Source organism: Micromonospora sp. RP3T (assembly GCF_003027925.1).
Classification (GTDB): Bacteria; Actinomycetota; Actinomycetes; order Mycobacteriales; family Micromonosporaceae; genus Micromonospora.
In genome coordinates, this window is sequence record NZ_PYPS01000048.1 from 1 (window position 1) to 44,609 (window position 44,609).

The window sequence follows — 44,609 nt, forward strand, 5'->3', positions numbered from 1 at the left end:
TGGTGGGGGTGGGGGTAACGATCATGTAACGGGCGCGAACCTTTTCGTGGGGGTGGAGGGTCTTCCTGGTCATCGGCTCACCCGGGCCAGGGAAGGACGTCGGATGAAGCTGGTGTGGAGGCGGGCGGTCGAGGCCCGCGGGCTGCTGCTCGCCGCCGCGGTCGCGGCGCTCGTCGCGGTCGGGCTGGTCACCGGGCTCTCCGACTACAACCGGCGGGCGGTCGAGGCGGGTGCCCGGGCGGTGCTCGACGCCGCCCCGCCCGAGGAACGCAGCCTGCTGGTCAGCGGCTCCGGCGGCGCCGACGCGGCGGCGTTCGCGGAGCGGGACCGTGCGGTCCGGGCGCAGTTCGCCGGCCGGTTGGGCGGGGTGCCGGTCACCGTGGCCGCCGCCCGCTACGGCACCGGGCGGGAGCTGACCGGCGACGTGGGCGCCGCCCGCACCGACGACGACCCGATGTTCGCCAACCTCGCCACCCTTGACGACCTGCCGGCGCGCGCCGAGCTGACCGCCGGGACGTGGCCCACGCCCGGCACCGCTCCGTTGCAGGTGACGGTGCCGGAGAAGGTGGCCGCGCGGCTCGGCCTGGTGGTCGGGGAGCGGGTGCCGCTGTTCGACCGGGCGGCGGAACGGCCGGGCGCGGTGATCGTCGTCGGCACGTGGCGGCCCCGCGACGCGGCCGACGCGTACTGGCGGCTCGCCCCGGGCGTCGGCGACAGCCAGGGCGACGCGGCGAGCACCTCGTACGGGCCGTTCGCGCTGGATCCGGCGGACTTCGCGGGTACCTTCCCGGGCTCGGTCTCGGCGGCCTGGTTGGCCGTCCCGGACCTGACCGGCGTCGAGCCGGGCCGGCTGCCCGCCGTCACCGCCGCGCTGGCCGACGTCACGGAGCGGCTGCCCACGGCCACCGGCCTGGGTTCCTCCGCGCAGCAGGTCAGCCACCTGGACCGGCTGGTGGACCGGCTCGGCCGGGCCGACCTGGTGGGCCGGTCCGCCCTGCTCACCCCGCTGCTGCTGATCGTGGTGCTCGGCGGGTACGCGCTGGTGCTGGTCGCCGCGCTGCTCAACGAGGACCGGCGGGCCCAGACCGCGCTGCTGCGGGCCCGGGGCGCCGCGCGTGGCCAGCTCGCCGGGTTCGCCGTACGCGAGGCGACGCTCGTGGTGGCGCCGGCCGTGCTGCTGGCCCCGGTGCTGACCGGGCAGGCGGTCCGGCACCTCGGCGCGGACCTGGGGCTGGCCGACGGCGGCCTGGCCCGGGGCTGGCTGGTGGCGCTCGCCGCCGCGGTCGGTTGCCTGCTCGCCATGGTGGTGCCGGCCCTGCGTCGGGCCGGCACCTACGTCGCCGACATGGCCGCCCGCTCCCGGCCGAGTCGGGGTGCGGCCGTGCAACGCGCCAGCGTCGACGTGGCGCTGGTGGCGCTGGCCGTGCTCGCCTGGACCCAGCTGCGGCAGTATTCCTCGCCGCTGGCCGGCGCGAACGGCGGCCTCGGCATCGACCCGCTGCTCGCCGCCGCGCCCACCATCGGCGTGCTGGCCGGCGCCGTGATCGCGCTGCGGCTGCTGCCGCCGGCCACCCGGCTCGCCGAACGGCTCGTCGACAGGCGACCGTGGAACGCGACCATGTTCGGCATGTGGCAGGCGGGCCGCCGCCCGCACGCCGGGCCGGTGCTGCTGCTCGCGCTCGCCGTCGGCGGCAGCACGCTGGCCTGGTCGCTGGTGGCCTCCTGGGAACGGTCGCAGCGGGACCAGGCCTGGCACACGGTCGGCACCGACCTGCGGTTGACCGAACGCGACGGCACCGCCCCCGACGGCCGGACGGCCGCGCTGGCCGCCGTACCCGGGCTGGACCGGGTGCTGCCGGCCTGGCGGGACGACATCCGGGTCGGTCGGGAGTCCCGCCCGGCCACCGCCGTCGCGTTGGACGCCGCCGCCGCGCGCGGAATGCTCCGGCTCGACGACGCCGACGGCGGGGCGTCCACCGCCGCGCTGCTGGATCGGCTGGCGGGTGGCCGGGGCACGCCCGCCGGGACCCTCCTGCCGGCGGCGGCGCGCACGCTGTCCGGGACCGTCAGCACCCCGGTCGACACCAGGTACACGCCGCCCACGGTGGCCGTGACCGCGCTGTTCACCACCGACGCCGGTGCCGCCTGGCGGCTGCGGCTGGCCGAGGCCGACGGCGACGGCCGGCCGGTGCGCTTCTCCGTCGCGCTGCCCGACACCGGTGGTGTGCCGCTGCGGCTGGTCGGCTTCGAGGCCGACGGCGGCGACGTGGTCGGCCGCTCCTACCGGCTGCTGGTGGCGGGGCTGCGGCTCACCGACGCCGGGGGCGTCGCGCTGCCGCTGCCCCTCACCGGCGCCTGGCAGGTGGTCGATCCGGCGACCGGGCCGCAGGGCGGCGCGCAGACCACCCCGACCACGGTGGACGCGACCCGGAGCTTCCGGGTGCCCGACGGCCTCCTGCAGTACGCGGGCACGCCGCCGTCCCGTTTCGCGGTGGTGCCCCGGTCCGACGCCCCGCCGGTGCCGGTGCTGATCACCCCGGGCGTGGCGGCGGCGCTGAGCGTACGCACCGGTGACTCGCTCAAACTGTCGCTGGCCGAGGTGACGCTGGACGTCACAGTGGTCGGTCAGGTCGCCGCGGTCCCCGGCACCGAGGGCGACGGGGTGCTCCTCGATCTGCCCGCCGCCGCCGAGCAGATGCTCCAGCAGCGCGGCGGCGTACGGTCGGTGGCCGAGTGGTGGCTGCGGACCGGGCCGGGCGGGCACACCGCCGCCGCGCGGGCGCTCACCGGGGCCGACGGCACCATCCTGCACGACCGGCGACAGGTGGCCGACGAGGCCGCCCGGGACCCGTACTGGCGGGGGGCCCGCACCGGGCTGCTCGCCGCCGCGCTCGGGTCGGTGCTGCTGGCCCTGGTCGGCCTGGCCGTGGACGGGTGGGCCACCACCCGACGCCGGCTCACCGAGTTCGCCGTGTTCACCACGCTCGGCGCGACCAGCCGGTTGCTGGCCCGCGCCTACCTGGCCGAGCAGACGTTCCTGGCCGCGATCGGGGTCGGCGTCGGGCTGCTGGTCGGGGCCGTGGTGGCGGCGACCATGGTGCCGCTGGTGATCCTCACCCCGGCGGCCGGCCGGCCGGTGCCCGAGGCGGTCTTCACGGTGCCCTGGCCGCCGGTCGGGCTGACCGCCGCCGGGCTGCTGCTCGCCGCGCTCGCGTTCGCCGCCGTCGTCACCACCGGCATCCGCCAGCGGATCGCCGCGGTTCAGCTCCGGATCGGGGGAGAGCAATGAGGTCAGGCGCCGTCGGGCGGGTCCGGGCGTACGGGGGGCAGTTCCTGCTGCTCGCCGTGCTGACCGCGGTGACCGCGCTGCTGATCACCGGCGTGCCGCGGGTCGCCGACCGGCTCACCGGCCAGGGGCTCACCGAGTACGTGGCCGGGCAGCCGGCCGCCCGGCGCGACGTCACGTACGCCACCGCGCCGACCACGTTCACGACCGGCGACCAGTTCGCCACGCAGGCGGCCCAGCTCGCCGCGATCGAGGACCGGATGCCGGACGCGGTCCGGGACGTCATCGGGCAACGCTGGTACGCCGCGCAGACCGTGCCTGGTCGGCTGCGCGGCCCGACGCTCTCCACCGACAAGGGGCTGATCGACCTCGTCCTGCGCGGCGGCACCGGGCTGCGCGAGGCGGCCACGCTGACCGGCGGGCGGTGGCCGGAACGCGGCGTCACCGAGGCCGGCGCGATCGAGGTGGCGCTCGCCGACCCGGTGGCCGCCGGGCTCGGCGTCCGCCCCGGTGACCGGTTCCGCCTGTCGCTGCTCAGTCCGGACGGCAGCCCGCCCACGTCCCGCCCGGTCGAGTTGGTCGGAGTGTGGCGGCCGAACGACCCGGGCAACGGCGTCTGGGACGCCCTGCCGTCGATGCTGCGCCTCACCCCGCCCGAGGGGGACGGTGACCCGTTCGTGGCCGTCGCCTACACCGGCGACGCCGGCATCGACGCCACCGTCGCCGCCGGCTGGCCGGTCGCCTTCGGCTGGCGGTACCGGATCGCCCCGGACCGGCTCGCCGCCGGCCGGCTCGACGCGCTGATCGCCGGCGTCGACGAGCTGGAACGGACCCGGCCCGCCTCGGTCACGCTGACCCAGGGCGTGGACGTTCCGCTGCGCCGCTTCGCCGCCTCGCTCGCCGCCGCCCGTACGCTGCTGGCGGTCATCGCCGCCGGCCTGCTCGCCACGCTGGCCGGGCTCGCCCTGCTGGCCGCCCGGCTCGCCGCGAGTCGCCGCCGCGCCGAGTTCCACCTGGTCCGGGCGCGCGGCGGCTCGACCGGCGACGTGCTGCGTCGCGGCCTGGCCGAGTCCGCCCTGGTGCTGCCGGCGGCGGCCGGGATCGGCTGGCTGCTCGCCGGCCTGCTGCCCGGCGCCGGCGCGTCGGCGCGCTGGGTGCTGGTCGCCGCGGTGCTGGCCACCCTGCTTCCGCCGCTGGCGGCGCTCGCGGTGGGCCGTCGGGTCGCCGGTCGCGCCGACCTCGGCGGCCGGTCGCCGGCGCTGCGGCTGACCGTCGAGGTGACGGTGCTCGGGATCGCCGTGCTCGGGGCGTTCCTGCTGCGTCGGCGGGGGCTCACGCCGGGATCGGTGGATCCGCTGCTGGTCTCCGTGCCGGTGCTGCTGGCGGTGGCCGCGGCGTTGCTGGCGCTGCGCGCGTACCCGTGGCCGTTGCGGCTGCTCAGCCGCGTGACGGCGCGGGCGCGCGGCAGCGTCGCGTTCCTCGGCACCGCCCGCGCCGGCCGGGCCGCCAGCACCGGACCGCTGGTCGTGGTGGTGCTGGCGGTCGCCACCGCCGCGTTCTGCGGGGTGGTGGCGACCGGCATCGAGGCCGGCCGGGACACCGCCGCCGCCCGCGCCGTCCCCGGCGACCTGCTGGTCGACGGCGAGCGGTTCGCGCCGGACACCGCCGGTGAGTTGGCCGCGCTGCCCGGCGTCCGCGCGGTGGCTCCGCTGCTGGCGGTGCGGGCCCAGCGCCCGTACGCCGACCGGGCCGGCCGGCCGGCCCCGATCCGGGAGCTGCGGGTGCTGATGGTCGACGGCGACCGGTTCGCCGAGGTGGCCCGACGCGCCGGCGTACCCGTGCGCGTGCCCGGCCCGCTGCTCGGCGGCGGCGACGGCGGTGCCCCGCTGCCGGCGCTGGTGTCCCCGACGGTCGCCGCGGAGCTGGCCGACGCCGGGCTCGCGGACGCCGAGGGACGCCGTCCCGCCTGGCTGGACGTGCAGGGCAACCGGCTGCCGTTGCGCGTCGCCGCCACCGTCGACGGGTTCGCGCTCGTCGACCGCGAGGCGACCCGGTTCGTGGTGCTGCCCTGGCCGAGCCTGCCGGCGGACGCCCCGCACCCGCTCGCCCCCACCGGCTTCGTGCTGGCCGGGCCCGGCGCGGACCGGGCCGCGGTGAACCGGGTGGCGGCCGAGGGGCAGCGCCGCTACCTGCGGATCGGGACGGTGGAGACCGGCGACCGGGCCCGCCCGCCGCAGGTGACCAGCCGCGCCGACGTCCGCGCCGAGCTGGGCGGCAGCGGTGTGAACGGGCTGCTGGTGTTCGGGTTCGTGCTCGGCGCCGGCGGCGGCGCGGTGCTGGGCCTGCTCGGGCTCGCGTTCGCGGTGCTCGCCGGCGCCCGGTCCCGGGGACAGGTGCTGTCCCGGCTGCGCACCATGGGCCTGTCCCGACAGCAGTGGCGCGGCCTGTTGCTGGTCGAGCTGACGCCGCTGGTGCTGGTGTCGGTGCTCACCGGGGCGGTGGTCGGCGCGCTGCTGCCACTGCTGCTCACCCCGGTGCTCGGACTGCCCGCGTTCACCGGCGGGGTGACCGTGCGTCCGGCGTTCGAACCCGGCCTGGTGGCCGGGGTGTCCGCCCTGGCCCTGCTGGCCCTCGGCTTCGCGATCACCGTGGAGGCCGTGAACAACCGCCGGATGCGCCTCGGCGAGGTGCTGCGGCTCGGAGAGGAGAGCTGAGATGACCGCGACCGCCTCCGGCTCGGCGCGTCCGGCGCCGCGCCACGATCCCGGACCGCCGCCGGCCGTGCCGGACCTGGCCACCCTGCAACAGCGTGCCGCGGCGCGCGCCGCCGAACGGGCCGGCGGACGGGACCGGCTGCGCGGGCACATCGTCTGCGACGGGCTGGTGCGCATCTTCCAGACCGAGGGCGTCGAGGTGGTCGCCCTCCAGGGCCTCGACCTGGTCATCGACCGCGGCGAGCTGGTCGCGATCGTGGGCGCCTCCGGCTCCGGCAAGTCCACCCTGCTCAACATCCTGTCCGGGTTGGACACCCCGACCGCCGGTATCGCCCGGGTGGCCGAGTACGACCTGCTCGCCCTGTCGAACCGGAAGCGGCTGGCGTACCGGCGGGAGATGGTCGGCTTCATCTGGCAGCAGACCGGCCGCAACCTGCTGCCGTACCTGACCGCGGTGGAGAACGTGGAGTTGCCGATGCGCCTGGCCCGGCGGTCCGGCGGCCGGCGGGACCGGCGGGAGCGGGCCCGCCGGCTGCTCGACCTGGTCGGGGTCGGCCACTGCGCGGACCGCCGGCCGGGTCAGATGAGCGGCGGCGAGCAGCAGCGGTGCGCGGTGGCCGTGGCGGTGGCGAACGACCCGGAGATCCTCTTCGCCGACGAGCCGACCGGCGAGCTGGACGAGGCGACCGGCGCGGAGGTCTTCGCCGCGCTGCGCACCATCAACGCCGAGCTGGGGGTGACCATCGTGGTGGTCACCCACGACCACGCCGTGTCCGGCCAGGTCCGCCGGACCGTCGCCATCCGCGACGGCCGGACCGCCTCCGAGGTACGCCGGACCGCGCGGGTCACCGCCGACGGCGGCACCGAGCTGGTCAGCGAGGAGTACGCGGTGCTCGACCGGACCGGCCGGATGCAGTTGCCGGCGCCGTTCGTGGAGGCGCTGGCCCTGCGCGACCGGGTCCGGCTGGACCTGGAACCCGACCACGTCGAGGTCCGCCCCGGCGACCGGACGCACGCCGAGGAGAACGAGCGATGACCGACCAGGCCGTGGTGCTGCCGGCGACACCGGTCGAGGACGTGGTGCGGGTCGAGGGGGTGAGCCGTACGTTCGGCCGGGGGGAGCACGCCGTGCACGCCGTACGGGACGTCTCGCTCACCGCCGGCCGGGGGGAACTGGTCGCCGTGCGCGGCCGGTCCGGGGCCGGCAAGACCACGCTGCTGAACCTGATCGGTGGGCTGGACCGGCCGGACGCCGGCCGGATCGAGGTGGCCGGGCACGACGTGACGTCGGCGGGGGAACGGGAGCTGCTGGCGCTGCGCCGGGGCACTGTCGGTTTCGTCTTCCAGACGTTCGGTCTGGTGCCGATCCTGTCCGCGGCGGAGAACGTCGGGGTGCCGCTGCGGCTGGCCAAGGTGCCGGCGGCGGAGCGGGAGCAGCGGGTGGCGGTGCTGCTGGAACTGGTCGGGCTGGGCGCGCACGCGGCGCAGCGCCCGTACGAGTTGTCCGGCGGCCAGCAGCAGCGGGTGGCGGTGGCCCGGGCGTTGGCGAACGAGCCGGACCTGCTCATCGCCGACGAGCCGACCGGTCAGCTCGATTCCGAGACCGGCCGCTCGATCATGGACCTGATCCGTGCCGTGGTGCACGCCCGAGGCATGACCGCGCTTGTCGCCACGCACGATCCGGCGCTGATCGAGCTGGCCGACCGGACCCTGGTGCTACGCGACGGCCACTTGGTAACCGACTGACCCCACTCCCGACACCCTCACCCCCCCCTGTCGCGCCCTGATTCACGGAAAGCGTGGTCATTCGGGCCGGGATGACCACGCTTTCCGTGAATCAGGGCGCGAAGGTGTGGGGTGGGGGTGGGGTGCGGCGATGGTGGTAGGACCAGGTGACGGCCAGCAGCAGGGGGCCCCAGAGCAGCAGCGGGGCGTAACAGCCGACCAGGAGCGCGAAGCCACCGGCCGGCACCCCCAGGTCGTTGCCGTGCACCAGCGCGCCCCACATCGCGTACCCCCAGATCAGAGTGAGCGCGACGGCGCCGGCGGTGGCGGCGGTGACCGCGAACGGCGGCGGCACCCGCCGGCCACCGAGCCACGGGAGCCGGCGGGGGAACACCTCGCCCCACGGGCGGACCAGGCCCAGCGCGAGCAGTGCCAGTCCTTCCGAGACGAGGCTGAGCGCGACGATGTAGACGCTCTCGCCGAAGCCGGGCCGGATCGGGACGCCGGCCACCACGGCGCCGATCGGCAGACCGGCCACCAGCGCGACCCGCCACAACCCGGACGGGAGCACGACGAGCGGGATCAGGTGGGCGGCGCGGACCGCCCATCGTGGCGGCGGGCGGCCGTCGTACGGGTGGGCCGCGGGCGGGGACAGCGTGTCGGCGGGCATCGGGCCTCCTCGGCGGTGGATGCCTCCAGCCTGGTCGGCGGCCGGGCGCGCGGCCTCCCCCGCCGGCGTGAGCCGGGACCCCCTACAGGGCCAGCTTCATCCCCTCGTGGCTGGCCACGAAGCCCAGGTCGCGGTAGAAGCGGTGGGCGTCGGCGCGTTGCTTGTCGGTGGTGAGCTGCACCAGCGCGCAGCCCCGCTCGCGGGCCCGGTCGATCGCCCAGCGCATCATCGTCCGGCCCAATCCCCGGCCGCGCCGGTCGGCGCGGACCCGCACGGCTTCGATCAGCGCACGCTCCGCGCCGTGCCGGCCCAGCCCCGGGATGTACGTGAGCTGGAAGCAGCCGACCAGCTCACCGCCGTCGTCGGCGACGATCAGATGGTTGCGCGGGTCGGCGTCCAGATCGGCGAACGCCCGCTCGTACGCCGCGTCGACCTCGGGCCGGTCGCGGGTGCGGCCCAGCACGTCGTCGGCGAGCAGGGCCAGCACGTCGGGCAGGTCGGCGCGGACCGCCTCCCGGAAGATCACCTCGGTCATCCGACCAGCCTGGCACAACGGCGGGTGGCGATGGCCGGGCAGCATGACGCCATGGACCTTGTGCTGCTGCCGTTCCGCTGGATCTACCGAGGGCTGGTCTGGTTCGCCAACTCGCCCCGGACGCTGATCACCTCGTACCTGTTGATGATCGTGGTGGCCGGCGTGCTCTACAGCCAGGCCGAGCAGAAAGGCGCCGCCGACTCGGTCTGGTGGGCGGTGGTGACCGCGTCCACGGTCGGGTACGGCGACATCTCCCCGACCACGTTCGCCGGCCGGTTCCTCGCCGCGCTGCTCATCTCCACCATGGTGCTGCTGGTGATCCCGCTGATCACCGCGCACTTCGCCAGCCGGCTGATCGTCGACGACGACGCCTTCGAGCACGCCGAGCAGGAGGAGTTGAAGGCCGACGTCCGGCGGCTGCGGGCGCTGGTGGAGGAGATGGCCGCCCGGCAGGGCGTCGTGCTGCCCGAGGCGCCCCGCCCGACGCCCGAGACCGGGCCCGGCGGGCCCCGGGTCCGGCGCCGTCGCCGGTGAGGCCGGTGGGTCAGCACCCGTCCAGCCAGCTCCGCAGCGCCCACCACCAATGCACGGTCTCCGGCACCGTGCACCGGGCGCCCTCCTCGACCGGCGGCCCGCCGGTCACCTCCCGGAGCCGGCGCAGCCGGTACCGCACCGTGTTGGGGTGCACGTGCAACGCCGCCGCGGTCTGGTCCAGCCGCTGGCCGTGATCCAGCCAGGCGAGCGCCGTGGCCGCCAGTTCCCGGTGGAACTCGTCGGCCGGGTCGAGCGCGCCGAGCAACGCGCCCCGCAGCAGCTCGGCCAGCGCCGGCTGGGCGGCCAGCGCGGTCTCCCCGGCCAGGTCCGTCACCCGACGCAGGCCGCGCAGCCGGCGACGGGTCGCGGTGCGCAGCGCCGCCAGGCAGAGCGCGTACATGGTCGGGGCCCGCTCCAGCGGTTGCGCGGGCGCCACCAGCGCCAGCAGCCCGGCCGGGGCGGCGTCGGGCAGCCGGGGGAGCAGGCCGGCCAGCCGGTCCTCGACGGTGCCGACCAGGCCGCCGTGCCGGGTGAGCTGCCGGTGCAGGGTGTCCGACCGCACCGGGTCGGGATGCGCGGTGACCAGGCAGTGGTAGCGCCCGTCCGGTCGTAACCCGAAGCGGGCCAGTTCGGTCGGGGCCGCGCCGGCCGGACCGTCGAGCAGCAGCCGGCGCAGCAGTCGCGCCCGGACCGCCGCGCCGGTGCCGGCCAGTTCCCGCTCGGCGGCGCGGTGCCCGTCCACCACCGCCCGCTCCACCGCGGCGGCGTACCGGCCGATGACGAGCAGCCCCTCCAGCAGCACCTGGTCCGGGATGCCGGCGGCCCGGCCGTGCCGGACCACCAGCTCCACCGCCCGGTCCCGGCCGGCCTGCACGCCGCGCAGCAGGCCGGCGACGGAGATGCCCTGCGCCGCCCGGTCGGCACCCAACCGGCGGGCCTCGGTGAAGTCCCGCCCGGCCGGATCCTCGTGCCGTTCCAGCGCGCCGAGCCCGCTGGTCAGCAGCAGGACCACCTGCCGGCGGACCTCGCCGACCGGCAGGCGGGCCACCTCCGGGGAGTCCGCGCGGGCGGCCCGGGCCACCTCCGCCACGGCGGCGGCGTCGCCGGCCAGGCCGCGCAGCAGCGCGCCGAACGTGGGGGCGTCTCCGGTCCGGGTCATCGGCGCCCGCTTCCCGTTGTCGTCGCGGCACAACCGGGCCGGTCGGGCGTTGGCGTCCGGTTCCTAGCCGCCGTGGCCGGCCGGTTGCTCTCCTGGTTGTTACCGCAAGGTAACACTGATCGAGCCACCGAGAAACGTCGATGTCCCACCGGCTGTCAGGAGGCGTCCATGACCCCCGTGCCACCCCGCCCGTCCCGATCCCGCCGTCGCGTCGGCCTCGCCGCGCTGGCCGCGCTCGCGCTGGCCCTGCCGACGCCGCTGGCCGCCACGCCCACGCCCGCCGCCGCGGCCGTCGCGCTCCAGGAGGTGATGTTCGTCGGCAACAACTGGGACGGCACCGCCGACGTCATCCGCTCCCGTGGCGACTACGCGAAGCTCGGCCGGATCGACGTGATCCCGGACCGGGCCGCGCGGCTGCGCGAGATCTACCTCAACCCGATCAAGCTGGCCTACTTCCTCGGCATCCGGCAGGGGCCGGGGGAAGGACACGACCAGTTCGTCGACGACATGTACACCACGCCGGACGGCACCGCGCTCGTCGCGTCCCGGCCCAGCTTCGCCGACGTGGTCTCGATCGACCTGGCCACCGGCGCGATCCGCTGGCGGTTCCCGGTCTCCGGCTACCGCGCCGACCACATGGCCGTGTCGCCGGACGGCACCCGGGTCGCGGTCTCCGCCTCCACCTCGAACACGGTGCACGTGCTGGACATCCGCACCGGAGCGCAACTCGGCTCGTTCGGCACCGGCGACAAGCCGCACGAGAACATCTTCACCCGCGACAATCGACTGTGGAACATGTCGATCGGCGAGGTCAACACCGACCTGGACGCGCCCTGGCTCGACTGGACCAAGGGCGACCGCCGGATCACCGTCGCCGACGCCACCACCTACCAGGTGGTCAAGGTGATCGACATGCGGGAGCGGCTGGACGCCGCCGGCCGCCGCGACCTCTCCGACGCGGTCCGCCCGGCGGTGTTCACCCCGGACGGCAGCCGGCTCTACTTCCAGGTGTCCTTCTTCAACGGCCTGGTCGAGTACGACGTGTCCGCCGACCGGATCACCCGCGTCGCCACGCTGCCGAAGAACCCGGCCACCAGCGAGGACCGCACCACCTGGGTGAACGATTCCCGGCACCACGGGCTGTCGGTCAGCCCGGACGGCTCGCGGCTCTGCGTCGCCGGCACGATGGACGACTACGCGACGGTGGTGGACCGGGCCACGCTGCTGCCGGGGACGCTGGTGCCGGCCAGCAAGCCGTACTGGGCCACGGTCAGCGGGGACGGCCGGGACTGCGTGATCTCCGAATCCGGCGCCGACCAGGTCACCGCCATCAACTTCGCCACCGGGCAGAAGGTGGCCAGTGTCGGAGTCGGCGACCACCCGCAGCGGGTCCGCATCGGGCACCTGCCGGCCGACTGGACGCCCCCGACCGCCGGCTGACCGGCCGCCGCACCGTCACCGGGCGGGGCAGCGCAGCCCCTCCCGGGGGACGGTGAGCGAGATCAGGTACGCGTCGACGGCCGCGTTCACGCACGCGGTCTGCGGGTACGCGGTGTGCCCCTCGCCCTCCCAGGTGAGCACCCGGCCGACGCCCAGCATCGAGGCCAGCGCCCCGGTCTGCTCGTACGGCGTGGCCGGGTCGCCGGTGGTGCCGACCACCAGGATCGGCGGCGCACCGACCGCCCGCCCGGTCGGGTACGGGTCCCGCGCGCCCGGCCACTCCACACAGCCGAGCATCCCCACCGCCAACGCCGGGCCGAACAGCGGATATTTCTGCCGCCACTGCGACTGCAACGACCGGACCTGCTCCCGGGTCGGCTTCTCGGTCTCGTCGGCGCAGTTCACCGCCAGGTTGGCGTCGAACAGGTTGGAGTAGCGCCCGTCGTCCTCGCGACCGGCGTACGCGTCGGCGAGCTTGAACACGCCCGCCGGGTCGCCGCCCTGGAGGTCGTCGATCGCGCGGGCCAGCTCCTGCCAGCCCTGCTCGGTGTAGAGCGACGAGATCACCGCGTAGAAGACCCAGCCGGCGGTGGCCTCCCGGCCGCCCGCGCCGCGGACCGGGGAGGCGTTGGCCTTGTCGATCGCGGTGGTGACCGCGCCGCGGGCGTCCGGCGCGATCGGGCAGCGGCCGGCGTTCGCCGCGCACCACGCGGAGAAGTTGTCGAACGCCCGCTCGAAGCCCTTGGCCTGGCTCTCCGAGCCGGCGACGAGCTGCTGCCGGGGGTCGACCGCGCCGTCGAGCACCAGCGCGCGCACCCGCTGCGGGTAGAGCTGGGCGTAGGTCGCGCCGAGCAGCGTGCCGTAGGAGTAGCCGAGGTAGCTCAGCTTCTCGTCGCCGACCGCCGCGCGCACCGCGTCCATGTCCCGCGCGGCCTGCTCGGTGCCGTAGAGCGGGAGCTGGTCGCCGTACTTCGCGCCGCACCGCTGACCGATGCGCCGGTTGAGGTCGACGAAGCCGTCGAACGACGCCTGGCTCTCCGGGTCGGGGTCGTAGCCGAAACTGGCGTCCAGGTCGGCATCCGGAATGCACTTCACCGGGCTGGACCGGGCCACCCCGCGCGGGTCGAAGCCGACGATGTCGAACCGTTCGGTGACCGCCGTCGGCAGCCCGCCGAACGTCGGGCCGAAGGAGAGGTAGACGGCGGTGTCCACGCCGGACGCCCCGGGCCCGCCCGGATTGACCACCAGCGACCCGATCCGGTCGCGCTGCTTGGTGGAACGGGCCCGGATCAGCGCGATCTCGAACGTCTCGCCGGTGCCCGGCCCGGCCGTCGCGCCGGTGGCCGCCCCGGCGCCCCAGTTGCGGGGCACCGCGATCCGGGCGCACTCGTAGCGCATGTCGGGCGCGCCCCGACCGACCAGCTCGCCCGGCACCTCGGGGCAGGCCCGCCAGGTGGGCGCGCTGCCCGGCGGGGCCGCCTCGACCGCGCCCCCGCTCTCGGCGCGCGGCGCGAACGCCGGCAGCGTGCAACCGGCGGTGAGCACCAGCGCCGCGACGAACGCGGCCAGCGCGGGCCGGACCCGGCGGGGCCGGTCGGGGAGACGGGTCACGTGGACGCCTTCCATGATCGGGTCGACCGCCAGGCTACGCCCGGCCGCCGGTGTCGCTCACCGTCGCCGCCGGATCGCCACGCAGCACCTCGTCGACGTCGTAGCGGATCGGGCGGTCCAGCTGGCCGTAGCCGCACGAGCGGGGATCCCGGTCGGGACGCCAGCGGAGGAACCGGGCGGTGTGCCGCAGCCGGTCGCCCTCCATCGCGTCGTAGGCGACCTCGACCACCAGCTCGGGGCGCAACGGCTCCCACTCCAGGTTCTTGCCACCGGTCCACCGGCTCACCCCACCCGGGATGCGCTGGCCCCGCTCGTGGTCGCCGTGCGCCCACGGGTGCTCGTCACCGACCTCGCGGTAGGGCTCCAGCTCGTCGAGCAGCTCCTTGCGCCGGGCCATGGTGAACGAGGAGCTGACGCCGATGTGGTGCAGCACCCCCTCGTCGTCGTAGAGCCCCAGCAGCAGCGAGCCGACCACCGGGCCGGACTTGTGCCAGCGGAAGCCGGCCACCACCGCGTCCGCCGTGCGGGCGTGCTTGACCTTGAACATCAACCGCTTGCCCGGCTCGTACGGCAGGTCGGCCGGCTTGACGATGAGCCCGTCCAGGCCGGCGCCCTCGAACACCTCGAACCAGCGCCGGGCCGTCGCCGGGTCGGTGGTCACCTGCGTCACGTGCACCGGCGGCCGGACCCCGGCCAGGGCCTGCTCCAGCCGCTCCCGGCGCTGCGGGTAGGGCCGGTCGGTGAGCAGCTCGTCGTCGAGCGCCAGCAGGTCGAACGCGACGAAGTCGGCGGGCGTGGTCTCGGCCAGCATGGCCACCCGGGACTTGGCCGGATGGATCCGCTGGGCCAGCAGCTCGAAGTCGAGCCGCGGCTGCCCGTCGGGACCGTCCCGGCGGATCACGATCAGCTCGCCGTCGATCGCGCACCGGCGCGGGAGCTGGCGGCGTGCCTGCTCGACCACCTCGGGGAAGTAGCGGGTCATCGACTTGCCGCCGCGACTGGCCAGCTCGACCTCGTCGCCGTCGCGGAAGACGATGCAGCGGAAGCCGTCCCACTTCGGCTCGTAGGTCAGGCCGGGATCGGTGGGCAGTTCGGCGAGGCTCTTGGCGAGCATCGGCTCGACCGGCGGGTTGATCGGCAGGTCCACGGCGACCAGTCAACCAGACCCCGCCGACACCCGTGAGGCATCTCACCGCCGCCCCGGGTGCGGCGTGTCCCGCCGCGAGCCCTTCGTCACCCGCGACCGGATGGTGAAACCGCAGGTCAGAGCTACCGTCGCGGCGTGCCGGAGTGGAGCTGCGGATGCTGCGGTCGCTGGCGGGTCAGCGTGGAACTGGTCCGGGGGCGGTACCGCTACCGCCTCGTGCACCGCTACCCGGCCGAGCACGGCGGCGGCGCGAACGTCGTCGGCGAGGTGGGCTCCGTGGCCGAGCTGGAGCGACTGCTCCGGCGGTACGCGCCGGTCGGCCTGGCCGACCTCCGCGAGGCCGCCTGACCTGCCTGGAACCGGCCCTCAGCCGGCGCTGACCTTCTCCAGGACCGCCAACCGGTTGCCGTTCTCGTCCGGCCGGTGTGCCACCACCCGGTAGCCGCGCCGGGCGTACAGGCCCAGGTTGTCAGCGCTCTGCGCGCCGGTGAACAACGCGAACCGCGTCACCCGGCCGGCGCAGGCGTGCTCCACCGCGGCCAGCAGCCGCCCGCCGATGCCGCGTCCCTGCTGGTCCGGGGCGACCGCGAGGCGGCCGACGTGGGCGGTGTCGCCGTCGAGGCGGGCCCGCACCGAGCCGACCAGGCGGGCTCCGCGGCGGGCGGCGAGCACCACGACCGGGCCGGCCAGCGCCGCCCGGACCTCGTCCAGCGTCTCGGTCAGCGGGGGCAGGAACACGTCCCGGTACCGCTGCGCCTCCACCAGGTACGCGGCACGCTGCACGGTGAGGATCTCACCGGCGTCCGCGACGACGGCGGGGGCGATGGTCACGTCGTCGGTCACCGGGTCAGCTCACCACATCCGCCCCGGGCGGTCGTACCCTGGCTGGTGTCCCCGCGCGAGGAGGTGGCCGACGTGCCCGAGTTGACGTACCCCGAGGTGGGCGCGACCCGCGACGGTGGCCGGCCGGCCGGCTACCACCACCTGCGCCACCGGGTCCGGCTGCCGGACGGCGCGTTTCCGGTCGCGGCGGACGCGGTGCTCGGCTGGCGGCTGCACCGCGCCGCCGGCGTGGTGATGCGCGCCGACGCGCCGCGTGCCGCGCCCGGGGTGCGGGTCACGCCGGGGCTGGGCGTCGGCCCGGCGCGGATCTGGGGACCGACCGAGGTGGTCTGGGCCGTGGACGAGCCGGACCGGGCCGGCTTCGGCTACGGCACGCTGCCCGGGCACCCGGAGATCGGCGAGGAGGCGTTCCTGGTCACCCGCGACGCGGACGGGACCTGGTTCGAGGTGACCGCGTTCAGCCGGCCGGCCCACTGGTACGTGCGTGCCGCCGGGCCGGTCACCCGGGGCTTCCAGCTCGGGTACGCGTGGTGGCTGGGGCGGACGCTGCGTCGGCTCTGCGCCGGCCGGTGACCGCTCAGTAGCGGGCGAACGAGCGGATCGGGGCGCGCGGGCCGTACTTCGGCGCCTGCACGCCGGCCGCCTCCAGCAGCACGCACACCCGCCCCCGGTGGCCCCGGAACGGCTCCAGCAGCGCCAGCATCCGGGCGTCGTCGCCGCGCGGCTCCCCGGCCAACGCCCAGGCCACCGTGTTCGGCACGTGGTAGTCGCCGACGCTGACCGCGTCCGGGTCCCCGTACGCGATCCGGACCACCTCGGCGGCGGTCCACGGCCCGATGCCGGGGATCGCGGTGAGCCGGCGGGTCGCCTCCGCGGCGTCCGCGCAGCGTTCCAGCCGGTCCGCGACGGCGGCGGCGCGGCGCAGCGTGTCGGCCCGCCGCTGCTCCACCCCGAACGGGTGGAACACCCAGTACGGCGTGGCGGCCACCGCGTCCGGCGTCGGCGGCAGCAGCAGCGGTTGCAGCGGTCCCGGCGCCGGCTCGCGGAAGTGCCGCACGGTCGCCGCGTACGCCCGGTACGCCTCCTTGCCGGTGACCTTCTGCTCGAAGACGGCCCGCAGCAGCCGGGGGAACACCTGGCCGGTGGCCGGCATCCGCAATCCGTGGTGCTGCTGGGCCAGCCGGGCCACCAGCGGGTGCGTGGCGGCCAGCGCGGCGAAGCCGGTCAGGTCGTCGGCCAGCCCGGCCACCCGGTCGGCGCGGTCGACCACCCACGCCGCGCCCGGGCCGTACCCCTCGGCGACCAGCTCGCCGGCCTCGGGGCGCAGCGCCAGCGTGGCCGGACCGTCCGGGGTGCGGGTGGCCCACCAGAAGCTGCCGGCGGCGATCCGCGCGCAGGGGTCGTACGGGCTGAAGGTCAACGCCCGCACCGAGGCGGCCAGCCGGTAGCCGGCCGGGGGGCGCAGCGTACGGCGGGCGGCGGGCGAGGTCACCCCGCCACTCTGCCACGCGGCTGCGCCGTGACGACGGACACCGCCGCGCACCCTGGGGCGCGCGGCGGTGGGGTCGGTGCCGGGAGGCGGGGCGATGCCGGTACGCCCCGCCTCCCGGGTCCACGACGGTGACCGGCCGCGCCCTCCCCGGCGGCGGCCGGTCACCGTGTCCGGTGCGGTCAGTACGAGTAGTCCGAGCCGCCGCCCGAGTCGCCGGAGCCACCCGACGCCGGCGGGGCGACCGGCTTCGGGGTGCCGGTCGGCAGGCAGGTCAGGTTCTTCTTGCCGTTCGGGTCCACGACGAACCAGGTGCCGCCGACGCCCTGGCCCTTCCACTGGCCCGGCTTCTTGTCCCCGATGTAGCGGTAGACCGGCCAGTCCCCGATGGTGATCTGCCGGGTGCCGTCCTGCCGGGTGACGGTGCCGACCTTGTCGTCGGAGACGCCCTGGAGCTGCGGGTTGCCGTCGGTCAGCGCCGGCGGCCAGACCTCGGCGCACTTGTCCACGCAGTTGGACTGCGCCGGGCTCGACGAGTCCTTGTCGAACCGGTACAGCACCCAGCCGTCCTGGTCGGTGACGACCTTGCCCATCCGGGGCAGCTTCTTGCCGACCAGCTCGTCGGTGAGTTTCACGTCCGACGGGGGCGCCTGGTCGGCGGCGGGCGCCTCCGGGGAGGCCGACGCCTCCGGCTCGGCCGCCGCGGTGGGTTCGGCCGCGGCGACGGCGACCGGCTCCGCCGCGCTCGAGTTCGCCCCGTCGTAGCCTGCGGGGGCGCAGGCCGTAAGTGCGACCATCGCGCTCGCGACGATGACGGTCGTCCGCATGTGGTGTGCCACGTGCCCTCCTCGTTCTTGGCAGTTCGCCGGGTAGTACGGGCGACGGTGCTGTCAAGGTTGAAGTCAAAAGGGTGGGCCATTTCACAGTGGACGGATTGAACCGATCCGGTCCGTGGCCCGTGCGCCACCACGACGGGACGGAACGGTCCGGAAACGACACGACGGCGCCGGACGGCCGTGGCCGCCCGGCGCCGTCGGCGCGGTGGGTTCAGAGGTCGGAGACGGTCACCAACGGGCTCGCCACGCCGTTGACGTCAACGGACTGCACCTGAACCTTCTCGATGTCGGCCAGCGGCGCCGAGGTCGACGCGCTCAGCTCCAGCGCGAGTGGGTTCTGGTTGGTGCCGTAGCCGCCGCCCGGCACCGACCAGGTGCCCACCACCTCGCTCGTGGCGTTCTTGCGCACCACCACCAGCCGGCAGGTGCGCGGCCCGGGCAGCCGGCTGAGCTGCACGGCGATCTGCGTGCCGTACTCCTTCTTCGCCAGCCACATCGTGGTAGTCACGCCGGTGCCCGGATCGGTGGCGTTGTGCTCGTCGCCCTCGATGTCCTTCTCGCCGCCGACACCCGGCCGGTTCGGGTCGGTCGGCTCGCTGCTCGGCGCCGCGGTCGGCACGCTCTGCGTCGGCTCGGCCTGCGGCACCGGCGGCGCGTCGTCGCCCAGGAACCCGGCCGCGACGCCGCTCAGGCCGCCGAACACCACCACGGCCGCCGCGGTGGCCAGCAACTGCCGCACCCGGGTCCGCCGCCGGTCCCGGCGTACCGCCACCAGCGTCCGGTCCAGCAGCGCCGGATCGGTGTGGGTCTGCTCCAACGCGGCCATCGCCTCGCCGTCGATGCCGGAGAGCAGCCCCACCACCGGGACCATCGTCTCCAGCTCCGCCGCGCACGCCCAGCAGGTGGCCAGGTGCTCCTCGAACCGTTCCATGTCCTGCGGATCCAGCACGCCGAGCGCGTACGCGGCGACGTCCATGTGGTCGGCCCGGCTCATTCCGTCACCCCCCTCTCCTGCAGAGCCGTGCGCAGCGCGCGCAGCGCGTAGTAGACCCGGGACTTCGCGGTGCCCAGCGGCAGGCCCAGCTCCTCCGCCGCCTCCGGCACGGTACGACCCCGGAAGTACGTCGCCACCAGGATCTCCCGGTGCGACTGGCTGAGCGTACGCAGCGCGTCCGCGACCGTCATCGTGCGCAGCACCCGGTCGGTGCTGTCCGACTCGGCGAACGCGGTCAGGTCCCGGTCGTACGTCTCCGCCGGGCGGGCCTGTTCGCTGCGGTGCTCGTCGATGGCGATCCGCCGGGCCACCGTGACCAGCCAGGGGCGCAGCGAGCCCTGACCACCCTGCACCCCGAGGCGGTGCGCGTTGCGCCAGGCCCGCAGCAGCGTCTCCTGCACGATGTCCTCGGCGCGCTGCCGGTCCCCGCCGGTCAGTCGCATCACGAACATCAGCAGCGGGCCGGCGTGCTCCGCGTAGAGCAGCCGGATCAACTGGTCGGAGTGGCTGGCCTCGGCGGAGGTCGCCTGGTGGCGTCCGGGGGCGGGTCGAGGCGGCACCGGGTCATTCTGGCGATCGGCGGGACGTGCGTCGACCCCCCGACCCGAACGCGACGCGCGGGAGTGTGGCTGCGCCCGGGCGAACATCCACTCGGGCCGCGCCACCTCGCCGTGCCAGCCGGCCGCCACCGCATGCATGCAGACCTCCGGTGTCCAATGACATCAGCCGGCCCCCCACGGGCATGGCCGCACGGTGATACGCAGCGCCCCGCCGATCGGATCAACGTTTGACGGAAAAAATTCCCGGTGGCGGCGGGGTGGAGTCCACCGCGTCCGCGTCGGAGACCACCGGGACGCCGCCGGCGAACCGGTCCAGCTCGTCACCGGCCACCACCCGACCCGGGAACCAGTCGCCGGCCGCGCGCCGGGACAGCTCCGGCACCGGCGGCTCCACCCGGGACGCCACCAGCACCAGGTTGCCGTACCGCCGGCCGCGCAGCACCGCCGCGTCGCCCACCAGGCAGGCCCGGGGCAGCACGGTCCGCACGGTGGCGACCTGCCCCCGGGCGTGCCGCAGCGGCGGGCCGTCGGCGACGTTCGCCAGGTAGTGGCCGTCCGGCGCCAGCACCCGGGCCACCTCGGCGGCGAACTCCACCGAGGTCAGGTGCGCCGGAGTGCGGGCGCCGGCGAAGACGTCCGCGACGATCACGTCGTACCCGCCGTCCCGGCTGGACGACAGCGTGGCGCGGGCGTCGGCCACCCGCACCCGCAACCGGGGATCGGCCGGCCAGGGCAGCTCCCGCCGGACCAGCTCCACCAGCGCGCCGTCCACCTCGGACACCCGCTGTGTGGAACCGGGCCGGGTGGCCTGCACGTACCGGGGCAGCGTCAGCGCGCCGCCACCCAGGTGCAGCACCCGCAACGGCGCGCCGGCGGGGGCGACCAGGTCGATCGCGGCGGCCAGCCGCCGGACGTACTCGAACTCCAGGTGCGTCGGGTCGGTCAGGTCCACGTGCGACTGCGGGGTGCCGTCCAGCAGCAGCGTCCACGAACCGGGGCGGTCCCGGTCCGGCACCAGCTCGGCCCGCCCGGTGTCGACGTCCGCCACCACCCGGTCGGCGTCCCGCCGCCGGCCCATCAGCGCCGCATCCCACGCGCCGCCGAGGTGAGCACCCGGTGCAGCAGCCGCGCGTCGCCGAGCATCCCGCGCAGCTTGCGCTCCAACCCGGCGATCGGCACCAGGTTCTGCGGGGCGCGCGGGTCCTTGTACGGGGTGGACGCGAACCGGGGCAGCGTGACCAGGGACAGGTCCGCCAGCGCGACCGCCTCCGGCACGGTCAGCTCGGCCGAGCACTCCATCCGGACGATGCCCGCCCACGGCGCCCCGGCCGCCACCGGCAGACGCAGATACCACGACCAGCCGCCCCACGCGGTGCCCAGCCGGAACACCGGGCAGCGCTGGCCCGGCGCCAGCCCGGTCACCACCGCGGTCAGCCGGGCGTCGAGATACTGGCTGTGCTGGGTCTTGATGTAACCCAGGGTGCGCGGCAGGTTGCGGCGGCTGCGCAGCGGACCGTCCACCACCAGCAGGTCACCGTCGGCGCGGACCGCGTCCGAGACGGCCACCTCCAGCGCGGTCAGCGGGCCCTGCACCGCGGCCGGCAGCTTGCTCAGCTCGCCGGTGCCGCCGACCCGGTGCACCGGGTAGCGGACCGAGCCGGCCACCACCTCCTGCGCCGACGGGCTGGCGGTGAACAACCCCCGGCCCACCCGGGCGCCGGCCAGCTCGGCGGCGCCCCGGTCCAGGTCGCAGCGGACCACCCCGGCCGCGTACGAGGCGGCGATGCCCGGGAACGAACCGCCGTCCTCCTCGGCCGTCCAGACGCTGGCGTCGATCCGGCGGACGCCGTCGACGAGCAGCACCACGTCCGGCGACCGCACCCCGGGACGGGGATCGATCGCCCGCCAGTCGGTGACCGGCAGTTCGACGTCGGCCTCCACCTGGGCGCTGCTCGGCGTCGCCGGCCCGGTCCCACCGGCCGCCTCGAACGACGCCCCGTACGCCGGGTCCCACGAGTCGACGAAGAACCGGGCGCCTCCCGGCCGGGTCACAGGCCGGTCCGCTCGATGCGGGCGGTGCGGGCGTCCTTGCGGACCTCGAAGCGGACCGGGATCCGCTCGGCCAGCGCCGGCACGTGGGTGACCACCCCGACCATCCGGTCCCCCCGGGCGGCCAGGTTCTCCAACGTGGCGGCGACCGTGTCCAGCGTGGCCGCGTCCAGCGTGCCGAAGCCCTCGTCCAACACGATCGACTCCAGGCTCGCCGCGCTCGTCGACATGCCCGCCAACTGCTCCGACAACGCCAACGCCAGCGCCAGCGACGCCTGGAACGTCTCCCCGCCGGACAGCGTCCGCACCCCGCGTCGCAGCCCGGCGTCGTGGTGGTCGACCACGAAGAACTCACCCTTGTCGTGCATCAGGTCGTACTGCCCGCCGGACAGCTCCCGCAGGATCCCCGACGCGCCGTCGACCAGCAGGTCCAGCGCCTCGGTGAGCAGCCAGCGCTCGAAGTTGTTGGCCCGCAGGTGACTCGCGAGCGCGCGGGCCACCCGCGCCTGCCGCTCGTGGCCGGCCCGCTGCTCCCGCAACTCGACCGCCTGCTCGCGACGCTCGGTGAGCCGGCGCAACTCCGCCTCGGCCCGCTCCACCGCCACCGCGGCGTCGCGCAGCGGATCGTCCGGCGCGTCCAGCTCGGCGGCGGTGAACAACGCGCCGATCCGGTCGGACACCTCGGCCGCCGCCCGCCGGGCCGCGTCCACCGACCCGGCCAACCCGCCCCGGTCGGCCCGCCGCCGGTCGGCCTGCTCGCCCGCCCACCCGGCCAGCGCCGCCCAGGCCGACGCCACGTCGTCCCGGTCGGCGGCCGGCGGGCCGAACCGGGCCAGCCCGTCCCGCACCGCGTCGAAGTCGCGCCACGCCCGGCGCAACCGGTCCTGCGCGCCGTCGAGCGTGCCCCGCGCCCGCCGGGCGGCCTCCCTGCCGGCCCGCACCGCGCCACCGGCCTCGTCCAACGCCGCCCGGAGCCGGGCGTGCTCGGCCAGCGACCGCCGCAGCGCCTCAGGCGCGGCGGCGTCCACGAGCTGCCCGTCCAGCTCGGCCAGCCGCGCGGCGAGCCCGTCCTGCTCGGCCCGGACCCGCAGCAGCACCCGGTCCAGGTCACGGGCGGCGGCGTCGTGCTCGGCCAGCACCCGCTTGGCGGCCTCGCTGGCCGCCCGCGCCGCCTTGCCGGCCGCGAGCGCCCGACTCACCGCCGAACCCTTCGGCACCGCCGGCACGGCGACCACCACCTGCTCGCAGACCGGGCACGGCGCGCCGTCGACCAGGTGCGCCCGCAGCGCCACCGCCTGGTCGGCGGCCTTCGCCTCGTCGTGCGCCCGGAACGCCGCCTCCAGCTCGACCTCGGCCCGCTCGGCGGCGGCCCGTGCCGCGTCCAGCGCCGCGACCGCGGTGTCGTGCTCGGCCCGCGCCGCGTCGACCGCCGCGTGGACCGTCGCCGCCTCGCCGGTCAACCGCTCCCGGTCGGCGTACGCCCGCAGCAGCAGGCGCGCCGCGCTCTCGTCGCCGGCCGCGGCCAGCTCGCCGCGCAGCTTCTCCTCGCGCTCCTCGGCCAGCCCGACCGCCGCGGTCGCCTCGTCGACGGCCACCCGGGCCGCGGCCACCGCGCGGGCCAGCTCGGCGGTGCCGTCCGGCGACCGCACCCCGGCCAGCACGCCCAGCTCGGCGTCGAGCGCGGCCAGCGCCGCGGCCCGCTCACCGGCCGTGGCCCGGGCCCGTTCCAGTTCCGGTACGGCCGCCGCGACCGCCCCGGCCAGCTCCCGCACCGCCTCGACCCGGCCCCGGGCATCGGCCAGCCGCGCGTCGTCCACGTCGGCGAGACCGCCGAGCACCTTGTCGACCGTCTCCAGCTTCGCCTCGGCCTGCCCGGCACGCTCGACCGCCTTCTTCTGCACGCCCTCGTAGACGCCCAGCCCGAGCAGGTTCACCAGGATCTGCTGACGGGTGGCCGGCTTCGCGTGCAGGAAGTCGGCGAACTGCCCCTGCGGCAGCACCACGCACGAGGTGAACTGCTCGTACGGCAGCCCGACCGCGTCCAGCACGGCCTGCTCCATCTCGGCCGGCGTGCCGGCCACCACGTCGCCCAGATCCTCCGGGCTGAGCCCGGTGTCCAGCTTGGTCACGTCGAAGCCGGGCGGCATGAGCTGGAGACCGGCGTTGGCCGTCTTCACAGTGCCCCGGCCGTCGCGGCGGACCACCCGGGTGGCGACGTACCGGTCGCCGGCGGACTCGAAGACCAGCCGGACCCGGGCCTCGGTGGCCGACGGGGCCAGCGCGTTGGCCAGCCCGCGCGTGCCGCCCCAGCGCGGCACCGTGCCGTAGAGCGCGAAGCAGATCGCGTCGAGCACCGTCGACTTGCCCGAACCGGTCGGCCCGACCAGCGCGAAGAAGTCGGCGTCGGTGAAGTCGACGGTGGTCTCCTCGCGGAACACGGTGAAACCGGCCATGTCCAGTCGCATCGGCCGCATCAGTGCTCCACCTCCTCGAGCAGCTCGTCGAAGAGTTCCCGCACGCCGTCGTCGGCGTGCCCACGGCTGCCCAGGTAGTCGGCGAACAGCTCGCGTGGCGAGCGGCCGGCCCGCTGGGCGGTGCGGGTGCCGCTGCCCGGCGCCGGCATCAGCTCCGGGTCGATCCGGATCTCCAGCGCGCGGGGGAGCAGCTCCTGGACCTCCTCGCGCAGCCCGGCCCGGGGTTGCTCCCGGACGAAGACCCGCAGCCAGCCGTCCGGCGGCTCGATCTCGGCGAGCTGCGCGAGGGTGCCCCGCACCGTGCGCAGCGGCACCGCGCCGGGCACCGGCACCTCCCGGACCCGGGCGGCGGTGGTGGCGGTGACCTCCACGATCGTCACCGAGCCGATGTTCTCCTGCTCGCCGAAGTCGACCGCGAGCGGGCTGCCGCTGTAGCGGATCGGGCAGGGGCCGATCACCCGCTGGGAGCGGTGCAGGTGGCCCAGCGCCACGTAGTGCGCGTTGCCCGGGAAGACGGTCGCCGGCACCGCGTAGCCGAGCACGGTGTGCGCGTCCCGCTCGCCGCCGCCGGTGCTCGCCCCGACCACGGTGAGGTGCGCGGTGACCAGGTGCACCCGGTCCGGCTCGGTGAAGCCCTCGGCCAGCTTGTCGAGCACCCGGCCGAGATGGTCGGCGTAGGTCTGGTTCGCCTCGGCCGGGGTGAGCGCGTACATCTCCACCGCGCGGACCGCGTAGCGCTGGGACAGGAACGGCAGCGCGGCGACCCGCCACCGCTCCCCGTCGCGGGTCACCCCGTCGATGACGTGCTCGGCCGGATTCTCCCGCACGCTGCCGCGCAGCGTGATGCCGGCGGCGTCGGCCCACGGGCGCAGCGCGTCGAGCGCCGCGCCGTTGTCGTGGTTGCCGCCGATCGCCAGCACGTCGGCGCCGGTGCGGCGCAGCGCGGTCAGCGCGCGGGTGACCAGCCGGGTCGCCTCCGGCGTCGGCGCGGCGGTGTCGTAGAGGTCACCGGCGACGATCACCAGGTCGGGCCGCTCCTCGCGGGCGATGTCGATCACCTGGGCGAGGACCTGCGTGTGCTCCTCGGCCCGGGACTGCCCCTTGAGGACCTTGCCGACGTGCCAGTCGGAGGTGTGCAGGATCTTCATGGTGGATCGCCGCCTAGAACGGGATGTCGTCGTCGGAGGTGCCGGAGCCGACCACCGCGAACGGGTCGGCGGCCTGTGTGATCGACCGTAGCGTCTCCGACGGGGCGCGGCCCGCCTCGGAGACCCGGGTGGCCCACGCCGGGAACGGGAACTCCAGGCAGAGCGGTACCGGGATGTCCGGCTGGTTGACGAACATGGTGCCGGGCTTGGCCAGCAGCGCCCGCTGGCGTTGGGCGGGCGGCAGGAAGCCGTACTCCGGGCGGGACGCCTCGGCCGGGTCGAGCCGGCCGACCACCCGGATCGCCGAGTTGGTGACGATCCGCCGCTCCACCTCGCTCGCGGTCTGCTGCGCGCCGACCAGGATCACCCCCAGCGAGCGGCCCCGCTCGGCGATGTCGAGCAGCACCTCCTTGATCGGGGAGGAGCCCTCACGGGGCGCGTACTTGTTCAATTCGTCGAGCACGACGAAGAGCAACGGCTTGGCGGTGCCGGCCTTCTCCTTGCGCTCGAACTCGCTCTTGAGCGTCACGCCGACCACGAAGCGCTGCGCGCGGTCCGGCAGGTTGTGCAGGTCGACCACGGTGACCTGGGCGCTCTCCGCGGTGTTGATCGAGTGCGGGCGGCGGGTGGCCAGGTCACCGCGGATCAGCCGGCCCAGGTCCTTCTTGCTGCCGATGAGCCGGCGGGCGAACGCGTTGACAGTGCCCAGGCCGACCGCGCTGCCGGCCCAGTCGCCCCGGGTCTCGTCGTCGTTGAGCTGGTCGACCACGTGGTCGACCAGGTCGGCGTAGGAGCCGAGGCGGACCCCGTCGATGCTCACCCCGCCGTCGGCGGGCTGGGCGTAGCGGGCCAGGTGAGCGGCGACCGAGTGGACCACCATGGTGTATTGCTGGCGCTCGTCGTCGGCGTCGGCGAACACGTAGGGCAGCAGCCGGTCGGCGCAGAACTCGCTCAGCGTCCAGTAGAAGCTGTCCACGCCGGTGAGCCGGCTGCTCACGTCCGGCGTGCCGGAGGAGTCACCGACCCGGGGCGGGGCGTACACCCGCACGTCGGGGAACGCGCCGGCGTCGAGACCGAGCTTCGCGTACGCCGCGCGGGTCGGGTCGTCGAGCCGGGTGTTCGGGTGGTCGAGGAAGAGCAGGTCCTCGCCCTTGACGTTGAAGATCAGCGCCTTGGCGTTGACCGCGTCGCCGCCGAGCACGCCGGAGCGGAACACCGAGTAGAGCAGGAAGGTGGCGAAGCTGGTCTTCGTGGCGACGCCGGAGATGCCGGAGATCGAGATGTGCGCGCCCCGGGTGCCGTCGAGGAAGTCGGCGTTGAGGTAGACCGGGACCCCGTCGCGGCCCATCCCCATCGGGATCCGCCGCTCCATCCGGTCGAAGTGCAGCGCCCGGGCCCGCGCGTCCCCCTCGGCCCGGTGCACCACCGCGCCCGGCGTGGGCGGGACGTAGAACTCCGGATCGACCCGGGTGGTGGTGATCTCGGCGGCCTCCTGCACCTGCGCCGGCAGCGTGCCGTCGGCGATGGCGAAGACGTCGGAGTCGAACTGCGCCCCCTCGTGCCGGGCACGCACCTGGGTCACCACGCCGGCGATGGTCACCGGCTCCCGGTCGGGCAGCTCGCGTCGGGTCACCACCACGTCGTCGAGTTGCAGATAGCTCCCCGGGGCGACGGCCGTCCAGAAGGTGAGCGGGGTGGCGTCGGCGGTGCCGAGCACCCGGCCGACCCCCTCGCCGGGGCCGTCGAGCTGGTCGTCGGTCATCGGCGGTCTCCGGTCGGCTGGTCGTCGGATGGGCGGCGCACGTCCTGCATCCTGCCCGAGGGATGCGACAGGTTGCCACGCGACGCGTCGGACGCCACGCCGGCCGTCGCCGGGCGGATCCGGGCGAACACGGTACGTGCGATTCCGCTCCCGACGTGCCCTCGGCGGGAGATCCTGCAAGGGGGACGGAGAGCGGGGAGAGCGGCACGTGGCACGGGGTCGGCTGGTCGGGCTGTTCACCCTCGCCGCGACCCTGCCGGCGATCGAGGAGGCGGTGCTGACCGCCGTGCGGTTCCACGCCGCCCGGGCGCTCGCGCCGCAGGTCACCGCCGTCTGGCCGTACGACTCGTACCACGACATGCGGTGGCTGCTGGTCTATCACGACTCGTGGGGAAGCTTCGGGCTCGGCCTGCTCGCGTTGGTGGTGCTCCGCGGGCTGTTCTCCGCGCTGCTCACCTGGCTGGCATGGCCGGTCGACGCGCCCCGACCGGCCCGGCGCCCGCTGCTCCGGCGCAACCTGGAGGTCGCCGTGGTGGCGGCGCTGGTGGTCTCGCCGTGGGCCGCGCTCTCCGTCGCCTTCTCCGCGGTGGCGCTGTCCTGGTACCTGTTCGCCTCGCTCGGCCCGCTGCTGCTGACCGCGCCGTTCCTGGCCCGGGCCGGGGTGGTGGACCGCTGGTGGCGCGGGCTGCCCACGATCGAGCTGTTCGGCTGGTCGACGCTCAACTTCGCGGTGCTCACCCTGGCCGGCGCGGCGATCTCCAGCGTGCCCGGCTGGTGGGGAGTGCCGGTGGCCACGCTCGCCGGGGCGGCGAACGGGGCGCTGTGGCGGAGGGTCGTCGACGCCGCGGTGCGGCCGGCCCGGGTCCACCTGCCCCGGTTCCCGGCCGCGCCGATCGTGATCGTGCTGGCCGTGGTCGGCGCGGTGTGGGCCGAGTCGTTCATCGGGATCGCGACCGGGGGCCAGGGGGAGTGGCGCCCGCCGATCCTGGCCCAGCGGTTGCCCGACCGGGTGCCGGAGGCGGTGATCGTGCTGGGCGGGCACGACTCGCGCTGGAACGGCGAACCGGCCGCCGACCCCCGGGTCGAGCGGTACTCCTACCAGGGGCTGGACGCCTCGGGGCGTCCGCTGCCGTACCGGCCGGAGGCCACCCACCAGTCGTTGGACACCAGCGCCGCGATCCTGGCAGCGCACGTGCGGGCGTTGCACCGACGCACCGGACGGCCGATCGCGCTGGTCGGGCAGAGCGAGGGCGCGATGGTGGTCCGTACCCTCCTGGACAAGCTGCCGCGTGGGCCGGTGACCGCGGCGGTGCTGTTCAGCCCGCTGGTCCGCGCCGGACGCACCTACTACCCCCCGCCCGGCTACGAGGGCTGGGGCGTGGCCACCGGCTGGCAACTGCGGGCGCTGTTCTGGCTGGCCAACCTGCCCCGGCCGGTGAAGGACCAACCGGACGAACCGTTCGTGCGGTCGATCCTCGTCGAGGCGCCGTTCTACCGCAACCGCACGCTCTGCCCGGTGCCGGGGGTCCGGATGATCGCGTTCCTGCCCACGGTGGCCGCCGCCGAGGCGCCGCCGGGCGAGTACAGCCACGTGCCGGTCTACCAGACGCCCGCGTTCCACGGCGGCCTGGTCGGCGACCGGGCCCTGCAGGACGAGGTGATCCGGTTCCTGGCCGGCGAGCCGATCAACCGGCCACGCCGCGAGTACGACCTGCTCCAGCGCCTCGGCTCGGCCTGGCAGGCGCCGTCGCTGCTGCTGACCCAGAATCCGCTGTGGTCGGCCACCCGGGAGGGCGACCCGTCGCGTACCGGCCGGGTCTGTCAGCCGCGCTGATCAGCCGGTCCGCGTGGCCCGGTGGTGCCGCAGCAGCAGCCGCAGCGCGGCCCCGTCGAGCGCGACCACGAGGACGGCCCGCAGCGGGGCGTACGGCAGGAGCAGCAGATCGACCAGGACCGCCGGCAGTACGCAGCAGCACGCCACCGGCACCGCCCACCGTCGACCGGTGAGCACCGCCAGCCCGGCGACGGTGACCGCCACCCCGACCGCGAGGTGCGCCCACGCCCAGCCGCCGAGGTCGACCCGGTAGACCCCGTCGGCGGTCGCCACGGCGAACCGGGCGTGCCCGGTGTGCGCCCAGGCCGACACCGCGTCCACCAGCCCGGCGGCGGTGAGCAGCCCGGCGGCGAGCAGCGGCCGGCGCGCCGCCCCCGGCCCGACCAGCCCCGTCACGCCCATCTCCCCAGGCTAGGCCCTTCCCCCGCCACCCCCTCCCCGTGCCCGCAGATTCCCGGAAAGCGTGGCTGTTCCGGGCGGAACGGCCACGCTTTCCGGGAATCTGCGCGGGGTGGGGTGGGGCGGGGTTGGGTCAGGTGGGGTGGTCGCGGGTGTAGCGCAGCATCAGCACGCCGTCGGCGGCGGCCAGTACGTGCCGCAGGGACAGGTGGCGTGGGGCGCTGGCGGGGCCGGCGGTGATCCGGCCGGGGCCGGCGCCGGCGAGCAGCGGCGCCACGGTCAGGCACAGCTCGTCGACCAGGTCGGCGGCGGTGAGCGCGCCGAACAGGTGCGGGCCGCCCTCGCAGAGCACCTGGCCCAGCCCACGGCGGCGCAGTTCGGCCAGCCCGGCGGCCAGGTCGACGTGGTCGGTGCCGCACCGGATCAGGTCGGCGACCTCGGCGAGCCCGGCCGGTGGCACGGCGTCGGAGCGGGTGAGCACCAGCGGCCGGACCGGGGCGTCCGCGAAGCAGCCCTGCGCCGGGTCGAGGTCGAGCGAGCCGGAGACCACCACCAGCGTCGGGAACTCGGCCAGACCCCGCTCGCGGCGCCAGGCGCGGCGGTCGGCGCTCAGCCGGACCGCGCCGTAGCCCTCGTGCCGCAGCGTGCCGGCCGCCACCAGCAGGCCGTCGCAGAGCATCCGCAGCAGCCCGAAGACGCGCTTGTCCGGCTGGCCGGAGAGCCCGGCGGAATAGTCGTCCAGGGTGACCGCGCCGTCCGCGCTGGCGACGAAGTTGACCCGTAGGTGCGGCTGCGTCGCCCGGTCGTAGAGCGCGGTGAGTTGCGGGTCGGTGAGCGGACCGGTCCCGGGCGCGGGCCAGACCCGTTCGATCGGCGTGCCGCCGCTCATTCGCCGGCCGGCCCGGTGACCGGCGGCGTGGGCCCGGGTGCGCGGTGTTGGCAGTCGCACCACGTCCGGCCACGGCAGTCGCGGTGCCGCCGCTCCCGGCAGGCTCGGCAGATCATGCTGGCAGCCTATGCCGCGCGGGGGGCGGTGGAGCGCACGCGGTAACGAAATGGGAACGCTCCCAGCGGCCTATTGACACCCCTGTTACCTGCCGGCAATCTCATGGGAGCGCTCCCGGCGGTGGTGTGAATCTCCTTCCTGCCCACTCCGGCCCGGCGCCAAACGCACCCCCCACCACACAGATATCTCGCCTCACCACCGAAAAGAGGGGTCTGAAGATGAGCGTCCCGATTCACCGTCGGCGCTTCGCGGCCATCGCACTCGCGTCCGCCATGGTGCTCACCGGCGCCACGGCCTGCGGCAACGACGACGACTCGTCGGGCGGCGGGGACAGCGGCGGCCCGGTCACCCTGGTCGTCGACGTCTTCGGCGACCAGGGCTTCGGCTACGAAGACCTGTACAAGCAGTACGAAGCCGAGCACACCAACGTCAAGATCCAGGAGCGTGGCAAGGGCCTCGGGCTGGGCGACTACAACACCCGCCTGACCCAGCAGATCACCGCCGGCTCGGGCGCCGGTGACGTGGTGGCTCTCGAAGAGGGCACGATCGTCCAGTTCTACGCGCAGGCCGACAAGTTCGTGAACCTGGCCGACCACGGCGCCAACGACCTCAAGGGCAACTTCCTGCCGTGGAAGTGGGAGCAGGGCACCACCCCCGACGGCAAGGTGCTGGGCCTCGGCACCGACGTCGGCTCGATGGCGCTGTGCTACCGCAGCGACCTGTTCAAGGCCGCCGGCCTGCCCACCGACCGCGAGCAGGTCGGCGCGCTCTGGCCCACCTGGGACAAGTTCATCGAGGCCGGCCAGAAGTTCGCCACCGCCGACAAGAAGCACAAGTTCGTCGACTCGGCGACCAACTTCTACAACGTGGTGCTGATGCAGATCGCGGGCCAGGGCACCGGCTACACGTACTACGACAAGAGCAACAAGCTGGTCATCGACCAGAACCCGGACGTGCAGGCCGCGTACCAGCTCACCACCAAGATGATCTCCGCCGGGCTGTCGAACAACCTGCAGTCCTTCTCCAACGAGTGGAACGCCGGTTTCAAGAACGGCACCTTCGCCACCATCGCCTGCCCGGCCTGGATGACCGGTGTGATCAAGGGCCAGGCCGGTGACGCGGCGGCCGGCAAGTGGGACATCGCCAAGGCCCCCGGCGCGGGCGGCAACTGGGGCGGCTCCTTCCTCGGCGTGCCGAAGTCGAGCAAGCACCAGAAGGAGGCCGCGGAGCTGGCCAAGTTCCTGACCAGCGCCAAGGGCCAGATCGGCGCGTACAAGGCGGTCGGCAACCTGCCGTCGAACCCGCAGGCGCTCACCGACCCGGCCGTGGCCGACTCGACCAACGACTACTTCAGCAAGGCCCCGGTCGGCAAGATCTTCGCCGCCGGCGCCACCGACCTGAAGCCGGTCTACCTCGGCCCGAAGAACAACGCGGTCCGCACCGCCGTGGAGAACACGCTGCGCGCCGTGGAGCAGGGCAAGTCCGCCGACGAGCAGTGGCAGGCGGCCTTGAAGAACGGTGCGGCCGCCGGTAAGTGATCCGGCTGAGCCGCTCGCGGGTGGCGTCGGCAGCCCCGTGCTGCCGGCGCCACCCGCGGTGCCCGCAGAGCCCGGCGTCGCCCGTGAGGCGGGCGACGCCGGCCGAGGAGAAGGACTCCTGATGAGCCTCGACCTGCACGCCACGGCGCCGCCCGAGCCCCGCCCGCCGCGCGCCCGCACCTCGCACCGCCGCGCCAGCTCGGCCACCAAGCTGGACCTGAAGTACTCGCCCTACCTGTACGTCCTGCCGTTCTTCCTGCTCTTCGCCGTGTTCAGCGCGTACCCGATCGTGTACACGGTCTGGATCGCGTTGACCGACCGGTCCCCGCTCAACGCGACGATCTCCTTCGTCGGGCTGGACAACTTCGTCGAACTGATCACCGACGACCCGCAGTTCTGGAACGCGGTGGTGAACACGTTCGGCATGTTCGTGCTCTCCACCGTGCCCCAGCTGATGCTGGCGCTGATGCTGGCCAACGCGCTGAACCGGAAGCTGCGCGCGCAGACCTTCTTCCGGATGGCCATCGCGATGCCGATCATCACCTCGACCGCGGTGGTCGCGCTGATCTTCTCGATGATCTACGCCAAGGACTTCGGCCTGATCAACTGGCTGCTCGACGCCGTCGGTCTGGACCCGATCGACTGGCGGGCGAACCGCTTCGCCTCCTGGTTCGCCATCTCCACCATGGTCGACTGGCGGTGGGTCGGCTACAACGCGCTGATCTACCTGGCCGCCATGCAGTCGATCAGCAAGGACATGTACGAGGCCGCCGCGCTCGACGGGGCGTCCCGGCGCCGCCAGTTCTGGTCGATCACGGTCCCGCAGCTGCGCCCCACGATCATCTTCACGCTGATCATCTCGACCATCGGCGGGCTCCAGCTGTTCACCGAGCCGCTGCTGTTCACCAGCGGGTCGGGCGGCCTCTCCGGCGGCTCCGAGGGCCAGTTCCAGACCATCACGATGTACCTGCTCGACGTGATGAACCAGCGCTTCCGGTGGGGGTACGCCGGGGCGGTCGCGCTCGTGCTCTTCGTGCTCATCGCACTGATGTCGACGATCAACTACCTGCTGGCCCGTCGCATCAGCTCCGACAAGTGAAGGTGACGAGATGACGACCACCGCACTCCGTCCGCCCACCCGGCCGGCCGCGCCCGCCAAGGTCAAGGCCACCCACCGGGCCGAGCGGCTCTTCAAGGCCAGCCCGCTCACCTGGTTCGGGCTGGTCCTCGGCGTGTTCCTGTCGCTGTTCCCGTTCTACTGGATGATCGTCATCGCCTCGCGGACCAACGACGCGGCCAACTCCTGGCCGCCGCCGTTCCTGCCCGGCGGCAAGCTCGGCGAGAACATCGAGCGGGTGCTGGCCAACGGCGACGCCAACGTCGTCAAGGGCCTGATGAACTCGTTCCTGGTCTCCGGGACGATCACCATCGCCACGGTGTTCTTCGGCTCGCTGGCCGGCTTCGCGTTCGCCAAGCTCCGCTTCCGGGGCAAGAACGCGTTGCTGCTGATCATCCTCGCCTCGATGATGGTGCCGATCCAGCTCGGTGTGCTCCCGCTCTACATCCTGATGGCGAAGCTCGACTGGCTGAACACCATGCCGTCGGTCACCGTGCCGTTCCTCATCGGCGGCTTCGGGATCTTCATGATGCGCCAGTACGCCGAACAGGCGGTCCCGAACGAGCTGATCGAGGCCGCCCGGGTGGACGGCTGTTCGACCTGGCGGGTGTACTGGCACGTGGTGATGCCCGCGCTGCGGCCCGCCGCCGCGGTGCTCGGCCTGCTCACCTTCATGGAGCAGTGGAACCAGTTCTTCTGGCCGTTCGTGGTGCTGGCCGACCCGTCCAACCCCACCGTCCAGATCTCGCTCCGTAGCCTCAACACCGCCTACTTCGCCGACAACTCGCAGATCTTCGCCGGTACGTTGATCGCGACCCTGCCCCTGTTCATCGTGTTCGTTCTGTTCGGCCGCCAGATCATCGGCGGCATCATGGAAGGCGCCGTCAAGTCGTGAGCAACCCAGCCAGCCCGCCCGCCGTCGGCGTTCTCGACGAGGGCCCGGCCGTCACGTTCCCGCCCGGCTTCCTCTGGGGCGCGGCGACCGCCGCGTACCAGATCGAGGGCGCCGCGGCGGAGGGTGGCCGTACGCCGTCGATCTGGGACACCTTCAGCCACACCGAGGGTCGGACGGTGGCCGGGCACACCGGCGACGTGGCCTGTGACCACTACCATCGGATGTCGGACGACGTGCGGCTGATGGCCGACCTGGGGCTGCGGTCCTACCGCTTCTCCGTCTCCTGGCCCCGGGTGCAGCCGGGCGGCGCCGGCGGGGTGAACCAGGAGGGGATGGACTTCTACCACCGCCTGGTCGACGAGCTGCTCGGGCACGGCATCGAGCCCTGGGTGACGCTCTACCACTGGGACCTGCCCCAGCCGCTGGAGGACGCCGGCGGCTGGCCGGCCCGGGACACCGCCGGCCGGTTCGCGGAGTACTCGGCGCTGGTCGCCGACGCGCTCGGCGACCGGGTGAAGTACTTCACCACGCTGAACGAGCCGTGGTGCTCGGCGTTCCTCGGCTACGGCTCCGGCGTGCACGCGCCGGGCCGGTCGAACGGCGCGGACGCGGTCCGGGCCGGGCACCACCTGATGCTCGGGCACGGCCTGGCCGTGCAGGCGGTGCGGGCGTCCCGCCCGCAGGCGGAGCTCGGCATCACGGTGAACCTCTACCCGGTCACCCCGGCCACCGGGTCGGCGGCCGACGCCGACGCGGCCCGCCGCATCGACGCGCTGGCCAACCGCTTCTTCCTGGACCCGGTGCTGCGCGGCGCGTACCCGGCCGATCTGATCGCCGACCTGCGGGGCGTCACCGACCTCGGGCACGTCCGCGACGGCGACCTGGCCACCATCTCCACGCCGCTGGACATGGTCGGGGTCAACTACTACAGCCGGCACGTGGTCGCCGCGCCGGTCGAGGGCGGGGAGCCGGAGCCCTACTGGCGGGCGCCGTCCTGCTGGCCGGGCAGCGAGGACGTCCGGTTCGTCACCCGCGGCGTGCCGGTGACCGACATGGACTGGGAGATCGACGCCCCGGGCCTGACCGAGACGCTGGAGCGGGTCCACCGGGAGTACACCGACCTGCCGCTCTACGTCACCGAGAACGGCTCGGCGTTCGTCGACACGCTGGCCGACGGGCGGGTCGACGACCCGGACCGGTTGGCCTACTTCGCCGCGCACCTGCGCGCGTCGCACGCCGCGATCGAGGCCGGGGTGCCGCTCAAGGGCTACTTCGCCTGGTCACTGATGGACAACTTCGAGTGGGCCTGGGGCTACACGAAGCGGTTCGGCATGGTCTATGTCGACTACGACAGCCAGGCCCGGATCGCGAAGTCCAGCGCCAGGTGGTACGCCGACGTGATCCGACGCAACGGCCTGGCCGCACAATAAGCTGGGCCAGCCAGTAACGGGTGGTGCCCGGCGCCGGGGCCTCAACCGGTGCCGGGCCCGCCCGACCGTCGGAGGAGCACAAGACGATGACAACGCAGCGCACCCGCTCGCTCGGGCGCCCGACCCTCGACGCGGTCGCGGCCCGCGCCGGCGTCGGGCGCGGCACGGTCTCCCGCGTGGTCAACGGCTCGCCGCAGGTCAGTCCGGAGGCCCGGGCGGCCGTCCAGCAGGCCATCGCCGAGCTGGGCTACGTGCCGAACCGGGCCGCCCGGGCGCTGGTCACCCAGCGGACCGACTCGGTGGCCCTGGTGGTCTCCGAGTCGGGGGAGCGGGTCTTCACCGAGCCGTTCTTCGCGGCGATCGTCCGGGGCGTCAGCTCCGGGCTGGTGGAGACGCCGATGCAGCTCTGGCTGGCGATGGTGCAGTCGCCGATCGAGCGGGAGCGGGTCGAGCACCACCTGACCAACCAGCACGTGGACGGCGTACTGCTGCTGTCCCTGCACGACTCGGACCCGCTGCCCACGCTGCTGGAGGAGCGCGGCCTGCCGGCGGTGCTCGGCGGCCGGCCGGCCCGGATGCTGCACCCGAACGCCCAGCCGGCGTGGTTCGTCGACGTGGACAACGTCGGCGGCGCCCGGCAGGCGGTGGAGCACCTGTTCGCCCGGGGGCGGCGTCGCGTCGCCACCATCGCCGGCCCGCAGGACATGGGCGCCGGCCTGGCCCGGCTCTCCGGCTACCGGGAGGCGGTGCGCGCCGCCGGGGGCATGGTCGAGAACGGCCTGATCGCGTACGGGGACTTCAGCGAGGGCAGCGGCACCGCGGCCATGCGTCGGCTGCTGGACTCCTGCCCGGATCTGGACGCCGTCTTCGTCGCCTCCGACCTGATGGCTTTCGGCGCGTTGCGCGCGCTGCGGGAGGCGGGTCGCCGGGTGCCCGAGGACGTGGCGGTGATCGGCTTCGACGACGCCCCGATCGCCCGCCAGGCCGAGCCGCCGCTGACCACGGTGTTCCAGCCGGTGGAGGAGATGGGCCGGCAGATGGCCCGACTCCTGGTCTCCCGTATCCGCGGTGACGACGTCCCGTCCCCGCACGTCCTCCTGAACACCGAGCTGATCCACCGCGCCTCCGCCTGACGTACCCTCCACCACCTCGCACGATCCGCGCTGATTCACGGAAAGAGTGGTCATTCCGCGCGCGATGACCACGCTTTCCGTGAATCAGCGGGCGTGGGGGAGGGGTGGGGTCAGGACCAGCGGCGGAGTTCGCGGCGGGCGAGGGACGCGCGGTGGACCTCGTCGGGGCCGTCGGCCAGGCGCAGCGTGCGGGCCTGGGCCCAGAGCGCGGCGAGCGGGGTGTCCTGGCTGACGCCGGCCCCGCCGTACGCCTGGATCGCCTTGTCGATCACCCACTCGGCCATCGCCGGGGTAGCGATCTTGATGGCCTGGATCTCGGTGTGCGCGCCCTTGTTGCCCACGGTGTCCATCAGCCAGGCGGTCTTGAGCACCAGCAGCCGGGCCTGCTCGATCCGGACCCGGGACTCGGCGATCCACTCCCGCACCACGCCCTGCTCGGCGAGCGGGCGGCCGAACGCCACCCGGTCCAGCGCGCGGCGGCAGAGCAGCTCCAGCGCCCGTTCGGCCATGCCCACCAGCCGCATGCAGTGGTGGATCCGCCCCGGGCCGAGCCGCGCCTGGGCGATGGCGAAGCCGGTGCCCTCGGCGCCGACCAGGTTCTCCACCGGCACCCGGACACCTGTGAAGTCGATCTCGGCGTGCCCGCCGTGCGGGGCGTCGGAGTAGCCGAAGACGGTCATGCCCCGGCGTACCGTCACGCCGGGGGTGTCCCGGGGGACCAGGATCATGCTCTGCTGGCGGTGCCGGTCGGCGTCCGGGTCGGTCTTGCCCATCACGATGAAGATCTCGCAGCGCGGGTCCATCGCCCCGGACGACCACCACTTGCGGCCGTCGACCACGTAGTGGTCGCCGTCGCGGGTGATCCGGGTGGCGATGTTCGTCGCGTCGGAGGAGGCGACCTCCGGTTCGGTCATGCAGAACGCGGAACGGATCGTGCCGTCCAGCAGCGGCGCGAGCCAGCGCTCCCGCTGCGCGTCGGAGCCGAACTCGGCCAGCAGCTCCATGTTGCCGGTGTCCGGCGCGGCGCAGTTCAACGCCTCGGGGGCCAGGTGCGGGCTGCGCCCGGTCAGCTCGGCCAGCGGCGCGTACTGGAGGTTGGTCAGGCCGGCGCCGTAGCGCGCGTCCGGCAGGAACAGGTTCCACAGGCCCCGGGCCCGGGCCTCGGCCTTCAGCTCGTCCATCACCGGCGGCCGGGCCCACGGGTCACCGGCGGCGAGCACCTGCGCGTGGTGCACCGGCTCGGCCGGCAGGACGCACTCGGTGAGGAACGCCTCCAGCCGCTGCCGCAGCTCGACCGTGCGGTCGTCGTACGCGAACTCCATCACTTCTCCCTCACCGCGTGCAGACCGTGCGCGACCAGCGGCGCCACCATCTCGCCGATCCGGTCGAACCCCTCGCCCAGCGTCTGCCCGAGGGTGTGCCGGTAGTGGATGCCCTCGCAGATCACCGCCAGCTTGAAACAGCCGAGCGCCACGTGCCAGTGCAACGGGCCGACGTCGACGTCGCTGCGGCCGGCGTAGCGGTCGATCAGCTCGGCGCCGGTGGGGAAGCCGGCCCGGGGGCCGATCCCGTCCGCCACCGGGTTGCCCTCGGCGAGGTCGCTGTCGCCCAGCACGTCCCAGTAGGTCAGCAGCAGGCCGAGGTCGGCCAGCGGGTCGCCCAGCGTGGCCATCTCCCAGTCGAGCACCGCCCGCACCGTCACCGGGTCGACGGCGGCGAGCAGATTGTCCAGCCGGTAGTCGCCGTGCACGATCCGGCCCGCGTTCGCGCCCTCCGGCACGCTGCCGGCCAGCGCGTCGCGCAGCTCGTCGATACCGGGCAGCGGGCGGCTGCGGGACCGGTCGAGCTGCCCGGCCCAGCGTCGGACCTGCCGGGCCAGGTAACCCTCGGGGCGGCCGAAGTCGGCCAGCCCGACCTCGGCCGGCTCCACCCGGTGCAGCGTGGCGAGCGTGTCCATCATCGCCATGGCGAGGTCACGCCGCTGGCCGGCGGTGAGCGCGTCGGTCTGCTCACGCCGCCGGTAGACCTCGCCGTCGACGTGGGCCATCAGGTAGAACGGCGCGCCGATGACGCTCTCGTCGGCGCAGAGCAGCAGCGCCTCGGGGACCGGTACGCCGGTCGGTGCCAGCGCCGAGATCACCCGGTGTTCCCGCGCCATGTCGTGCGCGGTGGCCAGCACGTGCCCGAGCGGGGGCCGGCGCAGCACCACCTCGTGGTCACCGGCGCGCAGCAGGTAGGTCAGGTTGGACTTGCCGCCGGCGATCAGCCGCGCGGAGAGCGGCCCGGCCAGCTCGGGCCGGTGGGTGGCCAGGTGGGCGGCGAGCCGGTCGAGGTCGAGCCCGCGCGGGGCCGGGCCGGCCGGAGTGCGGGTGGCGTCGACGGCCGGATCGGTCATCCGGATAGTCGACGGCAGCTCAGCTTTGTTGTCAAGGTCGGATTTTCCCGGCGGGACATGCCGCGGCAACGGGGACGAAACGGCCGGCCGGCAGGCTGGGAACAGCCTGCCGGCCACGCGCCGGCCCGCCGAGCGGAGGGGATCAGACATGCTGCTGAGAGTTCGGGTGACCCTGCCCGACCGACCGGGCACGCTCGGCCAGGTGGCCCGGACACTCGGTGTCTCCGGGGCGGACATCGTCCAGGTGGTGGTCCTGGAGCGGCTCGGTGGGCGGGCGGTCGACGACTTCACAGTGGTCTGGCCGGGGGCGGCGCGGGTGGAACGGCTGCTCGCCGGGCTGGCCGCGATCCCCGGCGTCCGGGTGGACGGCGTGTGGCGGGCGATCGGCACGCCGACCACCACCGGCCAGGACGCGGAGCTGCTCGCCCAGGTGGCGGCGAACCCGACCGACGGCGTGGCCACGCTCGTCGACGCCGTGCCCGGCCTGCTCGCCGCGGACTGGGCGGTGGCCGCGGTGGTGCCGCTGGACTGGGCCGCGCGTCCCGGTGGGGCCGGCTCGGCCACGGTCGGGCACGCGAGCTGGCGGACCCCGACGCCGCCCCGGTTGCCCGAGGTGACCCCGCTGCGGGCCCGCGCGTTGACCAGCCCGGAGGGGCACCACTACGCGTTGGCGCCGTTCGGCCGGGCCGGACTGGTGCTGGTGGTCTCCCGCGACCACGGCGAGCCGCTCTCGGCGGCCGCGTTCCACGCCACCGAGGTGGACCGGCTCGCCCAACTCGTCCGCGCCAGCGCGGTGATCCTCGGTGACCGGCTGGACCTGGTGGGCGCGCCGCCGGTGACCACCGTCACCTGATCCGGTGGCGGGGCGTCACCCCGGGGCAACGGGCGCGCAACAGGCGACCGGCATGGTCGGTGGTGAGGAAGGGAGACAACCATGGCGCTGTGGCGGATCCGAGCCACCGTGGACGACCGGCCGGGTTACCTGTCGGTGCTCACGGCGAGCCTCGCGTTGCGCGGGGTCAACATCCTCACCGTGCAGGTGCACACCACCGAGGTCGGCGCCGTCGACGACTTCCTGGTCGACGCGCCCGAGCAGGTCACCGAGGCCGAGCTGCGGGCCGCGGTCGAGCGGGGCCGGGGGCGGGACTGCTGGGTGGCGCGCAGTGAGGCGCGTGGGTTGGCCGACGAGCCGACCCGGGCGCTCGGTCTGGCCGGTCGGCTGCTCCGTGATCCGGAGGGCGCCGGCGCGGCGCTGCGGACGCTGCTGGGCGCCGACGCGGTGACCTGGCGCCCGACGTCCACCGCCGCGCCGGGCGGCGTGGGCGGCACCACGATGCTGCTCGCCGACCCGGCGGGCGGCGCCTACGAGCTGCGCCGTCGGGAGCCGAGCTTCACCCCGGCCGAGTACGCCCGGGCGCAGGCGCTGGTCGAGCTGGCGGCGACGCTGGACCGCCGGGACGCCCACCGGGTCACGCTGGTGCTGCCCGACGGCGGGGAGGTGTCGGTGCGGCCGGCCACCGCCGACGACGTGCCGGCCGTACGCGAACTGCACGTCGGCTGCTCGGAGCGGAGTCGGCAGCGGCGCTACCTGAGTGGCGCGGCGTACCCGTCGCCGGCCCGCCTGCGTCGGTTGCTCGAACCGGCGCGGGGGGTGACCCTGCTTGCCACGGCGGGCTCCGGCGGGGCGGCGGAGCCGGTCGTGGCGATGGCCAACCTGCTCGGCGAGGGTGACGAGGCTGAGGCGGCGCTGCTGGTCCGGGACGACTGGCAGCGACGGGGCCTCGGCTCGGCGCTGCTGCGTCGGCTGCTCGGGCACGCCGGCCGGGCGGGTTGCGCCGCGGTGCTGCTGCACGTGCAGGCGGAGAACACGCCGATGCTGCGGACACTGCGCCGGCTGGACCGGCCGGTGACGCTGGACCGCGACGGCGGCGTGCTGACCGCGACGTTGCCGCTGACCCCCGCCGGCCGGGTGGGCGTGCCGGCCGGCCGAGGGCCGGGGGCCGTCCGACCGGCGTGGCCCGGCCGGGACACCGTGGCGGGCCTGCCGGCGCAGCGGCCGGGTTAGAACTGACGGCAGCCCGGCCGGGTCCACTCGGCGAGCCGCAACGGCGCGGCACGTCGACGGGGCCCGGCGGGGAGCCGACACCGGCGCCGATGCGGCGCCACCCTGACCGACCTCCGATGCGGGGGACGGTGACACGAACGGGGCCTCCGGTGCGGGGGCCCCGTTCGTGTCCCTGGGCGGCAGGTAGCTGACGATTCGTCCGCCGCGACCTGCCCAGCGGCACGATGCCGACCACGCGTCGCCGCCCCCGCCGCCCGCCGACGCCCGACACGGCAGAGCGCCCCGGACCGCACGGGTCCGGGGCGCTCTCGGCTCAGGAGCGGTCAGCCGCGCTCGACAACCTGGGCGACGAACGCCCGCCAAGAGGCCGGCGCGAAGGCGAGCGCCGGGCCGGTCGGGTCCTTCGAGTCCCGTACGCCGACGACGCCGGGAAGGTTGTCGGCGACCTCGACGCAGGCCCCTTGGTTACTGCCGCTGCGGGTGCTCTTGCGCCAGTGCGCGCCAGTCAGGTCCATGACTTTGCCACTTCCGTTATCAGCTCGGAGGACTGTTGCAGTGTCAGCGCCTCGGCGAGGATGGCTTCCCATTGCTCGCGTAGGGCCGCTACCTCGGCGGTCCGCTCGACCACCTGACCCCGTAGTCGGTTGTCGAGGTAGCCCACGTCAACCAAGTCCGCCAGGGTTGCGACGACAAACGGCCCGTCGAGGCCAGCGTACGCACCGACCCCACGCGGTACGACGTGGATTCTGACGCGACGCCGATCCTGGCAGAGCTGCGCCAGGTGGAACAGTTGCTCGCGCATCACTGCGGGGCCGCCGACGGGACGCCGAAGGACTGCGTCGTCGAGAACGGCAACGAGGTGCGGCGGGTCGTCGCTGGCGAGAATCTGTTGCCGCGCAAGCCTGTTGGCTACTCGCGTCTCCACCTCCTCGGCACTGATCCTGCCATCGCTGCCGAACACGGCGCGTGCGTACGCCTCGGTTTGCAAGAGTCCGGGTACCCACGCGACCTCATACCACCGCAACGTGCGGGCCTGCTGCTCGTAGGTAATCCACTCGCGTAGCCAGAGCGGCGCGGCGTCGAGGTCGGAAAGCCGATGGAGTAGACGCGCGAACATTCCCCCGGTCTTCAGCGCGCGATCGATCGCGACGGCGTAATCGCCCGTCGGCGGGCGCGAGCCTGTCTCAACGGCGCTGACGTGCGTGCCCGAGTAGCTGATGAGCTTGCCGAAATCGTCCTGACTGAGGCCGCGAGACGCACGCGCCCGCCGTAGCTCGTCGAGCAGGATTTCAGCGGCTGTCATGGTCATGTTCCCCAACGCTCCCCACTTTCAGCCGACGCGCCCCCGAGGCTCCCCACCAGGGCAGACGCTGGTCGCCGCGGTCTCTCCAACGTGGCCGAACACCTTCCGACACTAGGCGGTCACGCACAAGAGTGTCACCAGGACGGCGCGGCCGGGAGGGACCACCCGAGACCCGGCGACCGTGTCAGTCAGGGGACTGCCTCGTCCGGCAGGCGTCAGCGCGGGGCGGTCCCCCTTCCATTTCCCCGCGAGAGGAGGGCGTGTTCGTGCCCGAGGAGAAGCCGACCCCCAACCCGCAGTCGACCCCGCCGCCGGTCCGGCCGAACCGCGTTCCGTCGTCGCACCGGCTGTCGTCGCCGGCAACGACGACGCTCTTCCCGCGACCGGGCCACGGCCGGTGACCGCGCCACGCCGCCGGCCGGAAGTGCCCGCGCTACGCGCTGGCGACGTCCTGCACCTGACCGGGGCGGCGTCGCCGCAGTTCGCCCGGCCGATCACGGTCCGGCTGATCCGTGTGCTGGGCTGGCTGACGTACGACGGTTGGTTGTGGGCCGATGTCTACCAGCTCGGCCCGGACGGCAACGCGACCGCCCGCCGCTCCCTGTTCGTGCGGCGGAGCGGGGTGCGCGTGCTGACCCCACCGCCGCCGGTGTCGCAGCGCCGCCCGCGCGTCGGCGCTCTCGTGTGATGGCCCGCCGCCCCGGACCCGCCGACCACGTCCCGTCGCGGCCCACCTGGCGCTGCCGCGCGTGCGGGGTGGCCTGGCCGTGCTCGACGGCGAAACTGAACCTCCTCGCGCGCTACCGCGAGCGGAGGGCCGAGCTGAGGGCGTACCTCCTGACCCTGCACGGGACCGCGGCCGAGGAACTGGCCGAGCTGGATGGCGGCCGGTGCCCGGCAGACCTCGAAGAGCGATTCACCGCCTGGGCCGAGCCTCGCGGTTGACCTCCCGAGCGGCCCGTCCGGTGCGAACCGGGGGTTCGCGGTGCTGCTCAGCGGAGAGCATCAGATCTGCGTTCATCGATGCAATGGCATTTCTCCGTCAGGGGTGCGCGGGTCGTTGATCGAGGGGATTCCCCCGAAACCGACGGGACGCCCGGCCCGGAGGGAATGGCCCGCGACATATAGTCACGGGGAGGGCGAAGCGCCAGGCCGAGAGTCCGGCACCGGTGTCAGGGAGGTGTCAGGATGTTCGGTTGGAAGAAGCTCAACGATCTGGTGGCGCAGCTCAGGCCCGACCTCACGGACCCCGCCCGAGTACAGCAGCTCGCTGATGAGATCGCGAGCCGCAAGCGGACCTGACCCGAAACCATCGACCGGGTGCGGGACCAGCACGACTGGCGGTGTTGATCCGCGGGCACTGGTCGATCCGTTGTGGCCGGTCTCGCGGTCGAGCGGGACAGCAGGAACCATCCGGCGTCGATACGCTGTCGATTCCGCGGGCGGAGGCGCCCGACACGCATCGATGAGCCACGGGGGTTCGATGTTCGGTTGGCGTAAGCATGTCCTGACGAAGCCGCCGCGCCGGCGAGGCTGGGCTCGACGGTCCACCGTGGTCGCCCTGGCGCTGGGTCTGGTGACCACCGCCGCCGCCCCACCCGCCGCGGCGCAGGAGTCCGTCCCGGCCGACCGCGCCCAGGTGCTCGCGTTGCTCAAGAGCGGCGGTCCCAACGTCGTCACGCTCGCCCGTGCCTGCCTGACCGGCAGCGATGAGCAGGTCAGCCAGTTCCTGGCCACAGGCCAGTTCGAGGCGCGCGGCTACGACGAGCGGATCCGCCTCGCGCAGATGATGAGTCTGAGCGGCCCCACCGTCAACGCCGCCGGCCAGCAGGCGCTTTCCGGCGGCGACGCGGCGGTCCGCGCGTTCCTCGAGTCCGGCTACCAGGAGCCGATGCGGCAGGACCTGCGCATCCAGGTCGGCCGGATCATGAGCGCCGGCGGCTCCACCACCCGCGCCGCGGCCCAGCAGGCGCTGAACGGCGACGACACCACGATCGCCAACTTCCTGCTGGTCACCCGCTTCGAGGCGGCCGAGCAGGACGACCGCATCCTGGTGGCTCAGATCATCACCGCCGGCGGGCCGAACGTGAAGGCCGCCGGGCAGGCGGCGCTCAACGGGGACGCCGACGACCTGCGCTACTTCCTCGACCGGGGCCAGGAGGTGGCCCGGGCGCGGGACCAGGAGGTGCTGACCGTGTCCGCGCTCGCCGAGCAGGCGCGGCAGGCCAGCGAGACGGCGGCCCGGGAGACGGTCGCCGCCGAGGACGCCTCGAAGCGGGCGGTCACCGCGGCGAAGCTGGCCAAGGAGGCGGCGCAGCGGGCGGCGGCGGAGACCGCGGCCGCCAAGGACTCCGCCGAGAAGGCCGCCGCCGCGGCCGGCCGGGCCGCCGACGCCGCCCGTCGGGCCGCCGCCGCGGCCCAGGACGCCATCAACGCGGCGAGCGCGGCGAACCGCGCGGCCCGGGTGGCGGCCAACGCGGCGTCCCGCGCCGCCTCGGCCGCCGCGATGGCGGGCAAG

At 74.6% G+C, this 44,609-nt stretch carries 39 protein-coding genes; 18 read left to right on the top strand and 21 right to left on the bottom strand.

Going from position 1 to position 44,609, the window contains the following annotated elements; genetic code table 11:
• The first annotated feature begins 103 nt into the window (after window positions 1-103).
• The 4 genes from C8054_RS28300 to C8054_RS28315 are packed head-to-tail and all read left to right on the top strand — an operon-like array spanning window position 104 to window position 7,746.
• A complete protein-coding gene (locus C8054_RS28300; RefSeq protein ID WP_107162209.1) occupies window positions 104-3,289 on the top strand; it encodes an FtsX-like permease family protein in 3,186 nt (1,061 codons plus the stop codon).
• The gene (locus tag C8054_RS28305) at window positions 3,286-6,000 is read left to right on the top strand and encodes an FtsX-like permease family protein (protein WP_107162210.1); all 2,715 of its coding nucleotides are present in this window, start codon (window positions 3,286-3,288) and stop codon (window positions 5,998-6,000) included. Before C8054_RS28300 ends, C8054_RS28305 begins: the two co-directional genes overlap by 4 nt.
• 1 nt (window position 6,001) lies before the next feature.
• Window positions 6,002-7,036 carry an ABC transporter ATP-binding protein gene (locus C8054_RS28310; protein ID WP_107162211.1) on the top strand — a complete coding sequence of 345 codons (1,035 nt, stop codon included), beginning with the start codon at window positions 6,002-6,004 and terminating at the stop codon, window positions 7,034-7,036.
• Entirely contained in the window at window positions 7,033-7,746 is a 714-nt protein-coding gene (locus C8054_RS28315) for an ABC transporter ATP-binding protein (RefSeq protein WP_107162212.1), read from the top strand. The genes C8054_RS28310 and C8054_RS28315 overlap by 4 nt, the downstream gene beginning before the upstream one ends.
• A gap of 91 nt (window positions 7,747-7,837) precedes the next feature.
• Here C8054_RS28315 and C8054_RS28320 read toward each other — a convergent pair whose 3' ends face one another.
• A complete protein-coding gene (locus C8054_RS28320) occupies window positions 7,838-8,395 on the bottom strand; it encodes a hypothetical protein (RefSeq protein WP_107162213.1) in 558 nt (185 codons plus the stop codon).
• Window positions 8,396-8,477: 82 nt separating this feature from the next.
• Window positions 8,478-8,930 carry a GNAT family N-acetyltransferase gene (locus tag C8054_RS28325; RefSeq protein WP_107162214.1) on the bottom strand — a complete coding sequence of 151 codons (453 nt, stop codon included), beginning with the start codon at window positions 8,928-8,930 and terminating at the stop codon, window positions 8,478-8,480.
• Between the two features lie 51 nt (window positions 8,931-8,981).
• Here C8054_RS28325 and C8054_RS28330 point away from each other — a divergent pair, with 51 nt between their 5' ends.
• Window positions 8,982-9,464: a potassium channel family protein gene (locus C8054_RS28330; RefSeq protein WP_107162215.1), complete on the top strand. Its 483-nt coding sequence runs from the start codon at window positions 8,982-8,984 to the stop codon at window positions 9,462-9,464.
• 10 nt (window positions 9,465-9,474) lie between these two features.
• On the opposite strand, the gene C8054_RS28335 is transcribed toward C8054_RS28330, so the two are convergent.
• The gene (locus tag C8054_RS28335; RefSeq protein ID WP_107162216.1) at window positions 9,475-10,623 is read right to left on the bottom strand and encodes a helix-turn-helix domain-containing protein; all 1,149 of its coding nucleotides are present in this window, start codon (window positions 10,621-10,623) and stop codon (window positions 9,475-9,477) included.
• A gap of 168 nt (window positions 10,624-10,791) precedes the next feature.
• Between C8054_RS28335 and C8054_RS28340 the strand changes: the two genes are divergently transcribed.
• Window positions 10,792-12,063, top strand: coding sequence for a YncE family protein (locus C8054_RS28340; protein ID WP_107162217.1), 1,272 nt, complete (start codon window positions 10,792-10,794; stop codon window positions 12,061-12,063).
• A 15-nt stretch (window positions 12,064-12,078) separates the two neighbouring features.
• Here C8054_RS28340 and C8054_RS28345 read toward each other — a convergent pair whose 3' ends face one another.
• Both C8054_RS28345 and C8054_RS28350 read right to left on the bottom strand, forming a co-directional pair.
• On the bottom strand, window positions 12,079-13,674 hold the full coding sequence (locus tag C8054_RS28345; protein WP_107162245.1) for an alpha/beta hydrolase: 1,596 nt from the start codon (window positions 13,672-13,674) through the stop codon (window positions 12,079-12,081).
• Between the two features lie 34 nt (window positions 13,675-13,708).
• Complete coding sequence (locus C8054_RS28350) at window positions 13,709-14,821, bottom strand: ATP-dependent DNA ligase (RefSeq protein ID WP_107162218.1); 1,113 nt, start codon at window positions 14,819-14,821, stop codon at window positions 13,709-13,711.
• 135 nt (window positions 14,822-14,956) lie between these two features.
• On the opposite strand from C8054_RS28350, the gene C8054_RS28355 reads away from it, so the two are divergent.
• Complete coding sequence (locus C8054_RS28355; RefSeq protein WP_107162219.1) at window positions 14,957-15,169, top strand: hypothetical protein; 213 nt, start codon at window positions 14,957-14,959, stop codon at window positions 15,167-15,169.
• An 18-nt stretch (window positions 15,170-15,187) separates the two neighbouring features.
• Here C8054_RS28355 and C8054_RS28360 read toward each other — a convergent pair whose 3' ends face one another.
• On the bottom strand, window positions 15,188-15,664 hold the full coding sequence (locus C8054_RS28360) for a GNAT family N-acetyltransferase (RefSeq protein WP_107162220.1): 477 nt from the start codon (window positions 15,662-15,664) through the stop codon (window positions 15,188-15,190).
• Between the two features lie 45 nt (window positions 15,665-15,709).
• Here C8054_RS28360 and C8054_RS28365 point away from each other — a divergent pair, with 45 nt between their 5' ends.
• On the top strand, window positions 15,710-16,237 hold the full coding sequence (locus tag C8054_RS28365) for a DUF1990 family protein (protein WP_233220224.1): 528 nt from the start codon (window positions 15,710-15,712) through the stop codon (window positions 16,235-16,237).
• A 4-nt stretch (window positions 16,238-16,241) separates the two neighbouring features.
• Here C8054_RS28365 and C8054_RS28370 read toward each other — a convergent pair whose 3' ends face one another.
• The 9 genes from C8054_RS28370 to C8054_RS28410 form a co-directional block, all read right to left on the bottom strand.
• Entirely contained in the window at window positions 16,242-17,156 is a 915-nt protein-coding gene (locus C8054_RS28370) for a DNA-3-methyladenine glycosylase (RefSeq protein ID WP_107162221.1), read from the bottom strand.
• A gap of 179 nt (window positions 17,157-17,335) precedes the next feature.
• A complete protein-coding gene (locus tag C8054_RS28375; RefSeq protein ID WP_107162222.1) occupies window positions 17,336-17,992 on the bottom strand; it encodes a hypothetical protein in 657 nt (218 codons plus the stop codon).
• A gap of 208 nt (window positions 17,993-18,200) precedes the next feature.
• Window positions 18,201-18,983 carry an anti-sigma factor gene (locus C8054_RS28380; protein WP_107162223.1) on the bottom strand — a complete coding sequence of 261 codons (783 nt, stop codon included), beginning with the start codon at window positions 18,981-18,983 and terminating at the stop codon, window positions 18,201-18,203.
• Window positions 18,980-19,681 carry a sigma-70 family RNA polymerase sigma factor gene (locus tag C8054_RS28385; RefSeq protein WP_107162224.1) on the bottom strand — a complete coding sequence of 234 codons (702 nt, stop codon included), beginning with the start codon at window positions 19,679-19,681 and terminating at the stop codon, window positions 18,980-18,982. Before C8054_RS28385 ends, C8054_RS28380 begins: the two co-directional genes overlap by 4 nt.
• A gap of 82 nt (window positions 19,682-19,763) precedes the next feature.
• A complete protein-coding gene (locus C8054_RS28390; RefSeq protein ID WP_107162225.1) occupies window positions 19,764-20,621 on the bottom strand; it encodes a spermidine synthase in 858 nt (285 codons plus the stop codon).
• Complete coding sequence (locus C8054_RS28395) at window positions 20,621-21,595, bottom strand: hypothetical protein (protein ID WP_107162226.1); 975 nt, start codon at window positions 21,593-21,595, stop codon at window positions 20,621-20,623. The genes C8054_RS28390 and C8054_RS28395 overlap by 1 nt, the downstream gene beginning before the upstream one ends.
• On the bottom strand, window positions 21,592-24,066 hold the full coding sequence (locus C8054_RS28400) for an AAA family ATPase (protein WP_107162227.1): 2,475 nt from the start codon (window positions 24,064-24,066) through the stop codon (window positions 21,592-21,594). Before C8054_RS28400 ends, C8054_RS28395 begins: the two co-directional genes overlap by 4 nt.
• Window positions 24,066-25,214, bottom strand: a complete 1,149-nt coding sequence (locus tag C8054_RS28405; protein WP_107162228.1) for an exonuclease SbcCD subunit D — start codon at window positions 25,212-25,214, stop codon at window positions 24,066-24,068. Before C8054_RS28405 ends, C8054_RS28400 begins: the two co-directional genes overlap by 1 nt.
• 13 nt (window positions 25,215-25,227) lie before the next feature.
• Complete coding sequence (locus tag C8054_RS28410) at window positions 25,228-26,976, bottom strand: ATP-binding protein (RefSeq protein ID WP_107162229.1); 1,749 nt, start codon at window positions 26,974-26,976, stop codon at window positions 25,228-25,230.
• Between the two features lie 208 nt (window positions 26,977-27,184).
• Here C8054_RS28410 and C8054_RS28415 point away from each other — a divergent pair, with 208 nt between their 5' ends.
• The gene (locus C8054_RS28415) at window positions 27,185-28,810 is read left to right on the top strand and encodes a hypothetical protein (protein ID WP_107162230.1); all 1,626 of its coding nucleotides are present in this window, start codon (window positions 27,185-27,187) and stop codon (window positions 28,808-28,810) included.
• Here the strand turns inward: C8054_RS28415 and C8054_RS28420 are convergent, their stop codons facing one another.
• The gene (locus C8054_RS28420) at window positions 28,811-29,212 is read right to left on the bottom strand and encodes a hypothetical protein (protein ID WP_107162231.1); all 402 of its coding nucleotides are present in this window, start codon (window positions 29,210-29,212) and stop codon (window positions 28,811-28,813) included. It abuts the gene before it with no gap.
• A 130-nt stretch (window positions 29,213-29,342) separates the two neighbouring features.
• On the bottom strand, window positions 29,343-30,098 hold the full coding sequence (locus C8054_RS28425; RefSeq protein WP_107162232.1) for a pyrimidine reductase family protein: 756 nt from the start codon (window positions 30,096-30,098) through the stop codon (window positions 29,343-29,345).
• Between the two features lie 335 nt (window positions 30,099-30,433).
• Between C8054_RS28425 and C8054_RS28430 the strand changes: the two genes are divergently transcribed.
• The 5 genes from C8054_RS28430 (at window position 30,434) to C8054_RS28450 (ending at window position 36,328) form a co-directional block, all read left to right on the top strand.
• Window positions 30,434-31,753, top strand: coding sequence for an ABC transporter substrate-binding protein (locus tag C8054_RS28430; RefSeq protein WP_107162233.1), 1,320 nt, complete (start codon window positions 30,434-30,436; stop codon window positions 31,751-31,753).
• Between the two features lie 121 nt (window positions 31,754-31,874).
• Window positions 31,875-32,852, top strand: a complete 978-nt coding sequence (locus C8054_RS28435) for a carbohydrate ABC transporter permease (RefSeq protein WP_107162234.1) — start codon at window positions 31,875-31,877, stop codon at window positions 32,850-32,852.
• Between the two features lie 10 nt (window positions 32,853-32,862).
• Entirely contained in the window at window positions 32,863-33,765 is a 903-nt protein-coding gene (locus C8054_RS28440) for a carbohydrate ABC transporter permease (RefSeq protein ID WP_107162235.1), read from the top strand.
• Entirely contained in the window at window positions 33,762-35,195 is a 1,434-nt protein-coding gene (locus tag C8054_RS28445; protein ID WP_107162236.1) for a GH1 family beta-glucosidase, read from the top strand. Before C8054_RS28440 ends, C8054_RS28445 begins: the two co-directional genes overlap by 4 nt.
• Before the next feature lie 86 nt (window positions 35,196-35,281).
• Window positions 35,282-36,328 (top strand): LacI family DNA-binding transcriptional regulator, encoded by a 1,047-nt coding sequence (locus C8054_RS28450; protein WP_107162237.1) that lies wholly within the window; start codon window positions 35,282-35,284, stop codon window positions 36,326-36,328.
• Between the two features lie 110 nt (window positions 36,329-36,438).
• On the opposite strand, the gene C8054_RS28455 is transcribed toward C8054_RS28450, so the two are convergent.
• Together C8054_RS28455 and C8054_RS28460 are read right to left on the bottom strand one after the other, a co-directional pair.
• The gene (locus C8054_RS28455; protein WP_107162238.1) at window positions 36,439-37,650 is read right to left on the bottom strand and encodes an acyl-CoA dehydrogenase family protein; all 1,212 of its coding nucleotides are present in this window, start codon (window positions 37,648-37,650) and stop codon (window positions 36,439-36,441) included.
• A complete protein-coding gene (locus C8054_RS28460) occupies window positions 37,650-38,723 on the bottom strand; it encodes a phosphotransferase family protein (protein WP_107162239.1) in 1,074 nt (357 codons plus the stop codon). Before C8054_RS28460 ends, C8054_RS28455 begins: the two co-directional genes overlap by 1 nt.
• A gap of 148 nt (window positions 38,724-38,871) precedes the next feature.
• Between C8054_RS28460 and C8054_RS28465 the strand changes: the two genes are divergently transcribed.
• Together C8054_RS28465 and C8054_RS28470 are read left to right on the top strand one after the other, a co-directional pair.
• Window positions 38,872-39,576 (top strand): amino acid-binding protein, encoded by a 705-nt coding sequence (locus C8054_RS28465; protein WP_107162240.1) that lies wholly within the window; start codon window positions 38,872-38,874, stop codon window positions 39,574-39,576.
• An 81-nt stretch (window positions 39,577-39,657) separates the two neighbouring features.
• Complete coding sequence (locus C8054_RS28470; RefSeq protein WP_107162241.1) at window positions 39,658-40,788, top strand: GNAT family N-acetyltransferase; 1,131 nt, start codon at window positions 39,658-39,660, stop codon at window positions 40,786-40,788.
• A 323-nt stretch (window positions 40,789-41,111) separates the two neighbouring features.
• Here C8054_RS28470 and C8054_RS28475 read toward each other — a convergent pair whose 3' ends face one another.
• Window positions 41,112-41,303: a DUF397 domain-containing protein gene (locus C8054_RS28475; protein ID WP_107162242.1), complete on the bottom strand. Its 192-nt coding sequence runs from the start codon at window positions 41,301-41,303 to the stop codon at window positions 41,112-41,114.
• Window positions 41,294-42,097 (bottom strand): helix-turn-helix transcriptional regulator, encoded by an 804-nt coding sequence (locus C8054_RS28480; RefSeq protein WP_107162243.1) that lies wholly within the window; start codon window positions 42,095-42,097, stop codon window positions 41,294-41,296. Before C8054_RS28480 ends, C8054_RS28475 begins: the two co-directional genes overlap by 10 nt.
• A gap of 391 nt (window positions 42,098-42,488) precedes the next feature.
• Between C8054_RS28480 and C8054_RS28485 the strand changes: the two genes are divergently transcribed.
• Both C8054_RS28485 and C8054_RS28495 read left to right on the top strand, forming a co-directional pair.
• Window positions 42,489-42,779: a hypothetical protein gene (locus C8054_RS28485; RefSeq protein ID WP_107162244.1), complete on the top strand. Its 291-nt coding sequence runs from the start codon at window positions 42,489-42,491 to the stop codon at window positions 42,777-42,779.
• Window positions 42,780-43,643: 864 nt separating this feature from the next.
• Window positions 43,644-44,609: ALF repeat-containing protein (locus C8054_RS28495; RefSeq protein WP_199199960.1), on the top strand; the 966-nt coding region annotated here is incomplete at its 3' end.

Excerpts from the sequence above, each read along its gene's own strand:
- C8054_RS28460 (WP_107162239.1), bottom strand. The coding sequence starts at position 38,723 with ATGACCGATCCGGCCGTCGACGCCACCCGCACTCCGGCCGGCCCGGCC.
- C8054_RS28440 (WP_107162235.1), top strand. The coding sequence starts at position 32,863 with ATGACGACCACCGCACTCCGTCCGCCCACCCGGCCGGCCGCGCCCGCC.
- C8054_RS28335 (WP_107162216.1), bottom strand. The coding sequence starts at position 10,623 with ATGACCCGGACCGGAGACGCCCCCACGTTCGGCGCGCTGCTGCGCGGC.
- C8054_RS28380 (WP_107162223.1), bottom strand. The coding sequence starts at position 18,983 with ATGAGCCGGGCCGACCACATGGACGTCGCCGCGTACGCGCTCGGCGTG.
- C8054_RS28320 (WP_107162213.1), bottom strand. The coding sequence starts at position 8,395 with ATGCCCGCCGACACGCTGTCCCCGCCCGCGGCCCACCCGTACGACGGC.
- C8054_RS28310 (WP_107162211.1), top strand. The coding sequence starts at position 6,002 with ATGACCGCGACCGCCTCCGGCTCGGCGCGTCCGGCGCCGCGCCACGAT.
- C8054_RS28390 (WP_107162225.1), bottom strand. The coding sequence starts at position 20,621 with ATGGGCCGGCGGCGGGACGCCGACCGGGTGGTGGCGGACGTCGACACC.
- C8054_RS28330 (WP_107162215.1), top strand. The coding sequence starts at position 8,982 with ATGGACCTTGTGCTGCTGCCGTTCCGCTGGATCTACCGAGGGCTGGTC.
- C8054_RS28400 (WP_107162227.1), bottom strand. The coding sequence starts at position 24,066 with ATGCGGCCGATGCGACTGGACATGGCCGGTTTCACCGTGTTCCGCGAG.
- C8054_RS28325 (WP_107162214.1), bottom strand. The coding sequence starts at position 8,930 with ATGACCGAGGTGATCTTCCGGGAGGCGGTCCGCGCCGACCTGCCCGAC.
- C8054_RS28475 (WP_107162242.1), bottom strand. The coding sequence starts at position 41,303 with ATGGACCTGACTGGCGCGCACTGGCGCAAGAGCACCCGCAGCGGCAGT.
- C8054_RS28450 (WP_107162237.1), top strand. The coding sequence starts at position 35,282 with ATGACAACGCAGCGCACCCGCTCGCTCGGGCGCCCGACCCTCGACGCG.
- C8054_RS28465 (WP_107162240.1), top strand. The coding sequence starts at position 38,872 with ATGCTGCTGAGAGTTCGGGTGACCCTGCCCGACCGACCGGGCACGCTC.
- C8054_RS28410 (WP_107162229.1), bottom strand. The coding sequence starts at position 26,976 with ATGACCGACGACCAGCTCGACGGCCCCGGCGAGGGGGTCGGCCGGGTG.
- C8054_RS28385 (WP_107162224.1), bottom strand. The coding sequence starts at position 19,681 with ATGCATGCGGTGGCGGCCGGCTGGCACGGCGAGGTGGCGCGGCCCGAG.
- C8054_RS28340 (WP_107162217.1), top strand. The coding sequence starts at position 10,792 with ATGACCCCCGTGCCACCCCGCCCGTCCCGATCCCGCCGTCGCGTCGGC.
- C8054_RS28470 (WP_107162241.1), top strand. The coding sequence starts at position 39,658 with ATGGCGCTGTGGCGGATCCGAGCCACCGTGGACGACCGGCCGGGTTAC.
- C8054_RS28425 (WP_107162232.1), bottom strand. The coding sequence starts at position 30,098 with ATGAGCGGCGGCACGCCGATCGAACGGGTCTGGCCCGCGCCCGGGACC.
- C8054_RS28305 (WP_107162210.1), top strand. The coding sequence starts at position 3,286 with ATGAGGTCAGGCGCCGTCGGGCGGGTCCGGGCGTACGGGGGGCAGTTC.
- C8054_RS28405 (WP_107162228.1), bottom strand. The coding sequence starts at position 25,214 with ATGAAGATCCTGCACACCTCCGACTGGCACGTCGGCAAGGTCCTCAAG.
- C8054_RS28315 (WP_107162212.1), top strand. The coding sequence starts at position 7,033 with ATGACCGACCAGGCCGTGGTGCTGCCGGCGACACCGGTCGAGGACGTG.
- C8054_RS28300 (WP_107162209.1), top strand. The coding sequence starts at position 104 with ATGAAGCTGGTGTGGAGGCGGGCGGTCGAGGCCCGCGGGCTGCTGCTC.
- C8054_RS28420 (WP_107162231.1), bottom strand. The coding sequence starts at position 29,212 with ATGGGCGTGACGGGGCTGGTCGGGCCGGGGGCGGCGCGCCGGCCGCTG.
- C8054_RS28480 (WP_107162243.1), bottom strand. The coding sequence starts at position 42,097 with ATGACCATGACAGCCGCTGAAATCCTGCTCGACGAGCTACGGCGGGCG.
- C8054_RS28430 (WP_107162233.1), top strand. The coding sequence starts at position 30,434 with ATGAGCGTCCCGATTCACCGTCGGCGCTTCGCGGCCATCGCACTCGCG.
- C8054_RS28435 (WP_107162234.1), top strand. The coding sequence starts at position 31,875 with ATGAGCCTCGACCTGCACGCCACGGCGCCGCCCGAGCCCCGCCCGCCG.
- C8054_RS28455 (WP_107162238.1), bottom strand. The coding sequence starts at position 37,650 with ATGGAGTTCGCGTACGACGACCGCACGGTCGAGCTGCGGCAGCGGCTG.